Raw genomic sequence first — 48619 nt, 5'->3', positions numbered from 1 at the left:
ACCAGGCCGCTGTATCCGAAGATCGGCTTGCGGGAGAAGACCGGGAAGATCTCCGAGACGATGCCGAAGAACGGCAGCGCCACGATGTACACCTCGGGGTGACCGAAGAACCAGAACAGGTGCTGCCACAGGAGCGCGCCGCCGGTACCCGGATCGTAGATGTGCGCACCCAGTTGTCGGTCGGCCAGCAACCCCATCAGCGCCGCGGTGAGAATCGGAAAAGCCAACAACACCAGCAGGCTGGTGATCAGGATGTTCCAGGTGAAGATCGGCATCCGGAACATGGTCATGCCCGGTGCGCGCAGGCACACCACGGTGGTGACCATGTTGACCGCGGCGAGGATCGTGCCGAGCCCGGACAACGCCAGACCCATGATCCACATATTCGCCCCCATACCCGGCGAATGCGCCACATCGCTGAGCGGTGCATAGGCTGTCCATCCGAAATCTGCGGCACCACCGGGGGTCAGGAATCCGGCCACGGTGACGAGCCCACCGAACAGATACGCCCAATAGCTGAACGCGTTCAACCGCGGGAACGCCACATCGGGGGCGCCGATCTGCAACGGCAGGATGTAGTTGGCGAAACCGAAGACGATCGGCGTGGCGTACAGCAACAGCATGATCGTGCCGTGCATCGTGAACAACTGGTTGTACTGCTCGGTCGACAGGAACTGCAACCCGGGCACGGCGAGTTCGCCGCGCAGCAGCATCGCCAGCACCCCACCGAGCAGGAAGAACCCGAAGGCGGTGCTCAGATAGAACACCCCGAGCTGCTTCGGATCGGTGGTGGTCACCGCCGCGACGATCGCCGCGCCCTTGGAACCGCGGCGCCGCGGATAGGGACGCCCGGGCCGCAGCGGCCGCACCTCGGTGGCGGTCATGATCGACGCCCCCCGGCGTGCACGGCCGCGGCGAGGACCTGCGCGGTGTGCAGCGGCGCACTGCCCGGCTGCAGATCCCGCACCTGGGTGCGGCAACTGAACCCGTCCGCCACCAGCACGGTGCCCGGCTCCGCGCGGCGGACCGCGGGCAGCAACTTGTCCTCGGCACACGCCACGGACACCTCGTAATGCCCGCGTTCGAAACCGAAATTGCCGGCGAGACCGCAGCATCCGGCGTCGAGCACGTCGACGTCGACACCGGCGGCTTCCAGTGCGGTCTGCTCGGCAGCGTATGTCAGCACGGCATGCTGGTGACAATGCGGTTGCATCAAGGCTGTCGCCTGCAGGGGCGGTGGCGCCCAGTCCGGGGCGCGGGCGTGCAGCAGCTCACCGAGGGTCACCGTCTGCTCGGCCAGCCGCCGGGCGTCCTGGTCGCCGTACAGCAGCTGGGGCAGATCCGCGCGGAACACCGCCGCGCAACTCGGTTCGAGCACCACGATCGGAGCGCCGGCGCGCAGGTGCGGGGCGAGGATCGTCAGCGTGCGCCGCAGCACGCGTTTGGCGGTGGGCAGCTGACCGGTGGAGATCCACGTCAGCCCGCAGCACGCACCGCGATCGGGTAGGCGCACGGTGAAGCCGGCGTGTTCGAGGACGGTGACGGCATCCCGGGCGATCTGCGGATCGAAGTTGTCGGTGAAGGTATCCGGCCAGAGCACGACGGTGCCGCGTGCTCCGCCTGCGGTCGGTGCGTCGCGGTGCGCGAACCAGTGGCGGAAGCGTTGCGTGGCGAACCGGGGCAGCGGCCGCCGCGAGTCGACCCCACCGAGCCTCTTCACCAGGTCCGTCAGCACCGGAGCGTGCGCGACGGTGTTGACCGCCCCCGGCGCCAGGGCTGCCAGGCGTGCCCAGACGGGAATCCAGCCCATCGCATAGTGCGCGCGCGGCCGGGGCCGGTGGGCGTAGAAGTGGGAGAGGAATTCGGCCTTGTAGGTCGCCATGTCCACATCGACCGGGCAGTCGCTGCGGCAGCCCTTGCAGGCCAGGCACAGATCGAGGGCGTCCTTGACCTCGGTCGACCGCCACCCGTCGGTGATCACGTCACCCTGGAGCATCTCGAACAGCAGGCGGGCCCGGCCGCGGGTGGAGTGTTCCTCCTCGCCGGTGGCCCGGTAACTCGGGCACATGACCCCCGATTCGTGGCCACGGCACTTGCCGACACCGACGCAGCGGGCCGCCGCGTGCGCGAAGCGGTGATCGTCGTCCGGATAGGCGAAATGGGTGCTCGGTTCGGCGGGCCGATAATCCGCGCCCTGGCGCAGGTTCTCGTCGAGCCGGAACGGGTGGACGATCTTGCCGGGGTTCATCCGATTGTCGGGGTCGAACAGGGCTTTGAGTTCCTCGAACGCGGTGACCAGGCGCGGGCCGAACATGACGGGCAGCAGTTCGGCCCGGGATTGCCCGTCGCCGTGCTCACCGGACAGCGACCCGCCGTAGTCGACGACGAGACGGGCGCTGTCCTCGACGAAACTGCGGTAGGTGGCGATGCCCTCGGCGGTCCGCAGATCGAACGGGATCCGGGTGTGGACACAGCCTTGACCGAAATGCCCGTACAGGGACGCTGTTCCGTAACCGTACCGCTCGAGCAACGCCCGAAAATCGCGCAGATAGTCGCCGAGACGGTCCGGTGGAACGGCCGCATCCTCCCACCCTTCGTGGGTTTCCGGCTCACCCGGTGGATAGGCGGTGGCGCCGAGCCCGGCTTCGCGGGCCGCCCACATCTGTTTCTTGTGGGCGGGATCGTCGAACACGGCGGCATGTGCCCCGGTACGTCGGCACACGTCGTCGAGCATCGTCTTCGCCTTGTCGTCGGCGTCGGCTCGGTCGTCGCTGTTCATCTGCACCATCAGCCAGGCGTCGCCTTCGGGCAGTTGCTGCAGGGCCTTCTCCGCGAGCCGCCGGCTGTGTTCGAGCTGGGCGAGCCGACGGTCGATGCCTTCGAGGGCGGCCGGGTCGTGGGAGACGACGAGCGGGACGGCATCGGCGGCGGTGGTGATGTCGTCGAAACCGAGCAGCACGAGCGCGGACGCGGCGGGGCGCCGCACCAGTTTCAGCTCGGCGCCGAGCACGGTGACCAGCGTGCTCTCACTGCCGACGAGCAACTGGGCGATGTCGAAGTCCTTCTCCGGCAGCAGCGAGTCGAGGTTGTACCCGGACACGCGGCGGGGGATGTCGGGATAGCGGGCGCGGATGTCGTCGCCGTACCGTTCGCGCAGTGCGCGCAGGCCACGGAAGATCTGCGCGCGGCGGTCGCCGGGCCGGATGATCCGGTCGTATTCGTCGTCGTCCGTGGCCCGCACCCACATGCGGGTGCCGTCGTAGGTGAGCACGTCGAGGGCGAGCACCGAGTCGACGGTCTTGCCGTACGCCTGTGCGGTGGAGCCGCACGAGTTGTTGCCGATCATCCCCCCGATCGTGCAGCTGACGTGCGTGGACGGTTTGGGGCCGAACATCCATCCGGTGTGTTCGAGCGCATCGTTGAGCGCATCGAGGGCGATGCCGGGTTCGACCCTCACGGTGCCGGCCTGCTCGTCGACGCTGCCGACACGGGTGCAGTACTTGCTCCAGTCCAGCACGATCGCCGTGTTGCAGCATTGCCCGGCGAGGCTGGTGCCACCTCCGCGGGAGAGCACGGGGATGTCGAACTCGTGGCACACGGCGACGGTGTCGACGGCGGCGTCGGGGGTGCGGGGCACGACCACCCCGATCGGCACCTGCCGATAGTTGGAGGCGTCGGTGGAGTATGCGGCGCGCGATCCGGCGTCGAACCGTATCTCTCCGTCGACCCGGTCCCGGAGAGCCGCGGCGAGTTCGTCGAACAGCAGCGGGGCCCGCGGACCCGCTCGGTGGGCGGAGTGGGTGGTCACTGGTCGTCCTCCCTGGTGGGGTGTATCCCGTTACCGCACCCGGAACGGTTCGAGGTCGGCGATCTTCGGGGTCAGGCCGTGTCCGGCGACGTCGGTTCTCGGGCCGAGGGTTCCGCCGGTCGGGTCGAGAGCGCCGTCGAAGAAGCTCGTCTCGATCCGGACGTGGTCGTGGAACCATTCCAGGTGCCGCAGGCGGGGAACGGCGGTGGCAGCGTGTACGTGCAGGTGGGGGGCGCAGTGCGCCGAGATGTCCAGCCCGTGCGCCGCGGCGAGGGCTGCGACGCGCAGCCACTCGGTGATGCCACCGCACCGGGTGATGTCCGCCTGCAGGCAGTCGACGGCCCCGGCCACGCACATGCGCCGGAAGTACGGCAGGTCGTAGCCGTATTCGCCGGCGGTGACGTCGGCACGCACCGCCTCGCGGACCCGGCACAGGCCGTCGAGGTCGTCGGAGGACACCGGTTCTTCGAACCAGCGCACATCGGAGTCGGCGGCGACCTGCATCACCCGGATCGCCTGCTTGCAGGTGTAACCGCCGTTGGCGTCGACGAACAGCTCCGTGGCCTCGCCGATCACTTCGCGCGCCTGGCGGACGCGACGCAGATCGCGGGCCGGGTCGGTTCCCCAGCTCTCCGCGATCTTGATCTTCACACGTGGAATGCGCTGGTCCACGACCCAGTGTTCGAGTTGGTCCCGAAGCTGTGACCGGTCGTAGGTGGTGAAGCCGCCGCTGCCGTAGATCGGCACCCGGTCGTGGACGGAGCCGAGCAGACGGTGCAGCGGCAGGGGGATCGACCGTGCCTTCAGATCCCACAGGGCCACGTCCACCGCGGACAGGGCGCATCCGGCGATGCCGGGACGTCCGGCATTGCGCAGTGCCCGCACCATCGCCTCGTGTGCTCCGGCCACGTCCTGTTCCGAACGTCCGACGACCACCGGGGCGAGCAGGTCGGCGACCACGGGCCCGCAGGCCGCCGGCGCGTACGTCCATCCGATCCCGACGGCGTCCGGGGTGTGCGCGTGCACGAGGACCATGGTGGTGCTGTCCCAGGCGAGGGTGCCGTCCGCCTCGGGGCTGTCCGTGGGGATCGTGTAAGCCGCTGCGGTGAGCTCGGTGACGGTCATGGCGAGACGATCAGTTGCCCTTGTGCGGCAGGAACTCCTGGGCCTTCGTCCTGATGCCCTCCTTGAGGAAACCCCAGCGGTCCTCGTCGCCACCGAGTACCGCTGCGGTGGCGGCTTTGAACTGGTCCCAGGTGGCATGCGGGGGGATGGGGGGCATGTTCGGATCGGTGTGGACATCGAGCAGGGTGGGGCGGTCCGCGGCCAGGGCCGCGTCCCAGGCGGAGTCGAGATCGTCCGGATCGGTCACCGTGACGGCCTGCAACCCGAGGGAGGCGGCGAACCCGGCGTAGTCGATATCCGGAAGTGTCTGGGACTCGGCGAATTTCGGGGATCCGGCCATCGCCCGCATCTCCCAGGTGACCTGGTTGAGATCGTTGTTGTGCAGGACCGCGACGATCAAGCGCGGGTCGTGCCAGCTCGCCCAATAGTGCTTGATGGTGATCAACTCGGCCATGCCGTTCATCTGCATCGCGCCGTCTCCGACGAACGCGATCACCGGCCGGTCGGGGTGGGCGAACTTCGCGCCGATCGCATACGGCACCCCCGGGCCCATCGTGGCGAGGGTGCCCGACAGCGACCCGCGCATGCGACCGCGGAACCGGAGCTGGCGGGCGTACCAGTTCGCCGACGATCCGGAATCGGCGGTGACGATGGCATCGTCCGGCAGACGCGGTGACAGTGTGGAGAACAGTCGCAGCGGGTTGACCGGATCGGCGGGTACGTCGGCTTCCATGTCCATGGTTTCCCACCATCGGGCGACGTCGGCTTCGATCTTCTCGCGCCAGGCGCGGTCCTGCTTGTACTCCAGATGTGGCACAAGTGCTTCGAGTGCGGTGCGGGCGTCGGCGACGAGGTTGACCTCGTTCGGATAGCGCATGCCGACGAACCGTGCGTCGAGGTCGATCTGAACTCCGCGGGCCTGCCCGAACTCGGGGAGGAACTGGGTGTACGGGAAGCTCGAGCCGACGGTGAGCAACGTGTCGCAGTCGCGCATCAGCTCGTAGCTCGGTCGGGTGCCGAGCAGGCCGATCGAGCCGGTGACCCAGGGCAACTCGTCCGACAGGACATCCTTGCCCAGCAGGGCTTTGGCTGCGCCGGCGCCGAGCGTCTCGGCGACCTGCTCTATTTCGGCCGCGGCGCCGCGCGCACCGTTGCCGACGAGCAATGCGACCTTCCGTCCGGCGTTGAGGATTTCGGCGGCCCGGGTGATCGCCCGGTCGTCCGGGGCCACGCGCGGACGGTCGAAGCCCAGACTCGACGGCACCATCTTGAACTCGTGGGTGGGCGGCGAGTAGGGCAGTTCCTGCACGTCGGCGGGAATGATCACCGCGGTGGGGGCGCGCTGGGTCAGCGCGGTGCGGATCGCACGGTCGAGCACGTTGGGTAGCTGTTCGGGGACGGTGACCATCTGCACGTAGTCGCTCGCCACGTCCTTGTACAGGCTCAGCAGGTCCACTTCCTGCTGGTAGGACCCGCCCATGGCGCTGCGGTTGGTCTGCCCGACGATCGCGACGACCGGGACATGGTCGAGTTTGGCGTCGTACAGGCCGTTGAGCAAGTGGATCGCGCCCGGCCCCGAGGTGGCCATGCACACCCCGAGCCGGTCGGTGAACTTGGCGTACCCGACCGCTTGGAAGGCGCTCATCTCCTCGTGGCGGGACTGCACGAATTGCGGACGATTCTCCGCTCGTCCCCACGCGGCGAGGATGCCGTTGATGCCGTCCCCGGCGTAGGCGAAGACGTGTTCGACCCCCCAGTCGCGTAATCGCTCGAGCAAGTAGTCGGCGACGTTGTTGTCGGCCATCGGTATCTCTCCTTACCGTGCGGCGCCGGGTTGTTCGCATGCCGTCCGGAAGAGCGAGAAGACGTGTGCAGCAGCAGCGCATCTCCACTCGATCCGGGCGGAGCCCGATCGGAGGTGTGCTCGGTACGCACCATGGTCGTCCTTCCCGGCAGAACTGGCAACCAAACGCAATTATTGCGCTCACACAATGATTGTCGGGTGCAAGATGGTGGTGGGCGGGATCTCGCCCACCGACCCCCTCGTTCGTGCCGATACCGAGCGGAAACCGAGGCCACGATGCGAACACCCTGGTCCGGCGCAGACGTCGCGCCCCACGTGCTACGGGAATACGCGTTGGTCGCCGACGGGGAGCGCGGCGCCCTGGTCGGCCCCCGCGGCGACTTCGCGTGGATGTGTGCCCCCTCGTGGGATTCCGAACCCGTCTTCTCCACCCTGCTCGGCGGAAACGGGACGTACGCCGTCGCACCCGACACGCCCCGCTTCGTCTGGGGCGGCTACTACGAGGACGGGACGTTGATCTGGCGCAGTCGCTGGGTCGCCACCGGAATCGTCGAGTGCCGGGAAGCGCTCGCGATGCCCGCCGATCCGCACACCACGGTGATCCTGCGCCGAATTCTTCCCCCCGAGGACGACACCCGGCTGCGGGTGAGGTTGCGCGCGGGCGTCGGCTACGGCCACCACCGTGCCTCGCCCCCCGCCCGTCGTGACGGTCGCTGGGAGCTGACCGCCGGTCCGCTGCACCTGCGGTGGAGCGGAGCCGAGGAGGCGACACCGACCGAGACCGGCCTCGAGATGCACCTCCACCTGCCGGCCGGGCGCAGCCACGATCTGATCCTGGAGATCGCCGACCGTCCCTTCCCCGGCGAACCGACACCGGCCGACGAACTGTGGCGCCGGACCGAACACGCCTGGGCGGGCGCGGTACGACCGGTCGACGGCACCCTCGCCGACCGGGACGCACGACATGCAACGGCCGTATTGACCGGAATGACCAGTAGCAGCGGCGGTATGGTGGCCGCCGCGACCACCTCCCTGCCGGAACGCGCGGCGCAGGGCCGCAATTACGACTACCGGTACTGCTGGATCCGGGACCAGTGCTATGCCGGACACGCAGCCGCCGCCTACGGCCCACACCCCCTCCTCGACGCCGCCGTGCGCTTCGTCCGAGACCGCCTCCTCGCCGACGGCCCACATCTGAAGCCTGCATACACCACGGGCGGAGGCGAGGTGCCCTCCCAGCGCACCTGCCCCCTTCCGGGATATCCCGGCGGCACGGTGGTCATCGGCAACTGGGTGAACCGGCAATTCCAACTGGACACCTTCGGGGAAGCGCTGGTGTTGTTCGCCGCCGCCGCCCGTCACGACCGACTCGACGGACAGGACTGGCGGGCCGTCGAGACCGCCGTCGCAGCCATCGAAACCCGATGGCGAGAACCCGATGCCGGCATCTGGGAATTGCACACCCGCCACTGGGCGCACTCGAAGCTGACGTGCATCGCAGGCCTACGCGCCGTCGCCGCGAGCGCCCCTCGCACACAACGAGACCGATGGAACGACCTGGCCGACACGCTGACCGGGGCCGTTCTCGCCGACAGCACCCATCCGTCCGGCCGGTGGCAACGCGCACCCGACGACAACCGGGTCGACGCCGCGCTGCTGCTGCCCGCGATCCGGGGAGCATGGCCGGCGGACCATTCGCTCAGCCGCCGCACCCTCGACACCGTCCGCACCGAGCTCGGCAGGGACGGTTACGTCTACCGCTTCCGCCACGACGACCGTCCGCTCGCCGACGCCGAGGGCGCCTTCCTGCTGTGCGGATTCGTCATGGCGCTCGCCGACCATCAGCAGGGCAACACCGTCGAGGCCGTGCGGTGGTTCGAACGCAATCGCGCCGCATGCGGACCCCCGGCACTGTTCACCGAGGAATTCGACGTCGTCGAACGACAACTGCGCGGCAATCTCCCGCAGGCCTTCGTGCACGCCCTGCTGCTCGAATCGGCTCGGCGTCTCGCCCACCCCTGGAACTGCGCGGGATGAGCGTTTGCCGCGCACCGACTCGCACACCGAAAGGACCTCGATGTCATGACATCGTCACCCAGCGACCAGGTCGTGGTCGTCACCGGCGCCAGCGCCGGCATCGGACGGGCGGTGGCCCGCGCCTACGGACAACGCCACGCGAGGGTCGCCCTGCTCGCCCGCGGCGAGACCGGCCTCGCCGCCGCCGCCCGCGAGATCGAGGCCGACGGGGGACAGGCCCTGATCGTGCCCACCGATGTTGCCGACCCCGACGCGGTCGACGCCGCCGCCACCGCCACGGTCGAGCGGTTCGGCCGGATCGACGTGTGGATCAACGTGGCGTTCACGTCGGTCTTCGCGCCGTTCACCGAGATCACCCCGGAGGAGTACAAACGCGTCACCGAGGTCGCCTATCTGGGCTACGTCTACGGGACCATGTCCGCGCTGAGGCGGATGACGCCGCGCGATCGCGGCACCATCGTGCACGTCGGCTCGGCGTTGGCCTACCGGGGGATCCCGCTGCAGAGCGCCTACTGCGGCGCCAAACACGCCATCCAGGGTTTCCACGAGGCCGTGCGATGCGAACTGCTGCACCAGCACAGCAACATCGATGTCACCATGGTGCAGATGCCCGCCGTCAACACCCCGCAGTTCTCCTGGGTGCTCTCCCGGCTACCCCGCCACGCCCAACCCGTGCCCCCGATCTACCAACCCGAGGTGGCCGCGCGCGCGGTGCTGCACGCCGCCGACCACCCGCGCCGCCGCGAGTACTGGGTGGGGGCGAGCACCGCGGCCACCCTCGCCGCCAATGCCCTCGTCCCCGGTCTGCTCGACCGGTACCTGGCCCGCACCGGGTTCGACTCGCAGCAGACCGACCGACCCCGCGATCCCGACCAACCCGCCAATCTCTGGGATCCCGCCGACGGCACGGACGGCAAGGACTTCGGCGCCCACGGAGCCTTCGACGACCGCGCGAAGGCGTCGAGCGTGCAGACCTGGCTGTCCCGCCACCACGGACTGCTCGCGGCGTCGGTCACCGGCGCGCTCGCCACCGGTGCGGCGTTCGCGGCACGGACCCGCACCGCATGAACCCCGGCGGCACCTTTTCACGGGTGGATCGGCCACAACAAGGTGAGCGCATCGTCGCCGGCCGGTTCCCCGGCGGCATCCGCGAAGACCCCGAAGGCAGCAGCGAGCTCGTCGCGCTGCCCGGCGCTCAACCGGCTCAGGACCGCAGCGATCGCGGCGCGCCGGTGCTCGAGGACGGTGTGTACCAGCGCCACACCGTCCGATGTCAACGTCAATGCCAGTTTCCGGCGATCGTCCGGAGAATCACGCCGATCCAGCAGACCCGCCTTCATCAACCTGTCCACCGACCTGCTGGCACTGGACCGATCGACCCCGAGCTCGTCCGCCACCACCGCGAGAGTGAGCGGACCCCGCGTGCCCACGAGCACGAGGATGCGCAGATGCGGGATGCTGACGCGCTCCTCGACCTCGGCCACCGACGCCGCCGCGATCCCCACCAGGGCGCGCGAGGCCGCCATCACCGCATCGACCTGCCGATCGAACTTCTTGCTCGAGCGACCACCGGACGGGGTCCGGACAGGGGAATTCATGACGTCATCCTCCGACGATCCGTGCGATCCTGCAACTGTTGCACAACCGCACGCACCGGAGCGCCCCGCGTACCGAGGACCACCCGATGCTGACGGCGGTGTGGTACGGACTGGGCACCGCAGTGCCCCTGTTCGGCGGCGCCGTGATCGGACTGCGCTACGACCTGCCCCGACCGGTGCTCGCCGGATCGATGGCCTTCGGCGCCGGCGCCATGGTCGCGGCGGTCTCCACCGAACTGTTCGCCCCCGCCTTCGCCGATCAAGGCCTGTGGGCCGCCGGCGGCGCGCTGATGCTCGGCACGCTCGTCTACGTCGTCGCCGACCACCTGATCGAGAACAAACTCGGTCCCGCAGCCCTGGGATGGGCCCTGATGCTCGGTGCGCTGCTCGACGGCATCCCGGAGAACGCCGCCCTCGGCACCACCCTCGCCGAGGCAGGCTCCGCCGGGCTCGTGCTGCTGGTGGCCGTGGCGGTCGGCAACATCCCCGAAGCCGTCGCCGGCGCCGCCTCGATGCGCGCGGACTTCCCACACCGCACCGCCCTGGCCATCTGGGGAATCACGGCCGTGCTGCTCGTCGCGGTGGTCGTCGTGGCCGCGGCCTTCGCCGACTCCCTGCCCCAGGCGGGGATCTCCCTGATCCAGGCCTTCGCCGGCGGCGCCACCATCGCCGTCATGGCCGACTCGCTGATGCCCGAGGCCTATCGGGAAGGCGGCTGGTGGGTGGGCATCTGCACCGCGGCAGGATTCCTGATCGCCTTCGCGCTCGGCGCGTGAACCGGCCCGCCGCGCACGATCACGGCGCGACCGTCCGCGCCGCAGGGCCATGTCACAGGGCCACGTCGAACAGCTGACCCACCGCATAGGTCACGGCCATGGCCAGCGCCCCGCCGAGCACCACCCGCAGCACCGCCCGGCCCCGCCGGGCCCGACCGAGCCACGCACTGATCGATCCGGTCGCGGCCAACGCGCACAACACCGCCACGAACGTCACCGGGATCCGCACGGCTTCCGGCACCGACACGATCATCAGCAGCGGCACCAACGCCCCGAGGGTGAACGACACCGCGGACGACAGCGCCGCCACCCACGGATTCGCCAGGTCGGCCGGATCGATCCCCAACTCCACCTCCGCGTGGGCGGCAAGCGGATCCCGGGCCGTCAGCTCCTCGGCCGCGGCACGCGCCGTGACCGCCGACAAGCCCTTGCTCTCGAGCAGCCCCGCGAGTTCGTCGAGCTCGGCTTCCGGCATCTCGGCGAGCTCGCGCCGCTCGGTGTGCAGCGCCGCACGCTCGGTGTCGCGTTGCGTGCTCACCGACACGTATTCACCCAGCGCCATCGACACCGCGCCCGCGGCCAGCCCGGCCACCCCGGCGGTGAGGATCGTCGACTCGTCCGTCGTGGCGGCCGCCACGCCGACGACCAGCCCCGCGGTCGAGACGATCCCGTCGTTCGCGCCGAGCACGCCCGCCCGCAACCAGTTGAGCTTGCTCGCCAACCCGCCGGTGTGCGGTTCGGTGCCCTCGTGCTGCCCCCGGGAATCGTTCGCCGACGGCGGGTTCGGTAGCGACATGTCGAGAAGCTAGCACCGGACCCCCGAGAGGCGACAGGACGGACATCCTTACCTGACTCGACCCCGAGGGCTCAGTCGTCGCGCCGGCGTATCCGCGCCCGGCGCCGCGGGGGGATACCCTGCGCCGAATATCGGCGGGCCTCCGCGGCGGCGACCGCCCAGTCCGGATCGCCGGGCAGTGGGCCCATCGGGTCCCGAGCCCCGTACGGGACGCTCGTGTCGGCGGGAAGCACCGCGCGCTGCAACGCCCGCTCGATGCCCACAGGCCGGTAGCCGGACGGCACCAGGCGGCCGATCCACCGGCAGTCCCGGGCCGTCATGTCGTGCCGCAGACTCTCCATCAGAGCCGCAACGGTTTCGGAGGGCACCTCCGTCAGCCACGACCCGATCCGGCCGATCACCGCTTCCGGAAGCCCGGAGAGGGTGACCTGCGCGCGCGGCATCCCGGTGACCCGGCCGTAGAGCCGCAGCAGTTCCGGGTACCGGAGGACTTCACCGCATCCCACATCGAACGACCGAGTGGACAGCTCCGACACCGCCGCTCCGGCCACCGCCGCGGTCAGGTCGACGACCGCGACCGGTTCGACCCTCGAGTTCATCCAGTCCGGCACCACCGTCACCGGCAGCCGCCCCCCGAGCTGGCCCAGCACCTCGAAGCTCGTCGACCCGGATCCGAGCACCATCCCGGCCCGCAGGGTGATCACCGACCGGCTCGACCGGGACAGCTCCTGTTCGACCTCCCACCGGGAGAGCAGATGTTCGGACAGCGCCTCCGGCCCGCACTCGGGGACGAAACCGGACACTTAGACGATGCGGGTCGCCGAGGACACCTCGACCGCGTGCCGCACCGCGCGGGCAGCCGCGAGATCGACCTCCCGGAACTCCGCCGAACGCATGCCGTGCACGAGATAGACCACGACGTCCACCTCGGCGAGCGCCGCGGGCAGAGTGTTCCCGTCGGTGACGTCCACCTCGGCGCTCTCGACGCTGTCGTGCCACCAGAAGCGCTGCAGGGAGCGGGGATCGCGGACGCCGGCCCGCACCGTGCAACCGGCGGCGAGGAAGGTGGGAACGACCCGGCTGCCGACGTAGCCGGACGCACCGATCACGAGAACCCTCATCTGCCGCCCCGTTCCTCATCGACTCTCCGGGTGGATGCACCGGCCGGGCCTGTCGCAAAACATCGAGGACGGATCCCACCGGCCAAGATAGTGTTACCGTTGGTTACAAACACAGTGGCCGGTCGCGAAGGAATCTCGTATGTGGATGCTGTCCGGAAAACTACTCCGACGTCGAATCCTGTTCGTCCTCGCCGTGCCCCTCGGCGCCGGCCTGCTGTCCGCGCTCGCACACCTCCTCCAGCGACGCCGCGGACGACCCACCTCCGTCTCCGAATCCCTGTTCGCCATCGCGAGCGCCCTACGGCGCCGGTCCTTCCCGGCCCGGAGCGTGAGCGACCATCCACCGGCCCCCGAGACGCGAGGACAGCCATGACCACCCACACCGTCACGAACGGACCCGTCCGGCTCCACGTCGTCGAAGAAGGCAACCCACACGGACCGACCCTCGTCCTCGTCCACGGCTGGCCCGACACCCACGCCCTGTGGGACCGCCTCACACCCCTGCTCGCCGACGACTTCCGCATCCTCCGCTACGACAACCGCGGCGCCGGCAACTCCACTGTCCCTCGCGAGGTGGCGCACTACCGTCTCGACCACCTCGCCGCCGACCTGCACGCCGTGATCGACGCCCTCGCCCCGAACGCACCGGTCCACCTGCTCGGCCACGACTGGGGCGCCGTGCTGTGCTGGGAAGCGGTATGCGAACCCGACGCCGGCGACCGCATCGCCTCCTACACCTCCGTGTCCGGCCCCAACCTCGACCATCTCGGCCTGTGGCTACGTCGACGGCTCCGACAGCGACGCCCGCTCGGACCGGCCGAACAGACCCTCGCCTCCGCCTACACCCTCGCCTTCCAGATCCCGGGCCTGCCGAATCCCGTACTGCGCCGCTGGCTCTCCCACCACTGGCCGGCCTTCGTCGGACACTTCGACCGCACCGACCCCGCCGCGATCGAACCCGTCGCCCCGACCCTCGCCGACGACATGGTGCACGGACTGTCCCTGTACCGCGCGAACATCCGCACCCGGCTCGCCCGGCCCCGCGCGCGGCGCACCGACGTCCCGGTGCTGGTGATCCAGAACCTGCGCGACCGCGCGGTGCGCCCGGTGAGTTACGAGGACACCTCCCACTGGGTCACCGACCTGCGTATCCAGCCGCTCGACGCGGGACACTGGTCACCGCGCTCCCACCCGCGCGAACTCGCCGCCGCCACCGCCCGGTTCGTACAGCAGATCGATGCGGTGCGCGCCTGACCTCCGGCGGGATCAGCCGGACGAGAATTCTGTGCGCGGCGCCGGCCCCACCGGGGGATCGTCGTGCACCGGTAGCCGGCGCGGACCCGGCCCCTGCGCCCCGAGTACGTCGCCGGGATTCGCGAGCGGGCACGACGCCAGGCTCAGGCAGCCGCAGCCGATGCAGTCGGTGAAACTGTCACGCAGCGCGGTGAGATCCTCGATGCGGCGGGTCAGCCGGTCGTGCCACGCCCGGGACAGCCGCGCCCAGTCCGCGGTGGTCGGCACGCGACTGTCCGGCAGCGAATCGAACGCTTCCTTGATCTCGTCGAGGGACACCCCGACGCCCTGGGCGACCTTGATGAACGCGACCTTGCGCAGCGTGTCCCGGCGGTAGCGGCGCTGATTGCCGGAGGTGCGGCGACTGGTGATGAGCCCCCGCGACTCGTAGTAGTGCAGTGCCGAGACCGCCACCCCGGAACGGTCGGCCAACTGGCCGGGTGTCAGCCAGATCGCAGGGTTCATCGGTGCCCCTCCTCGCCGCGCAGACCTCGTGATCGAGTTGTGCTGCACAGTACCGGGACGGCGACCGCCCACGCCGGGTGGCCGGGTTCAGAACGACGGGGGCCCGAACTCGGCGGCGACCTCCGGCGCATCCATCCGCAGCATGTCGTAGGCGGTGTGCGCCAGCGACCGTACCGACTTCGGATACGGTCGCTCGAAACGCTCGCAGACCCGCGCGGTGGCCAGCGCGGCCTCGAACCGCCACTTACGGGAACCGCTCACGAACGTCCGGGCCTGGAACAGATAACTCGATGCGGGGATCGTCACGCGACCACCGTAGAACCTGCGGGCAGGTGCCGGGGGAGCACCACGCGGAGATCGTGCAACGTCACTGTCACCGTGACGAATCGTAGGACGTGGCGAGGGGTGACCGGGGAGGGGAGAGGTGCGCGATCCTGAGGTTGCCGAACCCGGGGTGCGCGTGCCGCCGTCTGCCGCTGAGGTGAGGTGGGGGCAGGCGGTCGGTATTCGGGGGCTGACCCGGCGAAGAAGGCCGCAGGACGCCGTAACCCCGTCGAAGAGAATGTCATCTGCAAGCGACATCGAGTGCGACAGTGGAGTATTCATGGATAACGGTGATTATCCATCAAATAGGGAAGAGGCGGGAATGGGCGACGGGCGGCATCGACACCTCGGGGGACGGGGTTTCATCCGTATCGCCATCCGTGCATCACTCGGCATGATGCACCGCGTCTAGATCGTGCACGCGACGTCGACCACATGGTGTCGTCGTATCGGACCGTCGGCGAACTGTGTATCGGCGCAGCGCCGACGGTGACTGTTGTGGTGATCGGTTCACCGACTCGATCCGGTCCGGGCGAATCGGGGCCGGATCGAACCGAAGTCCGGATCGGCCCGGCTGGGGTCGAGCAGGGTCCGGCCGGTGGCGCGGGACCCCGCAGTGAGGTCGCATCGATACGGAAACGGCGAGGATGCCGAACCGTTCGGGCGCCCTGCCGTAGTCGTCCGGAGGAGGCCCGATTCCACTTTAGTTAACATAATGTAGATTATCGGCAATGATGACATGTGCCGCGACCTGGACTTGGCGCCGATGATCCTGATGCTCCCGGCCGGTGTCCCGATTCGCAGATTCGCGACGTCGGTGCACGCCACGGCGTCGCGTCGCGCGCCGTGTCGTCCGGCGCGTGTTGTTCGCTCCGCGTCGTGCGGCGTGCGAACCGCGCCGCGCCGACCCGCTCCCGGCGCTCGATCTGCCGCGCATCCGCCGGGCCCGATCCGCACCGACCCGGTCCTCGGCCTCTGGCCGGCTCGTCGCCGTGCGCCCGTCCGCTGTCTCGCACGGCCGAGGTGACCTTCCGGGCCCGCCGCCCTCGTCCCCTGCTCGTCCGTCCGGCCGTCGTAAAAACGTCACAGTGACGTTTTTTATGGGACCGCAGAGGTCCTGCTGTGATCGCGCCTCTGCGTCGATATCCTCGGCGCGGCAGTGGCAACACGCTCCGGCAAGGTCGACCGTGCCGATCGGCGCGTTGATGTTCGTCTGCCCGGCACTCGCGGCCCCGCGCCGCCGGCGGCGGACGCGAGTCGGCCTGGCGGCACATGCTGACGCCGCCGCCCGCACTGCGACGGGTCGCTGTAGCGGGCGGTGTGTCCCGCATGGGCGACGATGTGGACCCCCTCCTCCATCCGGGACTCGGCCGAACTCGAAACGTCACTGTGACGTATTAATTCCGGTCTCCGGGTAGTCGATCCACCGACTTCACGACGGTCGCCGCAACCGCCGCAACTGCGCGGACAGGTAATCCCGGGCACGACGATGACCCCCGACCCGGACGAGTTCGTCGCCGAGCTCTTCGAGCAACCGCGTCAGCAGCTTCTCGTCGGGCGCCCAGCCGTCGCGCTGCCGGCATCGGTCGAGCCATTCGACCGGTGCGATGTGGCCGCGGTCGGCGTTGCAGCGTCGGCACGCGGCGACCTCGTTGGCGGTGATGCTCGGGCCGCCCTTCAGGCGTGGCACCAGATGATCGGTGGTCGGGGTGATCAACCGGCCGAACTCCCGTCCACACCACAGGCACCGCCCGTCCTGACGGTCGAGGGCGAGCGAGAGTCGGGTGACGCGGTCCATCCTCCGATCGTGGCCCATCGACGTCACCGGGGTCGCCGATGGGTCCGATCGGCGTCCGGAGAGCACTTCAGGGGCGTGCTTCGAGGACGAGGTTGAACGGGGTTTCGGTGGCGCGGCGGAAGGAGCCGAATCCGGCTTCGGCGGCGATCTCCGCGAGCCGCCGCTCCCCGGCCTGCGCGCCGAGCCCGAGTGCGCCCGGCTGATCGAGCGACGACGGGGTGCACAGCACCGTCGATGCGGCGTAGTACATCCGGCCGACCGGGTTGAGGTTCTCGGGCAGGCTGTCGCGGGCGAACGGTTCGACGAGCATCACTGTGCCGTGGTCGGCGAGTGCGCCGCGGGCGTACCGCAGTGCGCCGACGGGATCGCCCATGTCGTGCAGACAGTCGAAATAACAGATCAGGTCGTAGTCCCGCCCGGGAAAGTCCGTCGCCGAGGCGACCTCGAAGGTGACGTTGTCGACGCCCTGTTCGGCGGCCAGTTCCGTCGCCCGGGCGACGGACGCGTCGTGATAGTCGAATCCGCGGATGGTGGACTGTGGGAACGCCTGCGCGAGCAGGGTCGTGGAGACACCGTGGCCGCAGCCGATGTCGGCGACGGTGGCGCCGCTGCGCAGGGTGTCGACGACCCCGTCGAGGGCGGGTAGCCACACGTCGACGAGGTTGGCGCGGTAACCGGGCCGGAAGAACTGCTCGGTGCCGATGAACAGGTCCGGATCGTGCTCGTGCCACCCGAATCCCTCGCCGGCGCGGATCCGTTCGGCGATGCGCCGACGGTCCTTGTACACGGAGCCGATCAGGTGGAAGCCGCCGGCCATGTAGACGGGGCTGTCCTCGCGGGCGAGGGCCATGGCGTGTTCCGGTGCCAGGGTGAACGTTCCGGCGTCGGGGTCGTAGGTGAGATAGCCGCTGGCGGTTTCGGCGGAGAGCCATTCGCGTAGATAGCGTTCGCGGATGCCGGTGCGGGCGGCGAGTTGTTCGCTGGTGACCGGGCCGGCGGCGTCGAGCGCGCGCCACAGTCCGAGTTCGGTGCCGATCAGCACCAGTGCGCCGTTCATGGCCGCGCCCATGTCGACGACGAGTTGGCCCAGGGTCTGTTCGAGGCGTCCTTGATCGAGATCGTGTGTGTCGGTGGTCATCACACACCTCCGTGCGGTGGGGTACGGACATTACGGTAGGTCGCGCAGGGGTTCGTCCGGCGACGCGGCGGGTTCGATCGGGTGTCGATCCGGGTGGCGATGCGGCGGACGAGGTCACGAACCGGTGGTGCTGCACGGACGGACTGCACAGTCGAGGTTGCACCTCGCTACACTGGTAGCAATCTGCTACAACGGGAGGTCGTCATGACGTCGTCCACCGACAAGGTCACCCGCTTCGACGCCGAACTCGTCGACAGCGCCATCGCCGAGGGCGGCCGCCAGAACCGCACCGGACGCCAGCAACTCGAATACTGGGCCCGCATCGGCCGCGCGATGACCGCCCACGAGACCGCCTCCCTGCACCGGGTGCACGAGGCGCTGGCCGGGACGCGGGAACCGGAGGATCTCACCGCCGCCGAGGGACGCCTGTTCGACGCGGAGATCGACGCGCGCCTGGCGGACGGTCTGGCCCGCACCGACTACGCCGAGGTGCTCGCCGCGCGCGGGGTCACCACGGTGGTGCTCGACGACGAGGGCCGGCTGGTCGAGCAACGTCCCGACGGTAGCCGCCGGGTCCTCGGCGACGCATGAGGCGTCTGGATCTGATCGTCGGTCCCAACGGTTCGGGCAAGTCGACGTTCGTCGAGTTGTCCCTCGCTCCCCTGCTGCCGCACAGCGTGTTCGTCAACGCGGATGTGATCGCGCGGCAGCGCTGGCCGGAGCGGGCCGAGGAGATGTCGTACGAGGCGGCGCAACTCGCCGCGGCGGCGCGGGACCGGCTGATGCGGCAGGGCCGGTCGTTCATCGCGGAGACGGTGTTCTCGCATCCGTCGAAGCTGGAGTTGGTCGACCGGGCGCACGAGGCGGGATATGTGGTGGTGCTGCACGTGATGCTGGTGCCCGAGACGATGTCGGTGCTGCGGGTGCAGCATCGGGTGGCCGCGGGGGGCCATGCGGTGCCCGAGGACAAGATCCGGGCGCGTTATCGGCGGTTGTGGCCGCTGGTGGTGGAGGCGATCGGTCGCGCCGATCAGGCGTCGGTGTACGACACGGCGTCCGGGACCCCGGTGGTGGTGGGGCGGTTCGCGGGTGGGGTGCCGGTGGGTGCGGTGCGCTGGCCGGTGTGGGCGCCGGCGGTGCTCACCGGGCTCGGCTGAGAGATCCGGGCCCGGTGAGCGGATACGACGAGATCAGTTCGTCGCCGCGCTCGTGGTGAACGGCAGCACCAGCCGCGAGGGGTGCGCGGCGTCCCGGTAGATCTTGTGGGTCACCGGGCGGCCGACGGGCAGGTGGAAGGCGTCCGGCGGCAGCAGTGCGTTGTGTTCGTCGGCGAGCGGTTCGTTGTTCGACAGTTCCACGACGAGCTTGTGGCCCGGCATGAAGGTGTTGGCGAACGGATACAGCCGCAGCACGTATTCCTCGATGGTGCCGGGTTCGACCGGCACGGCGCGGGTGTGCGGGTGGTAGGGGTCGCCCTCGGTGGTGCGCTCGTCGAGCTCACGGTGGGAGGCCTTGAGGTAGCCGGTGGTGATCAGCTGCCGCTTGTCGTTCGGGGCGTAGTCCCACATGCGCAGGATGAAGTTGGAGTCGGGCTGGTCGATCTCGGCGAAGATGTGCGCGGCGCCGGTGCCGATCATCTCGGTGGGTTCGGCGAACACCGGGGTCTCCCATGTCAGAATCTCGACCTCGTCGGTGACCGTGAGCGGGGCCTGGTAGAAGCCGTCCGGGGCGGCGTACTGCGTGCCCATGGGTTCGGGTTCGGTGGACAGCTTACCGCGCGGCCGCAGATACAGCGCCCGGTGCTCGACCTCCTTGGGGGGCCACTGGTCGGCGGTGACGCGCTGCCGAGAGCCTTCGACGAAGACGTTCACGGCGGGTTCGTCCATGATGCCGTTGTCGATGCCCTTGATCCAGTAGTCGTACCAGCGGAACATCGTGTCGTGCTCTTCGATGAAGGGCCGCGACTGCATGGGCGGGTAGGGGCCGATGTCGAGCTTCTTCGGTCCCTGCAAGGCATGGAACAGTTCGATGGTGCCGTCCATCGTCCAGCCGCGGCCCTGGTCGATCTGCAGGTAGACGGGGATGTCGATGTTCCGGGCGAGGTTGATCGGGTTGCGTTCCTCGTACCACTCCCCGTCGAGTTCGTTGGTGATGATGTCGAACCACGCCTCGTGGTGCTTCGGGTAGTGCAGCACATGCACGAGATTCGGCCAGGCCGCGACGTCCGGGTCGGCGAGCCGCTGCTGCACCCGCGCCCGGATCTCGTCGGGGGTGTAGGTCTCGAGCATGCGGGACTTGATGCCGTCGGTGAACGCCCAGCCGGAGTCACCGCCGCGGCCTTCGCGGGCGGCGCGGGGCATGAACCACATGATGCCGCCGTGGTAGGTGGTCTCGTAGAAGTCGTAGTGGCCACCGGAGACGAAGATGGCTTTCAGGTGCGGGGGTCGTTCGGCGGCGGCGAGGACCTGCATGGACCCGAAATAGGAGATGCCGATCATGCCGACGTTGCCGTCGCACCACGGCTGCGCCGCGACCCATTCGATGAAGTCGTAGGCGTCCTGCCCGAGGGAGACACCGCCGGCGTTGTAGTTGCCGATGTGTTCGCCGTCGGAGTCGCCGGAGCCGCGGATGTCGCCGATGACGTGGACGTAGTCCTCGGCGACGACGCGGGCGATGTCGCCGGCTTCGATGCAGCCGTCCCACATGGGGCTGGGGCGGCGCTGCGGTGGGGTCGTCAGCGCGAGGGCCTGGAGTTCCTTGCCGTAGGGGCTCAGGGCGACGAGCGCGGGGCGGGGCTTGTCGTCGACGCCGTGGTAGGCGTCGGCGGCCAACTCGACGCCGTCGCGCATGGGGACCCGCAGGTGCTTGCGGATGTGGATGGTCTGTCCGCCTGCGTCGAACGTTTCGAACTCGGCCATGAGAACCTACGACTCCTCTTCGTGTCGGTGCTGGTGCGAGAACTGGGTGCGGTAGCCGTGCAGTGTGGTGAAGAACGGGGACGGCTCGAGGGTGGGATCGCCGGTGTAGCCGAGGTCGTCGGCGACCGGGGCGAACGGCGAGTACGCCGAGTCGGTGTCGAGTAGTCGGTGGCACAGGCAGCGGTGTGCGGCGCCGCGCACTCCCCCTTCGATGTCGACGCTCTCGCGGAGGGCTTCGGCGGCCTGGTCGCGGTCGAGTTCGACGCCGTAGGGGGTGCCGTCGGCGCGGCGGTAGGGATGCCCGAGATAGAGGGTCTCGGGGCGGATCCGCTCGCGCAGGTAGGCGAGGCTGTCGCGGTAAGCGTCGGGGTCGGTGTAGCCGGGGAATCCGTTGGCGGCGCCGTGCACCTGGACTGCGTCGCCGACGAATACGCTGTTCTGCCCTTCGACGACGTAGGCGACCGAACCCGGGGTGTGCCCGGGGATCGAGTGCACGGAGATCTCGACACCTCCGCCGAGGGAGATGGTTTCGCCGCCGCGCACGAGCATGGTCGGTTCCATCTCCCCGGAGATGACGGCGTCGGCGGCGGCGGTGACCTTCGCGGCCCCGTCGGGGTCGTCGAGGTACCGGCCGCGGCCGGTGAGGTAGTCGTCGACGTGCGCCTGCCGGGAACGCAGCAGCGGGGCGTCGGCCTCGTGGATGACCACCTGCGCTTTGCGGCCGGTGGCCTCCCACAGGGCGTGGGCGCCGCCGATGTGGTCGATGTGCCCGTGGGTGAGCAGGATCCACCGCACGTCCTCGAGCCGCCGGCCGAGCTTCTCGAACGCGGGGGCCATGCCCTCGGCCGGGGACGACGCGATGCCTGTATCGACGATCGCGGGTTCGTCGGCGTCGATGAAGAAGGTGTAGAGCCCGAAGCGTCCCCACGGGGAGACGATCGGGTGGATCGTCGCCTCACTCATGCGCGGAGCCCTGCAGGAAGGCGGCGGTCTCGTCGAAGACCTGCGCGTATTCGGGGATCCACGAGAAGTTCTGCACGAAGCCGTGGTTGGCGCCGGCGTAGCGGCGCAGTGTCACCGGCACCCCGGCCTCCTCGAGCCGCCGGGCATAGAGTTCGCCTTCGTCGCGCATCGGGTCGAACTCCGCGGTGACGACCAGCGCCGCCGGCAGACCCGACAGGTCTTTACGCTTGATCGGTGAGACGCGCGGGTCGGCGGGGTCGGCTCCGCTGTCGAGGTAGAAGGCGTTGAACGGCTTCAGCCCGGCGGTTTCGAGACCGTAGCCGACGGCGTTCTCCCGCATCGACGGGTAGCGGTCTTCGTCGAAGTCCAGGTCGAGGGACGGGTAGTACAGCACCTGGTGGGTGATGCGGTCGAACTCGTCGTCGTGGGCGAGGCCGGTGACGGCGGCGACGAAGTTGGCGCCGGAGCTGTCCCCCGCGACCGCGAGAATCTTTCCGTCCCAACCGAGTTCGTTGCCGTGGTCGACGGCCCAACGCACCGCGCCGTAGCAGTCGTCGAGACCGGCGGGGAACTGTGCTTCGGGGGCGCGGCGGTAGCCGACGGACACGACCGTGCAGCCGGTGGCCTGCGCGAGGTGCCGGGCGACGTGGTCGTGGGTGTCGAGGCTGCCGAGGAAGAACGCGCCACCGTGGAAGTAGACGACCAGGCCACAGGTGTCGGCGTCGGTCGGGGTGTAGATCCGCACCGGCACCTCCCCTGCCGGGGTCGCCGCGATCGTGTCGCGGACGTCGTGCAGGGGCAGTCGCTCCTCGAGCGGCGGGACCTGCGCCTGCTCCCCGGCGCGCATCGCGGCCGGATCGAGCGGTCCGGGCGGCGGGGCGGGCAGGTCGGCGAGGATCCGGGCGATCTCGGGGTGCAACGGCATGGCCGGTCGTCTCCTTCGGGCGGTGAACGGGTGGGGTGGGGATCTACTGGGCGGGCTGCTGCGCGGCGGGCTTCTGGCCCGGGAAGACGTCCTGGACCTCGTCCTCGGTCCAGCCCTGGCGGGAGATGCGCTGCAGTTCGTCGGTGACCGGCTTGCGCTGCGCCTGGAAGGCGGTGAGCGCCGCGGCGACGGTGTCGGAATCCCGCAGGCAGTCGGCGAGCGCCCCGGCGTCGAGGATCGCCGAGTTCGCGCCCTGACCCTGGTGGTGCAGCATCGAGTGGGCGGCGTCGCCGATGAGCACCACCGAGTTGCTGTGCCAGCGCTCGATCGGGTCGATGTCGTACACACCGCGGATGTTGACGATGTCCATGTCGAGGCCGGCGGTGATGTCGACGATGCGCTGGTCGAATCCGGCGACGGTGGCGAGCATGTCCTCCTTGCTCACCTGCGGCGCCCAGTCGGGGTCGGGGCACAGGGCGGTGATGTCGAAGGACACCTGGCCGCGGTGGCGCAGCGGCAGCAGGTACACCTTGGTGCCCTTGCCGATGTACATGCGCAGGTTGTCGTCGGTGACCATGCCGTGCGCGTCGGCGACGTCGATGACGGCGCGGTAGGCGCGTTCACCGGAGAACACCGGTTCGGCGTCGGAGAACAGCTGCTCACGGACCACGGATTTGATGCCGTCGGCGCCGATGACCAGATCGGCGTCGACGCGGGTGCCGTTGGTGAAGGTCAGGGTGCTGCGGTCGCCGTGGTCCTCGATGTGCTCGAGCCGGTGGCCGAGTTTCACCATGTCGTCGGGCAGGGAGGCGATGAGGGTGTCGATGAAGTCGCCGCGGTGGATCAGGTGGGTGTGCTTCTGGTTGCCGTGCGCCGGCCAGGTGTCCTTCATGATCGGCTCGCCCGTGGCGGTGAGGATCTCGAAGTAGTCGCTCGGGGAGCTGACCTTCGCGATGTCGTCGAAGATGCCCCACTCGCGGAAGCGTTCCATGCTCGACGGACGCAGGCCGATGCCGGCGCCGACCTCGCGGATCTCGGGGGCCTGTTCGTAGACGGTGACGTTCGCGCCGAGCAACGACAGGGCCCGGGCGGTGGCTGCACCGGCATAGCCCGCGCCGACGATGGCGATGGTGAGGTTGGTGGGATCCGAGGTCTGCATGTGGGTGTCTCTTTCGGAGGGCGCGCGGGGCGCGCCGGGAGATTCGGGTCAGGGTTGCGCGATGGTGAGGAAGTCGGCGGGGTTCTCGACGAACAGTTTGGTGATGGTGGCCTCGTCGAGTCCGGCCTCGCGCAGGTCCGGGATGAGGTCTTCGAACAGGTAGTTCACGGTGTGTCCCTTGACGCCCGGCCAGCCGAGTGGGCTGCAGTTGGCGTCGACGCCGGCCAGGGCCTGATCGAGGTGGCCGGCGTTCAGGAAGCGCAGGAAGTGGGCGAGGCGCTCTTTGCGGGGGCGGGCCCAGAACGGCGGGTCCTCGAGTTCGGTTTCGTAGCCGAAGGTGTCGAAGCCGACCCGGCCGCCCTGCTGCGCGATCCAGGTGTCGCGGGTCTTCTCGGCGTTGACACCGTCGTCGGCGTGCCCGAACAGCACGCGGTGCAGCGGCAGGCCCTCCTCGGTGAAGATGGCGATGGCGTTCTCGGCGTCGATGGCGAGGTGGGTGAGGATCGGTACGCCGGTGGCGAGGGCGGCGCGGGCGGCGGCGCGGTAGATGAGCTTGTCGAGTTCGGTCATCTTCCCGCCGCGGGAGACACCGACCTTGATGACGCCGGCGCGGCTGCCGGTGTCGCCGATGCCGACGGTGATCTCGTGCACGAACTGGTGCATCAGGTAGTCGACGGAGGCGCGTTCGAAGAACGGCAGGGCGGTGTCGCCGCCGACGAAACCGGTGCAGGCGACGATGTGCACACCGGTCTTCGCGGAGAGGGACTTGTAGTAGTCGATGTCGCGGCCGTTGCAGATGCCGGTGACGTCGACGAAGGTGCCGCCGCCGTATTCGTGGAACTTGCGCAGCTTCGGGACGGTCTCCTCGTAGCGGACCTCGGGGCTCTTCCACCAGCGGGTGTCCAGTTCGGAGCCGGGCATGCCGTATCCGATGTGCTCGTGGACGGCGACGATGCCCAGTTCCTCGGGCGCGATCGGGCCCAGGACGGTGTTGACTCTCGACACAGCAATTCCCCTTCGGGACGAAGACTTCTCGGTGATGGGTGGTCGGCGGAGGTTCAGCGCGCGGCCAGCAGGTCCTGCGGGTTGGCGATGAGGATCTGCTGCACCGCGTCGTCGGTGAGACCGGCGGCGGTCAGCTGCGGCACGAAACCGGTGAGCACCGTCTCGTAGGGCAGATCGTTCGCCGGATGGCCCTTGGCGACGCCGGTGGCGCTCGATGACAGCAGGATCCGGTGACCGAGGCCGGCGTCGACGAGGTCGCGGACCAGGGCGACACGCTCGGTGTCGGAGATGTGGGTCTTGTCGGCGGTCCCGACGTGGTCGAGGGTGATGTAGGCGCCGCGACGGGCGATCTTCTCCGGCGCGCCGGCGGCGACGGCGGCGCGGCGGTCCAGGCCGGCGACAACGATGCGGTCGGCGGGCAGTTGCTCGCCGAGGACGACGTCGAGGTCGGCGAGGGCGTCGGCGCCGTAGCGCAGGATCGCCGCGACCCCGGTGTCGCGGGCGGCGCGGGCGGTGCCGCGGAACAGGCTCTCCTCGGTGGCGGTCATGCCGTCGGGATTCGCGGCGGTGGCGACCAGGCCGGCGGGGCCGCGGCGTTCGACGCGCGGCACGACCATGCCCTCGGTGATCTCCTGGGTGAACAGGTCGGCGAACTTGTCCGCGGGCCACGGGGTGGGCGGGTTGGTCTGCGGGGTCAGGAAGTAGCCGCCGAGCAGGTTCTCCGGACCGAGGCCGGTGGAGGCGACGATGTGTACCCCCGCCGCGCGGGAGAGGTTCTCGTACATCGGCACGTCGCGGCCGTGGAACATGCCGGTGGCGTCGACGACGGTGCCGCCGCCGGCGGCGCGGAAGGCACGGAGCTTGGTGAGCAGCGTCGCGAAGATCTCGGCGCGGTCGAAGTCGATGTCGTAGGCGTGCTGGGCGCCGGGCAGCACCGACAGCAGGGCCTCGTGGATCGCGACGACACCGAGGTCGGCGGCGGGGACGGGGCCGAGGACGGTGTGGACGGTGCGGGGCGCGGCGCCTGTCATCGGCACTTTCCTTTCGTCGACATCGCTGGTTACGCGACGTGGTGGCAGTCACAGTACGGATTAGGATGACAGACTGTCAAGTGACTTGTCGGAGCGACGTGTGAATGTACTTGTCGGTAACTGTTGCGTCGAGGATAGGATTTCGCCCATGTCGCTCCGTGCCGCCCAGAAGCAGATGACCTACGAGCTGTTCCTCGCCAAGGCGCTCGACCTGTTCGGCACCAAGGGTTACGCCGCGACCACCATCGACGACATCGCCACCGCCGCCGGATCCACGAGAACCACCTTCTACCTGCACTTCTCGTCGAAGGCCGACGTGATGAGCGCGCTGCTGACAAAGGTCGACTCGATCCTCACCGCCGCCGACGACCCGTCGCTGACCGAGGTCGTCGCCTCCGGCTCCCGTGCCCTGATCCGGCAGTGGCTCAACCGGAAACTCACCCAGTGGGACGAGATCGAGCCGTACATGACCGCCTCCTACCAGGCAGCGCACGAACCGGACGTCGCGACGACCACCGAGCAGTGGTTCGAAGGCGCCGTCGCCGACATGACCGCCGGTCTCGACCGGGCCGACCGACTCGACCCGGACCGCCGCCGCATCCGCTGCGTCCTGGCGTTCGGGCAGCTCGAACACATGTCGCGTCGCTACTTCTCGGTCGGCTGGCGCACCCCGCGCGAGATCTGCCTCGACGAACTCACCGACTCGTGGTGCTACCTGCTCGACGCGCAGAACGACTGAACGGCAGGCGCGGTCACTCGCCGATGTTCGCGCCGGTGGTGGCCTCGACGAGGATCGCCCGCAGCCAGGAGATGAACACGGTGTCGGCCAGGCGCGGATTCCACACCATGTCGATCCCCAACGGCGGCACCGGCAACGGGAACTCCTCGATCCGCAGCGGCAACTGACGACGCATCTGTGCCGCGACCCGCCAGGTGTGGATCGCGACCCCACCGGCACGCGCCACCACCTGCGGCACCATCAAGAAGTCCGACACCAGACCGCCGATCCGATAGGGCACCCCGGCCGCATCCAGCGCCGCATAGGGGGTGATGCGGTGCCGCGCGTCGTAGGCGGTGTGCGGGACGGATTCGAGCAACTCCAGTGCCCCGGCGTCGGGAGCGGTGTCGGGGTGCGCGACGACCACCCACCGGTTCTCGTAGAGCCGCTCGCGCGGATAGGGCGCGGCGAACGCCTCCGACACGAGCACCACGTCCACCCCGTCGTCGGTGAAGTCCGCCGGTTGCGGCTCGACGAAGGTGCGGATACGCACCGTCGCGTGCGGGGCGCGCTCGCCGATCACCCGCATCAGCTCCGCCCCGACCACGAAGGCGGTGCTGGTGGTCATCGCCAGGGTGATGGTGCGTGTGTCGCGGGCCGGGTCGAAACCGGGGAAGTTCACCACCCGCGCGGTCTGCCGCAGCACCTCCCGCAGCGGCGCGATCAGCTCGACGGCGCGCGGGGTGAGCGCCAGCCCGCTCCCCTGCCGCACCACCAGTTCGTCATCGAGCAGCCGGCGCATCCGGCCCAGCGCATGACTCATCGCCGGTTGCGTCATCCCGACCCGCGCGGCGGCGCGGGTGACCGAGCGTTCTTCGAGCACCGCCAGCAGCGGCACCAGCAGGTTGAGGTTCACCGCGGCCAGCCGCGTGAGGTCGGGATCGGCCGGATGCTCCGAAGGGCGGGTCACGCCCACGAACCTACCGAGCCGCCTTCCCGGTGGTCGGCAGTTCCCCGGTGGCCGCGGCGCGCCGCAGCCGCGGGATGGGGATGCGATGGTTGATCGCCACCGCCACCCCCGCGCCGTCCGGATGCCGCCAGTGCAGCAGCGCCGGTCCGCGCGGATCCTCGCCGGCCAGGACGGTGGGCTCCCCACCGACGGGCAGGTGCCCGATCGCCTTGAGATGCAGTCCGAACTGCTCGGTCCAGAAATACGGATCGGCATCGAACCCGGGTGCGGCGTCGCCGAGCAGCACGGCCGCTGCGGCGATGCGGGCTTGCTCGATCGCGCTGTTCCACAACGGGATCCGTCGCACCACCCCGCGGATCGGTACATGCGCGACGTCGCCGGCGGCGACGATGCCCGGCGCGAGCCGCCCACGCGAGTCGGCGACCAACCTGCCGTCGGTGAGCAACCCTGACTCGCGCAGCCACTCGACGTTCGGGATGTCACCGATCGCGGCGACGACCAGCTCGGCGGTGACACGGCTGCCGTCGTCGAGGGTGAGCGTCCCGGCCGCGAAGTCGGTGGCGGTGCCGTAGACGAGCTTCACCCCCGCGGCGGTGGCGGCGGTGGTGAACAGCTCGGACAGATACGGCCCGAACTGCGGGCGCATCGGGGCGGTGTCGGCGACGACGGTGACCTCGCAGCCGGCCTGCGCCGCGGCGGAGGCGACCTCCATGCCGAGCGGGCCGGCGCCGACCACCGCCACCGACGGCCGCCCGGCGAGCCGCTCGCGCAGGGCGAGGGCGTCGTCGAGGGTGCGCAGCACCAGCGCCTCCCCCAGCGGTCGGGGGCGCGCACCGGTGGCGATGACGAGCCCGTCGAACGCCAGCGCGGTGCCGTCGTCGAGGTGCACGAGCCGTGCGTCCGCGTCCAGGCCGACCGCGGCGACGCCGAGGCGTTCGGTGGCGCCGTGCGCGGGGGCGGCGAGTTCGTGGGGGCCGCCATCGGTGAGCAGCGCCTTCGACAGCGCGGGCCGCGAGTAGGCGGGGACCGGTTCGTCGCCGACGACGGTCAGCTGCCCGGTGAACCCGGCGCCGCGCAGGCTGTCGCAGGCGGTCTGCCCGGCGATGCCGTTGCCGATCACCACGATCCGCTCCATGACGGTGCCCGGGGAAACTGCGGTGCTCATGCGAGCTTCAGGGCGGCGACGGGACACACCCGCACGGCGGCGCTCGCGGCCGCGGCCTGCGGGCTGTCGGCGGATACCTCGACGATGTCGAGGACCAGTTCGCCGTCGTCGTCGAGGTGCATCAACTCGGGTGCGGCCTCCTCGCACAGGCCGTGGCCTTCGCAGCGGGGACGGTCGAGGGTGATCTTCATGCGGGCACAACCTCCAGGATCTCGAGGGCGTCGATGGAGCGGGTGGTGTTGCTGGGCACCCGGATCGGCTCGGCGGCGACCAGGCGGCGCGCGTGCCGGGCCAGGGCAGCGATGATCGCGTGGGCCTCGAGGCGGGCCAGTCCCTGCCCGGCGCAGCCGTGCGGGCCGTAGCCGAAGGACAGGTGATCGACCGGGTTGCGGGCCACCCGGAACGAATCCGGGTCGTCGTAGTGCCGCGGGTCGCGGTTGCCGGAACCGAGCAGCACCGCCGCCTGCGACCCGCCGGGGATCAGGTGGCCGTCGATCTCGATGTCGCGGGTGACGGCGCGGCCCCAGGCGTGCAGCGGCGCCCAGTAGCGCAGCACCTCCGCGAAGGCGGACGGCACCAGCGTCGGATCGGCGCGCACGAGGTCGAACTGGTCGGGGAACGCCGCGAACAGCGCGATCAGGTTGCCGATCGAGGCGATGGTGGTGTCCACCCCGGCCCCGAGATACTGGTGGATGATGTGCCCGGCGCTGCCGGCGGGGATGGCGCCGCGCGCCTCGGCGTCGAAGATGCCGCGCCCGACCGAGCCGGGGGTCAGATCCTCGGCCTGCACCTGTGAGCACCACGCGTACAGCTCTCCGGCGATGGGGAAGTTCTCAGCGGTGCGCTGGTTCATCGGGCCGAGGACCTCCATGGCGGCCTGTCCCCAGCGCAGCATGTTCGCGCGCACCTCGCCGGTGAAGCCGATGAGATCGGCGACGACCTCGAGCGGGAAGGCGCGGGCGAGGACGTCGATCGCCTCGAAGGAACCGGTGGTGACGAGGTCGGCGACGAGTGCGTCGGACTTGGTCTCGATGGTGGTCTTCAGCCCGCGCAGCGCGCGCGGCGAGAGGTTCTCGGTGAGGGTGGCGCGCAGTTCGGTATGGACGGGCGGGTCCGAGGCCAGGGAGGTGCCCTGAAGGGCGTCGTTGGCGGCGGGGTTGAAGGCGATGGCGCGGGAGGAGAACGTCGCGGTGTCGGCGAGGGCGCCGCGAATGGCGTCGTAGCGGGTCAGGGCGTAGACGTCGTGGCGCGGCAGGTACACCACGGGGCTGAGTTCGCGCAGCTGCGCGAAGGTCGGATAGGGGTCGACAAGGACGTCGTCGGCGAACAGGTCGACGTCGGCGGTGGGAGGGCTGCTCGTCATGCCTTCAGTGAATCGACCCCCCGAGGATTAATCCAACTCATAATGTGCATCCCATTTCATGCATAGTGTGCATGACATGGGTGTCAGTTCCGGCGGTTCCCGTTGCGGGCGGCGACCGGCACCTCGGCGCGTGCCCAGCGGCGCAGCGTGGCGTCGCTCTCGGTCAGCCGCGCCGACAGCACCGCGATGATCGTCTCGACCGCCCGGGCGCTCACCATCTCGTGGTGAGCGCAGTCGAGGCGGTATTGGTGGATCTCCCCCGCGATCACGTTGTGCCAGGCCGCCACCGCCGGGATCGGGGCGTCCGAGCGGGCCGCGGTGAAGAACAATGCGTCCCCGTCGAAGGTGTCCGGTTCGTGCCGGCGCGCGGCACGCGCGGTGTCGGTGGACCCGGCGTGCAGGCGTTCGAGGTGGGCGGCGGTCAGGCCGGTGCCGCCACCGAACGCCTCGTCGAGGACTGCGGCGGCGTGCTCGAAGCTCGGCTCGTCGTCGTCGACGGGAAGCCCGAGATCGCGCAGCATGTCGCGGGTGCCGACGGCCGGGGACGCCCCGACGACCAGGTGGCTGTCGAGCAGCGCGAGGGTGTCGACGATCTCCCCGGCGCGGCGCAGTTCGACGGCCACGGCGTGCGCGACCACCCCGCCGAGGGACCAGCCGAGCAGATGGTACGGCCCGTGCGGCTGCACCCGCCGGATCTCCCGCACGTAGTGGCGGGCGAGCGCGGTGATGGTGTCGTGCCGTGGGCCGCCGGACAGGGCCGGCAATTGCAGTCCGTAGACGGGCCGGTCGTCGAGGCGGTGCGCGAGGGTGCTGTACGGCCAGGCCAGCCCCGCGGCGGGATGGATGCAGAACAGTGCCGTGCCGGTGCCGGGGCGCAGCGGGACGAGCACCCGGAACGCCTCGTCGATTCCGTTGCTCGCCTCGGGGTCGCCGCTGCTCAGGTGCGCGGCGAGCTCCGCCGGGGTGGGGTGGGTGAAGATCGAGGCGATCGGCACCCGGCGGCCGAGTCGTTCCCCGAGAGCGGGCAGCAACCGGGTCGCCAGTAGCGAGGTGCCGCCGCGCTCGAAGAAGTCGTCGTCGACCCCGGCCCGGTCGAGACCGAGATGTTCGGCGAACAGGTCGGTGAGGAGCTTTTCGAGGTCGGTGCGCGGGGCCCGGTAGTCCCCGGCCGGGGCGGTGAACTCCGGGGCGGGCAGCGCGGCCCGGTCGAGTTTGCCGGCCGGGGTGAGCGGGATGTCGTCGAGCACGGTGATCACCGCCGGCACCATGTGCGGCGGAAGATGCTGCGCGACGAACGTTCTCACTTCGGCGGCGGTGACCTCGGCATTCGGGGTGAGGCGGATGTAGGACACCGGCAGGGCCTGCCCGGACGGGGCGGTGTGGCCGAGAGTGTGGGCGAAGACCACCTGGGGGTGCGCGGTCAGCGCCGTGTCGATCTCGCCGAGTTCGACACGGAACCCGCGGATCTTGACCTGGAAGTCGGTGCGGCCGACGTAGTCGAGGCGATGATCGGCGGTCCACCGCACCAGATCCCCCGTGCGGTACATCCGCTCCCCCGAGCCGGTGGGGTCGGGCACGAACCGGGCCGCGGTCAGCGCGGGCCGCGCGTGGTAGCCGCGGGCCAGACCCGGCCCGGCGACATACAGTTCCCCGGCCACCCCGACGGGCACGGGCTGGAGCCGTCCGTCGAGGACCAGCGCGCGGAAGCCGCGGCTGGGGGTGCCGATGGTGACCGGTTCCCCGGCCGTCAGGGGGTCGCCGAGGGAGGTCATGATGGTCGCCTCGGTGGGGCCGTAGGCGTCGATCATGCGACGCGAGTGGGCCCAGCGCGCCACCAGCTCCGGGGGGAGCGCTTCGCCGGCGACGAGCAGGGTGTGCAGCTCGGGGACGGTGTCCGGATCCAGCGAGGCCAGCGCGGTGGGGGTGATGAAGGCGTGGCTGACCCGCTGCGCACGCAGCACCGCGGCGAGCTCGTCGCCGCCGTAGACGTGCGGCGGCACGACCACCAGGGTTGCGGCCGCGCTCAGCGCCATCATCTGCTCGAAGATCGACGCGTCGAAGCTCGGCGATGCCAGATGCGACACCCGCGCCGCAGCGGTGACCTGCAGCCGGTCGCGTTCCTCCCGGGCCAGGGAGGCCAGGCCGCGGTGGGTGACCGTCACGCCCTTGGGGCGGCCGGTGGAGCCGGAGGTGTAGATCAGGTAGGCGGGATGATCCGGGTGCAGCACCGCGGGCCGGTCCGCGTGGTCGATCGGTGCGACCGGCCCGGCGATGAGGTCGAGGTCGTCGAGGACGAGCCAGTCCACCTCGTCGGGCAGGGCGTCGCGGTGCGCGGCGACGGTGATGCCGATGCGCGCGGCGCTGTCGCCGAGCATGAATGCGATGCGGTCGGCCGGATAGGTGGGATCGACCGGCACGAACGCCGCGCCGCTGCGCACCGTGGCCCACACCGCGGTGACCGAGTCGAGTGAGCGCGGGACCGCCAGGGCGATCACCTGTTCGGGTCCGGCGCCGCGGTCGAGCAGGCGCCGCGCGAGCCGGGTGGCGCGGGCGTCGAGTTCGCGGTAGGTGACCTGCCGGTCGCCGTCGACGACCGCGACGGCGTCCGGGGCGGCGGCGACGGCGGTGTCGAGCAGCTGCGGCCACAGCACTGCCGGTTCCGGCTGCGGCCCGATCGCGGGTACCAGCGCGGTGTGTTCGGCGACGGTGAGCAGGTCGAGGTCTCCGACGGGGCGGTGCGGGTCGGCGGCGATCGTGTGCAACAGCCGGCCGAAGCGGTCGGCGAAGCCGCGCACCGTCTCGGCGTCGAACAGGTCGGTGGCGTAGACGAAGGCGGCATCGAGCCCGCCCGTGGTGTTCTTTCCGATCAGCAGTTCGAGGTCGAAGTTGCATACCACCGGATCGAGCGCGACGCCGTGCACGCTCAGGTGCGGCAGTTCCACCGCGGGCAGCTCGGCGGTGTGGAACTCGAGGGAGACCTGGAACAGCGGCGAGTGCGCGGTCGAGCGGGTCGGGGCGAGGGTGTCGACGACCCGGTCGAAGGGCAGATCGGCGTGCGCGAAGGCGTCGAGGTCGCTGTCGGTGACGGCGGTGAGCAGGTCGGTGAAGGACCGTTCGGCGGGTACCGGGGTGCGCAGCACCACGGTGTTGACGAACATGCCCACCACCTCGTCGAGGGCACGGTGGCCCCGGCCGGCGACCGGGGAGCCGACGGCGATGTCGTCGCTGCCGGACAGGCGGGCCAGTAGCACCGCGAAGGCGGCGTGCACGGTCATGAACACGGTGCTGTGCCGGTCGGCGGCGAGCTGTTGCAGCCGGGCGAGCAGGTCGGCGTCGACGGTGAAACGGGTGATGTCGCCGCGGAAGGACTGCTGCGGGGGTCGGGGCCGGTCGGTGGGCAGCGCCAGCACCTCGGGCAGCCCCGCGAGGCGGTCCTGCCAGTAGGCGGTCTGGTCGGCGGCGAGACTGCCGGGGGCGGCGGGGTCGCCGAGCCGGTCGAGCTGCCACAGGGTGTAGTCGGCGTACTGCACCGGCAGCGGCCCGAAGGTCGGGGTCTCGCCGCGGCTGCGGGCGGCGTAGGCGATCATCAGGTCGCGGGCGAGCGGGCCGGTGGAGCCGCCGTCGGCGGCGATGTGGTGCACGACGAGCACGGCGAGATGGTCGTCGCGGTCGAAGGCGAACACCCGTGCCCGCACCGGGATGTCGACGGTGACGTCGAAACCGGCGCCGAGGAAGTCGGCGACGGCGGTGGGCGCGGTGTCCTCGGTGGCCGGCACCACGTCCAGCGGCAGCGGTGCGTCGGCGGCGGCGAGGATGCGCTGGTGTGGTCCGGTGGCCGAGGCCGGGTAGACGGTGCGCAGGCTCTCGTGCCGGCTCAGCAGGTCGTGCAGGGCGGCGCCGAGCGCGGCCGGGGACAGATGTCCGGACAGCCGGATGGCCAGGGGGATGTTGTAGGCCGCGGAGGTCGGGTCGAACTGGTTGATGAACCACAGTCGTTGCTGTGCCGGGGACAACGGAATGTGGTGGGGGCGCGGCCCGGCGACCGGGCCCAGTGTGGTTCCGGCGGCGGGTTCGGCGGTGTCGGTGGTGGCGGGCCGCTCGTCGAGGTGCGCGGCGAGCGCGGTGACGGTCGGTGCTTCGAACAACGCCCGCACCGGTACGGGCCGGCCGAGCCGGTCGCCGAGGCGGGCGACGGCGCGGGTGGCGAGCAGCGAGTTGCCGCCGAGGTCGAAGAAGTTGTCGTCGGCGGCGAGCCGGTCGAGGCCGAGCACCTCGGCGAGTTCGTCGGCGACGAGCGACTCGAGTGGGTCGGTGGGCGCCGGGCGGTCGTCGGTGGCGGCGCGCAGTTCCGGGGCCGGCAGCGCGGCGCGGTCGAGTTTGCCGACCGGGGTCAGCGGGATCTCGTCGAGCACGCTGATGACGGTGGGCACCATGTGCGCCGGAAGACGCTCGGCGACATGGGATTTCACCGCGGTGGGGTCGATGTCGGCGCCGGGCGCGGGATGCAGGTGGGCGACGAGGACCGTCTCCCCGCTGGGGGCGCGGTGGGCGACGGTGGCGGCGAAGCCGACACTCGGGTGCGCGGCGAGCACGGCGTCGATCTCGCCGAGTTCGACGCGGAAACCGCGGATCTTGATCTGGAAGTCGCTGCGCCCGATGTAGTCGAGGCGCAGATCCTGCGCGTCGAGGTCGCCGACCCAGCGCACCAGGTCCCCGGTGCGGTACATGCGTTCGCCGGGGGCACCGTAGGGGTCGGCGACGAACCGGGCGGCGGTCAGCGCGGGCCGGGCGTGATAGCCGCGGGCCAGGCCCCAGCCGGCCAGATACAGTTCGCCGACGGCACCGAACGGCACCGGCCGCAGCGCGGGGTCGAGGACGACGGCGTGCACCCCGCGCAGCGGACCGCCGAGGGTCAGTGGCTCGTCGACGCCCAGGGGGTCGCTGATCGCGGCCATGATGGTCGTCTCGGTGGGCCCGTAGGCGTCGACGAGGCGCCGGCCGGGCGCCCAGGTGACCTGCAGGTCCGCCGGCCACGCCTCCCCACCGACCGCGAGATCGGTGAGGTCGGTCAGATCCGCCGGATCGAGGGAGGCGAGCGCGGCGGGGGTGATGAACCCGTGGGTGACCCGCTGCTCGCGCAGCAGCGCGCCGAGTTCGGCGCCGCCGACGATGCGCGGGGGCACGATCACCAGTTCGGCGCCGGACCCGAACGCCAGGAGGTATTCGAAGATCGACGCGTCGAAGCTCGGTGAGGAGACGTGCATGACCCGCGCGCCGGGTCCGGCACCGAAGCGGCTGCGCTGGTCGCGGGCGAAGTTCTCCAGGCTGCGGTGGGTGGTGAGCACCCCCTTGGGGCGGCCGGTCGAGCCGGAGGTGTAGATCAGGTAGGCGGGATGATCCAGCCGCAGCGCGACGGGGCGGTCGGTGTCGTCGAGCGTCGTGGGGTCCTCCCCCGCCGCGTCGCGGTCGAGGTCGTCGAGCAGCAGCCACGGCACCGTGTCGGGGAGTTGCGCGCGGTGCGCGGCGGTGGTGAGGCCGACGGTGGCGCCGCAGTCGTCGAGCATGAACGCGACCCGCTCGGCCGGGTAGCGCGGGTCGACGGGCACGAACGCCGCCCCGGTCTTGGTGATCGCCCACATCGCGGTCACCGACTCGATCGAGCGGGCGATGCCGAGGGCGACGAAGGTCTCCGGGCCGGTGCCGTGGCGCAGCAGCACCCGGGCCAGCCGGGTGGAGCGTTCGTCGAGCTCGCGGTAGGTGAGGACCCGCTGCCCGTCGCGCAGCGCCGGTGCGTCCGGGTGGGCGGCGGCGGTGGCGGCCAGCAGCTGCGGCAGGGTCGCGTCGCTGCCGCCGGCCGGGCCGTGTACGGGCAGCAACGCGGCCTGTTCGGCGGCGGTGAGCGCGGGCAGCGCCGTGATCGGGGTGGCCGGGTCGGCGGTGAGCGCGTCGAGGACGGCGGTGATGCGCGCGGCGATCGCGGCGACGGCGGCGCGGTCGAAGACCTCCGGCAGGTATTTCATGCGCAGGTGCACGGCGGTGTCGGTGTGCACGACCACCGACAGCGGGTAGTGCGCCGCGTCGCGGCCGACGATGTCGGCGACCCGCATGCCGGCGAGGTCGGTGTCGCGGTCGAGACCGGCGCGTTCGACCGGATACGACTCGAAGACGGTGAGGGTGTCGAAGCGCACGGCGGCGCCGAGGTGCCGGTCGAGGGTGCCCAGGTCGAGGTGGTGGTGGTCGAGCAGGGCGACCTGTTCGGCCTGGATGCGGTCGACGAGGGCGCCGACGGTGTCGCCGGGCCGCACGGTGATGCGCACCGGGACGGTGTTGATGAACAACCCGACCATCGCCTCGATGCCGGGGATCTGCGGTGGCCGGCCGGAGACGGTCGCGCCGAACACCACGTCGGTGCGGCCGGTGAGCGCGCCGAGCACCAGCCCCCAGGCGGTCTGCACGAGGGTGTTGACGGTGATGCCGCGGGCGGTGGCGGTGTCGTGCAGCCGCACCGACAGGGCGGTGTCCAGGTCGACGTCGAGGTCCTCGGAGATCCCGGCGGTGGTGCCGGGCCGGTGCTGGGGGGCGAGCAGGGTCGGCTCGTCCACCCCGGCCAGGGCGCGGCGGTAGGCGTCGAGGGAGGCGTGCGGATCGCGGTCGGCGAGCCAGCTCAGGTAGCTGCCGTAGTGCGGTGCCGGCGGCAGGGCCCGCAGGTCGCCGTCGGTGGTGTAGAGCACGAGCAGTTCCCGGATCAGCACCGGGGTGGACCAGCCGTCGAGCAGCAGATGGTGGTTCGTCACTGCGAGCAGGTGCCGGCCCGGGCCGGTGTGCACCACGGTCGCGCGCAGCAGCGGCGCGGTCTCGGTGTCGAAGCGGGTGCGCCGATCGAGCGCGAGCAGTTGGGCGGCGGCGTCGTCGGGGTCGGGGTCGTCGCTGGTGTCGGCGACGGTGAACGGCACCTCCACGTGGGTGGGGACGACCTGCACGTGCCCGTCCCCGGCGGCGGGGAACGCCGCGCGCAGCGCCGGATGCCGGTCGAGCAGCAGTTGCAGGGCGCGCCGCAGCCGGTTCGCGTCGACCTCGCCGCGCAGGTCGAGCACCAGTTGCACGATGTACGCATCGGGGCGGTCCCCGGCGAGCAGGGCGTGGAAGAGCAACCCGGTCTGCAGCGGGGCGGTCGGCCACACCGTGTCGAGGCGCCCGTAACGCTGCTCGAGGCGTTCGATGACGTCCTGGTGCAGACGCACCAGCGGCAGATCCGAGGGGGTCAGTCCCCCGGCGTGCGGGCTGCGGGTGTGCCGGGTCAGGGCGGTCGCGGCGGTGGCGAACCGGTCGGCGAGGGCGGTGACGTCGGCGGCGTCGAGCAACCCGGCCGGATACGACCAGTGCACCTCGAGCACCGGCCCGTTCGGGGTGTCGGTGGTGACGGCGTTGATGTCGAGCACCGCCGCGGCGGGCATGTCCGGGCTCTGCGCCCCACCGTGGGGGAAGCCGTCGATGGGCAGCCACGCGGTGTCGGTGTCGGTGATCCCGGCGGTGGGGCGACCGAGATAGTTGAAGCTGACCTGCGGTACCGGGGCGTCGGCGAGCCGCGCGGTGGTGTCGGCGTCGAGATGGCGCAGCAGCCCGAAGCCGGTGCCGTGGTCGGGGACGGCGGCGAGGTGTTCCTTGACGGTCTTGACGGCGCGCCCGGCGGCCGGGCCGGCGGCGAACGCGTCGTCGAGGTCGATGCCGGTCAGGTCCAGGCGCAGCGGGTGGATGGTGGTGAACCAGCCGACGGTGCCGGACAGGTCGGCGCCGGCGGCGGCGGTGCTGTCGCGGCCGTGGCCTTCGAGGTTGAGCAGCAGCGAGGCGGGGTCGTGGCCGCGGTCGCGGCGCCAGGCCGCCACCGCCAGGGCGAGCGCGGTGAGCAGCCCGTGGTCGACGGCGCCGTGGAAGGCGGTGGGCACGGCGGTGAGCAGCGCCTCGGTGACGGCGGTGGGCAGTGCGGTGGTGAGGGTGGTGACGGTGGCGTTGGTGTCGCGCACCGGATCGAAGGCCCGGTGTCCCAGCGGCGGGTTCGGTCCGTCGAGCACCCGGCGCCAGAAATCGAGTTCGGTGCGGCGGGTGGGGGCGGCGTCGCGCAGGGCGTGCGCCCAGCGGCGCACGCTGGTGCCGGTGGGTGGGGGCAGCAGCGCACCGGCACCGGTCGCGGTGGCCGCCCACGCGGCGGCCAGGTCGGGCACCAGGATGCGCCAAGACACCCCGTCGACGGCGAGATGGTGGATGACGACGAGCAACCGGCCGGCGCCGCTGGCGGTGTCGAACCACACCAGCTGCACCACCCGCCCGCGATACGGGTCCAGCCGGTCGGCGGCGGCGTCGAGTTCGGTGGCGGCCAGGGCGAAGAACTCGTCGCTGTCGGCGGCGCTGGTGACCGGCACCCGGTGGATGACGGTACCGGCGTCGACGCTGCCCGGCGCGGGGACGTGCAGCAGGTGCCCGCCGGGGGTGTCCGGCGCCGGCCGCAGCTGCACCCGCAGCATGTCGTGCCGGTCGAGGACGGCGGTGACGATCGCGCGCAGCGTCGCCGCGTCCAGGCCGGTGGGCAGACGCAGCAGCAGTGCCTGCGAATAGCGGCCGATGCTGCCGCCGCGGTCGAGCATCCAGTGCGCGATCGGCGGCAGCGGCAGGTCGCCGACCCCGCCGCCGGGTAGCTCCGCAAGGGTCTCGGTGGGGGCGGCGGTGCCGACGACGGCGGCGAGCGCGGCGGGGGTCTTGTGTTCGAACACCGCGCGGGGGGTCAGGTCCAGGCCGGCCGCCTTGGCGCGGGACACCAGTTGGATGGACATGATCGAGTCGCCGCCGAGAGCGAAGAACGAATCGTCCACCCCCACCGTGGGCAGACCCAGGACCTGCGCGAACAGTTCGACGAGGACGGTTTCGGGGCCGCGCGCCGGGGCGCGGGAGACGGTGGTGCGGGCGGCGAAGTCGGGGGCGGGCAGCGCGCGCCGGTCGAGTTTGCCGGTGGCGGTGACCGGCAGGGTGTCCAGCACCACCAGGGTGGACGGCAGCATGTACGCGGCGAGCTGCCCGGCGGCGTGGTTCAGCACCACGTCGACGTCGAGATCGTGGCCGGTCTCGGGCACCACGTACCCGACCAGACGTTCGGTGGTGGTGCCCGGGGCGGTGTGTACGACGACCACGGCGCGGGCGACGCCGGGGGCGCGCAGCAGTGCCGCTTCGATCTCGCCGAGTTCGATGCGGAAGCCGCGCAGCTGCACCTGGAAGTCGGCGCGGCCGAGATATTCGATCTCGCCGTCGCGGGTACGCCGCGCCAGGTCACCGGTGCGGTAGAGCCGCTGCCCGGAGGTGCCGTGCGGGTCGGCGACGAACCGGGTGGCGGTCAGATCGGGACGGCGCAGATAGCCGCGCGAGAGCTGGGCGCCGGAGACGTACAGTTCGCCGATCACCCCGGTGGGCACCGGATGCAGCCGGCTGTCGAGGATGTGCAGGCGCAGCGACGGCAGCGGCGCTCCGATCAGGCTGGCCGCGGCGGTGGCGGCGAGGTCGCGGGTGATGGTGCGGGCGGTGACGTGCACGGTGGTCTCGGTGATGCCGTACATGTTCACCAGCGTCGGGGCGGTGTCGTCGTGGCGCCGGTACCAGCGGTCGAGCTGCGCGAAGTCGAGGGCTTCCCCACCGAAGACGACCCGGCGCAGCGCCGGCAGGTCGGCGGCGGCGCGGTCGGCGTCGATGAGCTGGTAGAAGGCCGTCGGGGTCTGGTTGAGCACGGTGACCCGTTCGCGGCGCAGCAGTGCCAGGAACTCCTGCGGGTTGCGGGCGGTGTGGTAGTCGACGACTACGAGCCGGGCGCCGTGGGCGAGCGCCCCCCACAGTTCCCACACCGAGAAGTCGAAGGCGTAGGAGTGGAACAGCGTCCACACATCGGCGGCGTCGAAGCCGAACATCTCGGTGGTGTCGGTGAGCAGGGTGACGACGGTGCGGTGTGGCACCACCACGCCCTTGGGGCGGCCGGTGGAGCCGGAGGTGTAGATGACGTACGCCGCGGCATCCGGATGCACCTGCGGCAGTCCGTCTGCGCCGGTGGGCATCTCGGTGAGGCGGGTGCGCACGGCCGGGTCGTGCAGGTCCACGATCGGCGGGGTGTGCGGCGGGAGACCGGCGGCGTGCTCGGCGGTGGTGAGCAGGCACACCGGGGCCGCGTCGTCGAACATGTACGCCAGCCGATCCGGGGGGAACGCCACGTCGACGGGCAGATAGGCGGCGCCGCTGTGCAGCACGGCGAGCAACGCGACGATCAGGTCGGTGCCGCGCGGCAATGCGACCGCGACGAGCCGGTCCGGGCCGGCGCCGTGCTCGGTGAGCAGCCGGGCCAGGCGCTGCACCCGGTCGGTGAGTTCGGCGTAACGCAGCGATCCGTCGGGGGCGGTGACCGCGGTGGCGGCCGGATCGCGTCCGGCGCCGCGGGCGTAGACGTCGAGCAAACTGTCCGGGACCCGGTGGGGCGGGACGGGTGCGGCGGGGCGTTCGTCGGCGGTGAGCAGATCGACGTCGCCGATCGGGCGGTGCGGGTCGGCGGTGACCGCGTCGAGCAGCCGCACCAGCCGCTGCGCGAAGGAGGCGACGGTGGTGGGATCGAACAGGTCGGTGGCGTAGGTGAACGCCGCCGGTATCCCGCCCGTCTCCCCCGCAGCGCCGGGGTCGGTGTTCTGCAGGGTCAGTTGCAGGTCGAACTTGGCGACCGGCAGCTCCGGGTCGAGGGCGTCGACTTCCAGCTCGGGCAACACCAGCCGGGCGGGTTCGGTGTTGCCGTATTCGAGGACCACCTGGAACAGCGGGGACCGGTCGGTCTCGCGGGCCGGGGCGAGCACGTCGACGAGGGTCTCGAAGGGCAGCTCGGTGTGGCCGAAGGCCGCCAGGTCGATCTCGCGGGTGCGGTGCAGATGATCGGTGAACGACAGGGCGCCGTCGACGGGGGTGCGCAGCACCACGGTGTTGACGAACATGCCGACCAGGTCGTCGAGGGCGCGGTGCCCGCGGCCGGCGACCGGGGAGCCGATGACGATGTCGGATGTGCCGGTCAGGCGGGCCAGCAGCGCCGCGAACCCGGCGTGTACGGCCATGAACACGGTGGTGTCGTGCTCGGCGGCCAGCGCCTCGAGGCGTCGCTGCACGGCGGTGGGCACGGTGAAGTGGTGCAGGGCGCCGCGGAAGCTGCGCTGGGTGGGGCGGGGCCGGTCGGTGGGCAGCGGCAGCAGTTCGGGGGCGTCGGCGAGGGTGTCGCGCCAGAATTGCAGCTGGGTGGCGGCGAGGGAGGCCGGGTCGTCCGGGTCGCCGAGCAGGCGGCGTTGCCACAGCGCGTAGTCGGCGTACTGCACCGGCAGCGGCGCCCGGTCCGGGGCGGTGCCGGTGGTGCGGGCGGTGTAGGCGAGCATCAGGTCGCGGGCCAGCGGCGCCATCGACGAGCCGTCGGCGGCGATGTGGTGCACCACCACCGCGAGCACATGGGTGTGCTCGTCGAGGCGCCACAGCCGCAGCCGCACCGGCACCGCCGCGGCCACGTCGAAACCGGCGCCGACGAACTCGCCGAGTGCGGGGGGCAACTCCTCGGCGGTGACCGGCCGGGCGGTCAGGACCGGCAGGACCCGGTCGGTGTCCACGATCACCTGCCGCGGGCCGTGTTCGTCGCCGGGATACCAGGTGCGCAGGCTCTCGTGCCGGTCGAGCACGTCGCGCACCGCCGCGGTGAGCGCCGCGACGTCGAGGCGGCCGGACAGGCGGATGGCCAGGGGGATGTTGTAGGCGGCGGAGGTGGTGTCGAACTGGTTGACGAACCACATGCGTTGCTGCGCCGGGGACAGCGGCAGCCGCTCCGGGCGTTCGGCGGCGACCAGCGGCACCCGGCCGTGCCCGCCGTGGTCGTCGAGGATCCGCGCGGCCAGCGCCCGCACCGTGGGGGCCTCGAACACCGCGCGCACCCCGGCGTCGGTGCCGAGCGCGGCGTTGAGGCGGGCGACGACGCGGGTGGCGATCAGCGAGTTGCCGCCGAGATCGAAGAAGTTGTCGTCGACGGAGACCTGGGGGTGGCCGAGGATCTCGGCGACGATCTCGGCGACGGTGGCCTCGAGGTCGGTGCTCGGGGCGCGGTAGTCGCCGCCGAGACGGGTCAGATCCGGCACGGGCAGGGCGCGGCGGTCGAGTTTGCCGACCGGGGTCAGTGGCAGCTCGTCGAGCAGCACCACGGCGGCGGGCACCATGTGGCCGGGTAGCCGGGCCGCGGCCCAGGCGCGCAGCGCCCGCGGATCGATCTGCCCGGCAGTGGTGTCGGTGAGATCGGGCAGCACATAGGACACGAGCACGGTGTCGCCGCTGGGGGCGGTGTGCCCGATGGTGTGGGCGAAGGCGATCGCGTCGTGGGCGGTGAGGGCGGCGTCGATCTCACCGAGTTCGATGCGGAAGCCGCGGACCTTGACCTGGAAGTCGGAGCGGCCGAGATATTCGACGGTGCCGTCGTGCCGCCACCGCACCACATCACCGGTGCGGTACATGCGTTCGCCGGGGTCGCCGTAGGGGTCGGCGACGAACCGGGTGGCGGTCAGGTCGGGGCGGCGGTGGTAGCCGCGGGCCACACCCGCTCCGGCGATGTACAGCTCCCCGGCCACCCCGACCGGGACGGGCCGCAGCCGGTCGTCGAGGACGGCCTGGTGGAAGCCGACGGCGGGAGCGCCGATGGTGACGGTGTGCCCGGGCCGCAGGGGCGGGCTGACGCTGGTTTCGATGGTGGCCTCGGACGGGCCGTAGCCGTTGAACATGCGGCGCCCCGGCGCCCAGCGCGCCACCAGCTCCGGGGGGCAGGCCTCGCCGGCGACGACGAGCACCTCGAGGTCGTCGAGTCCGGTGGGGTCGAGGGAGGCCAGCGCGGTGGGGGTGATGAAGGCGTGGGTGACCTTCTCCTCGCGCAGCAGCCGGGCGAGTTCGTCGCCGCCGTAGACGTCCGGCGGCACGATCACCAGGGTCGCGCCGGCGCAGAACGCCTTGGTGAACTCGAAGATCGACGCGTCGAAGCTCGGCGACGCCAGATGCGAGACGCGGGCGTGGTGGGTGATGGTGAAGTGGCTGCGCACCTCGGCGTTGAGGTTGGTCATGCCGCGGTGGGTGACGACCACGCCCTTGGGGCGGCCGGTGGAGCCGGAGGTGTAGATGAGGTAGGCCGGGTGGTCGAAGTGCAGCGGGGCGGTGCGGTCGGCGTCGGTGATCGGGGCGGTGTCCGCTGCGGCGATCCGGTCGGTGACGGCCGGGTCGTCGAGCACCAGCCACGGCACCTGCACCGGCAGCGCGGCGCGGTGCGCGGCGGTGGTGATGCCGAGGGCGGCGGCGCTGTCGGTGAGCATGTAGCTCACCCGTTCCGGGGGGTAGGCGGGGTCGACGGGCACGAAGGCCGCACCGGTCTTGGTCACCGCCCAGACCACCGCCACCGATTCGAGCGAGCGGGTCAGGGCGAGGGCGACGACGGTTTCCGGTCCGAGTCGGTACTCCTCGACGAGCAGCCGCGCCAGGCGGGTGGACCAGGCGTCGAGCTCGGCGTAGGTGATCTGCCGGTCGGCGAAACGCAGGGCGACCGCGTCGGGCAGGATCGCGGCGACCGAGGTGAGCAGTTCCGGCCACAGCTGCGGCGAGACCGGCGGCAGACCCCGCGCCGGGGTCAGATCGGCCAGTTCCCGGTCGGTGACGATGTCGATGCTGCCGACCGCGAGGTCGGGGGCAGCGGTGATGGCCTCGACGATCCGCACGAAGCGGTCGGCGAACGAGGCGACGGTGTCGGCGTCGAACAGGTCGGTGGCGTAGGTGAAGGCGCCGCGGATCCCGGCGGGGCCGGCGGCGTCGGTGGTCTCGGCGATCGACAGTTGCAGGTCGAACAGGGCCAGCATCGGCTCGAGGTCGAGGGCGCGGACCGTCAGGTCGGGCAGTTCGATCTCGGGGCGTTCGGTGTCCTGGAATTCGAGCAGCACCTGGAACAGCGGGGTGTAGGCGGTCGAGCGGGGCGGGTCGAGGACCTCGACGAGCCGCTCGAACGGCACCTCGGTGTGCCCGAAGGCGGTCAGGTCGCCGGTGCGGATGCGGTCGAGCAGCGCGCTGAACGGTTCGTCGTCGTCGACCCGGGTGCGCAGCACCACGGTGTTGACGAACATGCCCACCAGGTCGTCGAGGGCGCGGTGCCCGCGCCCGGCGACGGGGGTGCCGACGACGATGTCGTCGCTGCCGGACAGCCGGGCGAGCAGCACCGTCAGCGCGGCGTGCACCAGCATGAACACCGACGCGTCGTGGGCGCGGGCGATGTCGAGCAGTCGCCGGTGGGCGGCGGCGTCGAGGGTGAACGGGATGCGGGCCCCGCGCCGCGACGGTTGCACCGGGCGGGGCCGGTCCAGCGGCAGTTCGAGCAGGTCGGGGGCGCCGTCGAGGGCGTCGCGCCAGAACCGGAGCTGTGCGGCGGCGAGGGAGGCCGGGTCGGTGTCGTCGCCGAGCACCCGATGCTGCCAGAGGGTGTAGTCGACGTACTGCGCCGGCAGCGGTGGCCACTGCGGGGTCTGCCCGTCGTGGCGGGCGCTGTAGGCGGCGATGACGTCGCGGGCCAGCGGCCCCATGGAGAAGCCGTCGGCGGCGATGTGGTGGGCGACGAGCACGAGCACGTGCTCGTCCTCGGACAGCGCGAGCACCCGGATGCGGATGGGGATCTCGGTGGCCACGTCGAAACCGGCGGCGAGGATCGGGGTGAGCCGGCTGTCGAGGTCGGTGTCGTCGACCTCGGTGCCGTCGTCGACGGTGAGCACGACCAGGTCGGGGACGGCGGCCGCGGCGGGCACCACCACCTGCACGGGTCCGTCGTCGGCGAGCGGATAGCGGGTGCGCAGCGATTCGTGCCGGGCGACGACATCGCCGATGGCGTGGTGCAGCGCCGCCTGGTCGAGCCGGCCGGACAGCCGCAGGGCGACGGCGATGTTGTAGGCCGGGGAGGTGGTGTCGAACTGGTTGACGAACCACATGCGCTGCTGCGCCGGGGACAGCGGGATCGGGTCGGGGCGCGGCCCGGCCACGGGTGCGCCGCGCCCGGCGTCGGCGCGGTCCGGCCGGTCGAGGTGGGCGGCGAGATCGGCGACCACCGGATGATCGAAGATCTCCCGGATGCCGAGGTCGCTGCCGGTGTCCGCGGCCAGGCGCGCCGCGGCGCGCATGGCGAGCAGGGAGGTGCCGCCGAGGTCGAGGAAGTGGTCGTCGGCGCCGACCGGGCCGACGTCGAGCAGATCGGCGAAGACGGTGGCGACGAGCTGTTCGGTGGGGGTGCGCGGCGCCCGGTAGCCACCCGCGGCGGTGGCGGCCGGCGGGGCGGGCAGCGCGGCCCGGTCGAGTTTGCCGTTGGGGCCGACGGGCAGCGCGTCGAGGACGACGAGGGCGGCGGGCACCATGTAGTCCGGTAGCCGCGCGGCGAGGTCGGCGGTGACCGCGGTGGTGTCGATGCTGCGGCCCGGGGTGGGCACGAGATAGCCGGTGAGCCGGTCGTCGGCGCCGTGGTGGACGAGCACCACCGCCTGCCCGATCTCGGCGCGGGCGCGCAGCACCTGCTCGATCTCCCCGAGTTCGATGCGCAGACCGCGGATCTTGACCTGGAAGTCGGTGCGCCCCAGATACATCAGGGTGCCGTCGGCGCGGCGGGTGGCCAGATCCCCGGTGCGGTACATCCGTTCCCCCGGCGCGCCGTAGGGGTCGGCGACGAACCGGTCGGCGCTCAGGCCGGGACGGTGGAGGTAGCCGCGGGCGAGCTGGATCCCCGCGAGATACAGTTCGCCGACGGCGCCGGCGGGCACCGGATGCAGCCGCGCGTCGAGCACATGGGTGCGGGTGTTCCACACCGGCCGGCCGATCGGCACCGCCCCGTGGTCGGTGTCGGTGCTGGTCCACGCGGTGACGTCCACCGCGGCTTCGGTGGGCCCGTACAGATTGTGCAGGGCGGTGGGCGGCAACGCCTCCCGCAGCGCGGCGGCGGTCTCGGCGGGCAGCGCCTCCCCCGACGCGAACACGTGCCGCAACGTGATCGGCTTCCGGTCGTGGCGGTGCAGGGCGTCGACGAACACCGCGAGCATCGACGGCACGAAATGCGCCACGGTGACCCGCTCCTCGGCGAACAGCCGCAGCAGATAACCGGGATCGCGGTGCCCGCCGGGGGCGGCGACGACCAGCCGCGCCCCGACCTGCAGCGGCCAGAAGAACTCCCACACCGACACGTCGAAGGTGGCGGGGGTCTTCTGCACCACCGTGTCGGTGGCCGTCAGCGGATAGCTGTGCTGCATCCACCGCAGCCGGTTGACGATCGCCGCGTGCGGCACCGCCACCCCCTTGGGGCGGCCGGTGGACCCGGACGTGAAGATCACGTACGCCAGGTGCGCGCCGGCCGGCTCCGGCCGGTCCGCCGGGGTCAGGGCGGCCGGGGATTCGTCGTCGAGGTCGAGTCGGTCGAGCCGCAGCATCTCCGCGCCGGTGTCCGGCACGACGGCGGCGACGTCGCCGGTGGTGAGCACCGCGACGGGGGCGGCGGTGTCCAGGACGTACCGCAGTCGTTCGGTGGGATGCTCGGGGTCGAGCGGCAGATAGGCGGCGCCGCTCTTGACGATCGCGTACATGCCGACGAGCAGCTCGAGGGAGCGTGGGACGGCCAGCGCGATCACCCGGTCGGGGCCGGCGCCGGCGCGCAGCAGCCGCCGGGCGAGCCGGTTGGTGACCGCGTCGAAGTCGGCGTAGCCGAGGGTGCGGCCGTCGACGGTGACGGCCGGGGCGTGCGGGGTCGCGGCGACCTGCGCGGCGAACACCGCCCCCAGGGTGGTGATCGGCCCGGTGTCGGCGGTGGTGGCGTTCCACACCTCGAGGACGGTGCGGCGTTCGTCGGCGGTGAGCAGGTCCACGTCCCCGACGGGCACGGCCGGGTCGGCGGTGACCGTCTCGAGCAGCCGCACGAGTCGCTCGGCGATCGCGGTGGCGGTGCGCGGGTCGAACAGGTCGGTGGCGTAGGACAGGGCCCCGCGCAGCCAGGTGGTGCGGCCGGTGTCGTCGGCGACCGCGCCGAGCTGCAGGTGCAGATCGAATTTGGTGGTGTGCGTGTCGATCTCGGTGATATCGACGTCGAGGCCGGGCAGGATCAGGTGGGCGCCGGTGGTGTCGGCGAAGGCGAGCATGACCTGGAACAGCGGCGAGTACGCCGCCGAGCGGGCCGGCACCACCGCGTCGACGAGCCGGTCGAACGGCAGGTCGGTGTGCGCGAAGGCCGTCAGGTCGGTGTCGCGCACGGTGGTGAGGAACTCGGCGAACGGCAGCTCGGCGGGCACCGCGGTGCGCAGCGCGACGGTGTTGACGAACATGCCGACCAGATCGTCGAGGTGGCGGTGGCTGCGCCCGGCGACGGGACTGCCGACGACGATGTCGTCGCCACCGGACAGGCGGGCGAGCAGCACCGCCAGGGCGGCGTGCACGACCATGAACTCGGTGGCGGTGTGGGCGTGGGCGAGCTGCCGGATCCGCCCGAACAGGCCGGGGTCGATCTCGACGTCGACGCCGGCGCCGCGGAAGGACTGCTGCGGCGGGCGGGGCCGGTCGGTGGGCAGCGCCAGCAGCTCGGGGGCGCCGGCGAGGATCTCCCGCCAGTACTCGAGTTGCCGGGCGGCGCGGGAGGCGGGGTCGTCGACGTCGCCGAGCAGCTGCGCGAACCACAGGGTGTAGTCGGCGTACTGCAGCGGCAGCGGCGCCCAGTCGGGGGCGGTGCCGGCGGCGCGGGCAGCGTAGGCGGTGACCAGATCCCGGGACAGCGGGGCCAGCGACGCCCCGTCGGCGGCGATGTGGTGCACCACCACGGCGAGCACGTGCTCGTCGTCGGCGATGCGGAACAGCCGCATCCGCAGCGGCGGGTCGACGGTGACGTCGAAACCGGCCGCGACCACCGCGGCGACGTCGCCGTCGAGATCGGTGGTGGGGGTCGGGGTGAGATCCACGGCGAGCGCGTCGACGGGCAGCACCTGCTGGATCGGTCCGGCGGGGGTGGCCGGGTAGACGGTGCGCAGCGCCTCGTGCCGGGCGAGCACATCGGTGGTCGCCGCGAGCAGCGCCGCCGGGTCGAGGTGACCACGCAACCGCAGCGCGACCGGGATGTTGTAGGCGGCGGACGTCGGATCGAGCTGGTCGACGAACCACAGGCGCTGCTGGGCGGCGGAGACCGGGACGGGATGCGGGCGCGGAAGCACCGGTGTCGGGGCGGGCCGGTCGACGTCGTCACCGGCGGGCA

Annotated in this window: 31 protein-coding genes (1 of these 31 only partly in view); 8 read left to right on the top strand and 23 right to left on the bottom strand. The window is 71.2% G+C overall.

Translation table 11 applies throughout. The features are described 5' to 3' along the window. The 4 genes from EQ874_RS12215 to EQ874_RS12200 form a co-directional block, all read right to left on the bottom strand. Window positions 1-884 (bottom strand): cbb3-type cytochrome c oxidase subunit I (locus EQ874_RS12215; protein WP_207213526.1); only part of this gene is annotated, 884 nt, incomplete at its 3' end. Continuing rightward, window positions 881-3766, bottom strand: a complete 2886-nt coding sequence (locus EQ874_RS12210; protein ID WP_129976940.1) for an FAD-binding and (Fe-S)-binding domain-containing protein — start codon at window positions 3764-3766, stop codon at window positions 881-883. The genes EQ874_RS12210 and EQ874_RS12215, both read right to left, overlap by 4 nt. Before the next feature lie 72 nt (window positions 3767-3838). Further along, complete coding sequence (locus EQ874_RS12205; protein ID WP_129976899.1) at window positions 3839-4933, bottom strand: enolase C-terminal domain-like protein; 1095 nt, start codon at window positions 4931-4933, stop codon at window positions 3839-3841. Between the two features lie 10 nt (window positions 4934-4943). Continuing rightward, the gene (locus EQ874_RS12200) at window positions 4944-6737 is read right to left on the bottom strand and encodes a thiamine pyrophosphate-requiring protein (RefSeq protein WP_129976898.1); all 1794 of its coding nucleotides are present in this window, start codon (window positions 6735-6737) and stop codon (window positions 4944-4946) included. 276 nt (window positions 6738-7013) lie between these two features. On the opposite strand from EQ874_RS12200, the gene EQ874_RS12195 reads away from it, so the two are divergent. Then, window positions 7014-8774, top strand: a complete 1761-nt coding sequence (locus EQ874_RS12195; protein WP_165369236.1) for a glycoside hydrolase family 15 protein — start codon at window positions 7014-7016, stop codon at window positions 8772-8774. 45 nt (window positions 8775-8819) lie between these two features. Continuing rightward, window positions 8820-9842: an SDR family oxidoreductase gene (locus tag EQ874_RS12190; RefSeq protein WP_129976897.1), complete on the top strand. Its 1023-nt coding sequence runs from the start codon at window positions 8820-8822 to the stop codon at window positions 9840-9842. Window positions 9843-9859: 17 nt separating this feature from the next. Here the strand turns inward: EQ874_RS12190 and EQ874_RS12185 are convergent, their stop codons facing one another. Further along, window positions 9860-10372 (bottom strand): MarR family transcriptional regulator, encoded by a 513-nt coding sequence (locus tag EQ874_RS12185; RefSeq protein ID WP_129976896.1) that lies wholly within the window; start codon window positions 10370-10372, stop codon window positions 9860-9862. Window positions 10373-10458: 86 nt separating this feature from the next. Between EQ874_RS12185 and EQ874_RS12180 the strand changes: the two genes are divergently transcribed. Next, window positions 10459-11148 (top strand): ZIP family metal transporter, encoded by a 690-nt coding sequence (locus tag EQ874_RS12180; protein ID WP_129976895.1) that lies wholly within the window; start codon window positions 10459-10461, stop codon window positions 11146-11148. 52 nt (window positions 11149-11200) lie between these two features. On the opposite strand, the gene EQ874_RS12175 is transcribed toward EQ874_RS12180, so the two are convergent. The 3 genes from EQ874_RS12175 to EQ874_RS23215 form a co-directional block, all read right to left on the bottom strand. Further along, window positions 11201-11944, bottom strand: coding sequence for a VIT family protein (locus EQ874_RS12175; RefSeq protein ID WP_129976894.1), 744 nt, complete (start codon window positions 11942-11944; stop codon window positions 11201-11203). Between the two features lie 71 nt (window positions 11945-12015). After that, entirely contained in the window at window positions 12016-12747 is a 732-nt protein-coding gene (locus EQ874_RS12170) for a hypothetical protein (RefSeq protein WP_242496735.1), read from the bottom strand. Beyond that, window positions 12748-13065: an NAD(P)H-binding protein gene (locus tag EQ874_RS23215; RefSeq protein ID WP_242496734.1), complete on the bottom strand. Its 318-nt coding sequence runs from the start codon at window positions 13063-13065 to the stop codon at window positions 12748-12750. Between the two features lie 139 nt (window positions 13066-13204). Between EQ874_RS23215 and EQ874_RS12165 the strand changes: the two genes are divergently transcribed. Next, a complete protein-coding gene (locus EQ874_RS12165) occupies window positions 13205-13438 on the top strand; it encodes a hypothetical protein (RefSeq protein WP_129976893.1) in 234 nt (77 codons plus the stop codon). After that, window positions 13435-14319 (top strand): alpha/beta fold hydrolase, encoded by an 885-nt coding sequence (locus tag EQ874_RS12160; RefSeq protein WP_129976892.1) that lies wholly within the window; start codon window positions 13435-13437, stop codon window positions 14317-14319. The genes EQ874_RS12165 and EQ874_RS12160 overlap by 4 nt, the downstream gene beginning before the upstream one ends. Window positions 14320-14331: 12 nt before the next feature. Here the strand turns inward: EQ874_RS12160 and soxR are convergent, their stop codons facing one another. From soxR to EQ874_RS12140, 4 genes are all read right to left on the bottom strand, one after another. Further along, on the bottom strand, window positions 14332-14823 hold the full coding sequence (soxR, locus tag EQ874_RS12155) for a redox-sensitive transcriptional activator SoxR (protein WP_129976891.1): 492 nt from the start codon (window positions 14821-14823) through the stop codon (window positions 14332-14334). Window positions 14824-14910: 87 nt separating this feature from the next. Next, window positions 14911-15129, bottom strand: coding sequence for a hypothetical protein (locus EQ874_RS12150; protein ID WP_016934994.1), 219 nt, complete (start codon window positions 15127-15129; stop codon window positions 14911-14913). Between the two features lie 1450 nt (window positions 15130-16579). Then, window positions 16580-16945, bottom strand: coding sequence for an HNH endonuclease (locus EQ874_RS12145; protein WP_129976890.1), 366 nt, complete (start codon window positions 16943-16945; stop codon window positions 16580-16582). Window positions 16946-17012: 67 nt separating this feature from the next. Continuing rightward, on the bottom strand, window positions 17013-18083 hold the full coding sequence (locus EQ874_RS12140; RefSeq protein ID WP_129976889.1) for a class I SAM-dependent methyltransferase: 1071 nt from the start codon (window positions 18081-18083) through the stop codon (window positions 17013-17015). Window positions 18084-18287: 204 nt separating this feature from the next. On the opposite strand from EQ874_RS12140, the gene EQ874_RS12135 reads away from it, so the two are divergent. Together EQ874_RS12135 and EQ874_RS12130 are read left to right on the top strand one after the other, a co-directional pair. Next, entirely contained in the window at window positions 18288-18674 is a 387-nt protein-coding gene (locus EQ874_RS12135) for a hypothetical protein (protein ID WP_129976888.1), read from the top strand. After that, a complete protein-coding gene (locus EQ874_RS12130) occupies window positions 18671-19240 on the top strand; it encodes a zeta toxin family protein (protein ID WP_129976887.1) in 570 nt (189 codons plus the stop codon). Before EQ874_RS12135 ends, EQ874_RS12130 begins: the two co-directional genes overlap by 4 nt. 33 nt (window positions 19241-19273) lie before the next feature. Here the strand turns inward: EQ874_RS12130 and EQ874_RS12125 are convergent, their stop codons facing one another. The 6 genes from EQ874_RS12125 to EQ874_RS12100 are packed head-to-tail and all read right to left on the bottom strand — an operon-like array spanning window position 19274 to window position 26084. Continuing rightward, window positions 19274-21001, bottom strand: coding sequence for a CocE/NonD family hydrolase (locus tag EQ874_RS12125; RefSeq protein ID WP_129976886.1), 1728 nt, complete (start codon window positions 20999-21001; stop codon window positions 19274-19276). 6 nt (window positions 21002-21007) lie between these two features. Beyond that, entirely contained in the window at window positions 21008-21964 is a 957-nt protein-coding gene (locus tag EQ874_RS12120) for an MBL fold metallo-hydrolase (RefSeq protein WP_129976885.1), read from the bottom strand. Then, window positions 21957-22889, bottom strand: a complete 933-nt coding sequence (locus EQ874_RS12115; RefSeq protein ID WP_129976884.1) for an alpha/beta hydrolase — start codon at window positions 22887-22889, stop codon at window positions 21957-21959. Before EQ874_RS12115 ends, EQ874_RS12120 begins: the two co-directional genes overlap by 8 nt. Window positions 22890-22932: 43 nt before the next feature. Further along, complete coding sequence (locus EQ874_RS12110; RefSeq protein WP_129976883.1) at window positions 22933-24048, bottom strand: FAD-dependent monooxygenase; 1116 nt, start codon at window positions 24046-24048, stop codon at window positions 22933-22935. 48 nt (window positions 24049-24096) lie between these two features. Beyond that, window positions 24097-25053, bottom strand: a complete 957-nt coding sequence (locus EQ874_RS12105) for a phosphotriesterase (protein WP_129976882.1) — start codon at window positions 25051-25053, stop codon at window positions 24097-24099. Between the two features lie 53 nt (window positions 25054-25106). Continuing rightward, entirely contained in the window at window positions 25107-26084 is a 978-nt protein-coding gene (locus EQ874_RS12100; protein WP_129976881.1) for a phosphotriesterase, read from the bottom strand. Between the two features lie 148 nt (window positions 26085-26232). On the opposite strand from EQ874_RS12100, the gene EQ874_RS12095 reads away from it, so the two are divergent. Continuing rightward, on the top strand, window positions 26233-26823 hold the full coding sequence (locus tag EQ874_RS12095) for a TetR/AcrR family transcriptional regulator (RefSeq protein ID WP_129976880.1): 591 nt from the start codon (window positions 26233-26235) through the stop codon (window positions 26821-26823). A gap of 13 nt (window positions 26824-26836) precedes the next feature. Here the strand turns inward: EQ874_RS12095 and EQ874_RS12090 are convergent, their stop codons facing one another. The 5 genes from EQ874_RS12090 to EQ874_RS12070 all read right to left on the bottom strand — a co-directional run. Next, window positions 26837-27772 carry a LysR family transcriptional regulator gene (locus tag EQ874_RS12090; protein ID WP_242496733.1) on the bottom strand — a complete coding sequence of 312 codons (936 nt, stop codon included), beginning with the start codon at window positions 27770-27772 and terminating at the stop codon, window positions 26837-26839. A gap of 10 nt (window positions 27773-27782) precedes the next feature. Next, the gene (locus tag EQ874_RS12085) at window positions 27783-28937 is read right to left on the bottom strand and encodes an FAD-dependent oxidoreductase (RefSeq protein ID WP_129976878.1); all 1155 of its coding nucleotides are present in this window, start codon (window positions 28935-28937) and stop codon (window positions 27783-27785) included. Further along, complete coding sequence (locus EQ874_RS12080; protein ID WP_129976877.1) at window positions 28934-29128, bottom strand: ferredoxin; 195 nt, start codon at window positions 29126-29128, stop codon at window positions 28934-28936. The genes EQ874_RS12085 and EQ874_RS12080 overlap by 4 nt, the downstream gene beginning before the upstream one ends. Beyond that, window positions 29125-30300 carry a cytochrome P450 gene (locus EQ874_RS12075; protein ID WP_129976876.1) on the bottom strand — a complete coding sequence of 392 codons (1176 nt, stop codon included), beginning with the start codon at window positions 30298-30300 and terminating at the stop codon, window positions 29125-29127. The genes EQ874_RS12080 and EQ874_RS12075 overlap by 4 nt, the downstream gene beginning before the upstream one ends. Window positions 30301-30383: 83 nt before the next feature. Continuing rightward, window positions 30384-48619, bottom strand: partial view of a non-ribosomal peptide synthetase gene (locus EQ874_RS12070; RefSeq protein WP_129976875.1) — the 3' portion only. 3823 nt of this gene lie beyond the right edge of the window; only the last 18236 of its 22059 coding nucleotides appear in the window; the start codon falls outside the window, past its right edge; the stop codon is at window positions 30384-30386.

This window comes from Rhodococcus sp. Q1 (assembly GCF_004153645.1).
GTDB lineage: Bacteria > Actinomycetota > Actinomycetes > Mycobacteriales > Mycobacteriaceae > Rhodococcus > Rhodococcus gordoniae.
Note: the sequence above shows the minus strand (reverse complement) of the source record. Positions and strands in the feature narration are given on the sequence as shown.

What these genes read in the sequence shown, in the direction of transcription:
- EQ874_RS12085 (WP_129976878.1), bottom strand. Translation starts at nt 28,937, where the DNA reads ATGAGCACCGCAGTTTCCCCGGGCACCGTCATGGAGCGGATCGTGGTG.
- EQ874_RS12200 (WP_129976898.1), bottom strand. Translation starts at nt 6,737, where the DNA reads ATGGCCGACAACAACGTCGCCGACTACTTGCTCGAGCGATTACGCGAC.
- EQ874_RS12140 (WP_129976889.1), bottom strand. Translation starts at nt 18,083, where the DNA reads ATGACCACCGACACACACGATCTCGATCAAGGACGCCTCGAACAGACC.
- EQ874_RS12135 (WP_129976888.1), top strand. Translation starts at nt 18,288, where the DNA reads ATGACGTCGTCCACCGACAAGGTCACCCGCTTCGACGCCGAACTCGTC.
- EQ874_RS12110 (WP_129976883.1), bottom strand. Translation starts at nt 24,048, where the DNA reads ATGCAGACCTCGGATCCCACCAACCTCACCATCGCCATCGTCGGCGCG.
- EQ874_RS23215 (WP_242496734.1), bottom strand. Translation starts at nt 13,065, where the DNA reads ATGAGGGTTCTCGTGATCGGTGCGTCCGGCTACGTCGGCAGCCGGGTC.
- EQ874_RS12115 (WP_129976884.1), bottom strand. Translation starts at nt 22,889, where the DNA reads ATGCCGTTGCACCCCGAGATCGCCCGGATCCTCGCCGACCTGCCCGCC.
- EQ874_RS12095 (WP_129976880.1), top strand. Translation starts at nt 26,233, where the DNA reads ATGTCGCTCCGTGCCGCCCAGAAGCAGATGACCTACGAGCTGTTCCTC.
- EQ874_RS12165 (WP_129976893.1), top strand. Translation starts at nt 13,205, where the DNA reads ATGTGGATGCTGTCCGGAAAACTACTCCGACGTCGAATCCTGTTCGTC.
- EQ874_RS12120 (WP_129976885.1), bottom strand. Translation starts at nt 21,964, where the DNA reads ATGAGTGAGGCGACGATCCACCCGATCGTCTCCCCGTGGGGACGCTTC.
- soxR (WP_129976891.1), bottom strand. Translation starts at nt 14,823, where the DNA reads ATGAACCCTGCGATCTGGCTGACACCCGGCCAGTTGGCCGACCGTTCC.
- EQ874_RS12205 (WP_129976899.1), bottom strand. Translation starts at nt 4,933, where the DNA reads ATGACCGTCACCGAGCTCACCGCAGCGGCTTACACGATCCCCACGGAC.
- EQ874_RS12160 (WP_129976892.1), top strand. Translation starts at nt 13,435, where the DNA reads ATGACCACCCACACCGTCACGAACGGACCCGTCCGGCTCCACGTCGTC.
- EQ874_RS12145 (WP_129976890.1), bottom strand. Translation starts at nt 16,945, where the DNA reads ATGGACCGCGTCACCCGACTCTCGCTCGCCCTCGACCGTCAGGACGGG.
- EQ874_RS12075 (WP_129976876.1), bottom strand. Translation starts at nt 30,300, where the DNA reads ATGACGAGCAGCCCTCCCACCGCCGACGTCGACCTGTTCGCCGACGAC.
- EQ874_RS12195 (WP_165369236.1), top strand. Translation starts at nt 7,014, where the DNA reads ATGCGAACACCCTGGTCCGGCGCAGACGTCGCGCCCCACGTGCTACGG.
- EQ874_RS12185 (WP_129976896.1), bottom strand. Translation starts at nt 10,372, where the DNA reads ATGAATTCCCCTGTCCGGACCCCGTCCGGTGGTCGCTCGAGCAAGAAG.
- EQ874_RS12190 (WP_129976897.1), top strand. Translation starts at nt 8,820, where the DNA reads ATGACATCGTCACCCAGCGACCAGGTCGTGGTCGTCACCGGCGCCAGC.
- EQ874_RS12175 (WP_129976894.1), bottom strand. Translation starts at nt 11,944, where the DNA reads ATGTCGCTACCGAACCCGCCGTCGGCGAACGATTCCCGGGGGCAGCAC.
- EQ874_RS12100 (WP_129976881.1), bottom strand. Translation starts at nt 26,084, where the DNA reads ATGACAGGCGCCGCGCCCCGCACCGTCCACACCGTCCTCGGCCCCGTC.
- EQ874_RS12180 (WP_129976895.1), top strand. Translation starts at nt 10,459, where the DNA reads ATGCTGACGGCGGTGTGGTACGGACTGGGCACCGCAGTGCCCCTGTTC.
- EQ874_RS12125 (WP_129976886.1), bottom strand. Translation starts at nt 21,001, where the DNA reads ATGGCCGAGTTCGAAACGTTCGACGCAGGCGGACAGACCATCCACATC.
- EQ874_RS12130 (WP_129976887.1), top strand. Translation starts at nt 18,671, where the DNA reads ATGAGGCGTCTGGATCTGATCGTCGGTCCCAACGGTTCGGGCAAGTCG.
- EQ874_RS12080 (WP_129976877.1), bottom strand. Translation starts at nt 29,128, where the DNA reads ATGAAGATCACCCTCGACCGTCCCCGCTGCGAAGGCCACGGCCTGTGC.